At 57.5% G+C, this 57671-nt stretch carries 45 protein-coding genes (2 of these 45 cut by a window edge); 35 read left to right on the top strand and 10 right to left on the bottom strand.

What is annotated here, in order from left to right; translation table 11 throughout:
• The 5 genes from feoB to argB all read left to right on the top strand — a co-directional run.
• Positions 1 to 1458, top strand: the 3' portion of a protein-coding gene (gene feoB, locus HMPREF9451_RS07595; RefSeq protein ID WP_009139722.1) for a ferrous iron transport protein B. Its footprint begins 915 nt before the window's first position; 1458 of the gene's 2373 nt are visible here — the last part of the coding sequence; the start codon falls outside the window, past its left edge; it ends in the stop codon at positions 1456 to 1458.
• Between the two features lie 296 nt (positions 1459 to 1754).
• Positions 1755 to 2456, top strand: a complete 702-nt coding sequence (locus tag HMPREF9451_RS07590) for an ABC transporter ATP-binding protein (RefSeq protein ID WP_009139721.1) — start codon at positions 1755 to 1757, stop codon at positions 2454 to 2456.
• A 3-nt stretch (positions 2457 to 2459) separates the two neighbouring features.
• Positions 2460 to 5987 (top strand): FtsX-like permease family protein, encoded by a 3528-nt coding sequence (locus HMPREF9451_RS07585; RefSeq protein WP_009139720.1) that lies wholly within the window; start codon positions 2460 to 2462, stop codon positions 5985 to 5987.
• Between the two features lie 18 nt (positions 5988 to 6005).
• A complete protein-coding gene (locus HMPREF9451_RS07580) occupies positions 6006 to 6830 on the top strand; it encodes a hypothetical protein (RefSeq protein WP_009139719.1) in 825 nt (274 codons plus the stop codon).
• A 245-nt stretch (positions 6831 to 7075) separates the two neighbouring features.
• Positions 7076 to 7966: an acetylglutamate kinase gene (argB, locus tag HMPREF9451_RS07575; protein WP_009139718.1), complete on the top strand. Its 891-nt coding sequence runs from the start codon at positions 7076 to 7078 to the stop codon at positions 7964 to 7966.
• A gap of 78 nt (positions 7967 to 8044) precedes the next feature.
• On the opposite strand, the gene rarD is transcribed toward argB, so the two are convergent.
• From rarD to HMPREF9451_RS07545, 6 genes are all read right to left on the bottom strand, one after another.
• Entirely contained in the window at positions 8045 to 8971 is a 927-nt protein-coding gene (rarD, locus tag HMPREF9451_RS07570) for an EamA family transporter RarD (protein WP_009139717.1), read from the bottom strand.
• A gap of 213 nt (positions 8972 to 9184) precedes the next feature.
• Positions 9185 to 10018 carry a hypothetical protein gene (locus tag HMPREF9451_RS07565; protein WP_009139716.1) on the bottom strand — a complete coding sequence of 278 codons (834 nt, stop codon included), beginning with the start codon at positions 10016 to 10018 and terminating at the stop codon, positions 9185 to 9187.
• 263 nt (positions 10019 to 10281) lie between these two features.
• A complete protein-coding gene (locus tag HMPREF9451_RS07560) occupies positions 10282 to 10890 on the bottom strand; it encodes a LysR family transcriptional regulator (RefSeq protein ID WP_009139715.1) in 609 nt (202 codons plus the stop codon).
• A 328-nt stretch (positions 10891 to 11218) separates the two neighbouring features.
• A complete protein-coding gene (gene ilvN, locus HMPREF9451_RS07555) occupies positions 11219 to 11695 on the bottom strand; it encodes an acetolactate synthase small subunit (protein WP_009139714.1) in 477 nt (158 codons plus the stop codon).
• A complete protein-coding gene (ilvB, locus tag HMPREF9451_RS07550) occupies positions 11692 to 13569 on the bottom strand; it encodes a biosynthetic-type acetolactate synthase large subunit (RefSeq protein ID WP_009139713.1) in 1878 nt (625 codons plus the stop codon). The genes ilvN and ilvB overlap by 4 nt, the downstream gene beginning before the upstream one ends.
• Before the next feature lie 277 nt (positions 13570 to 13846).
• Positions 13847 to 15139, bottom strand: a complete 1293-nt coding sequence (locus tag HMPREF9451_RS07545) for a polysaccharide deacetylase family protein (protein ID WP_232204100.1) — start codon at positions 15137 to 15139, stop codon at positions 13847 to 13849.
• A gap of 438 nt (positions 15140 to 15577) precedes the next feature.
• On the opposite strand from HMPREF9451_RS07545, the gene HMPREF9451_RS07540 reads away from it, so the two are divergent.
• From HMPREF9451_RS07540 to HMPREF9451_RS07465, 16 genes are all read left to right on the top strand, one after another.
• Positions 15578 to 16849, top strand: a complete 1272-nt coding sequence (locus tag HMPREF9451_RS07540; RefSeq protein ID WP_232204099.1) for an LCP family protein — start codon at positions 15578 to 15580, stop codon at positions 16847 to 16849.
• A 337-nt stretch (positions 16850 to 17186) separates the two neighbouring features.
• A complete protein-coding gene (locus HMPREF9451_RS07535; RefSeq protein ID WP_009139709.1) occupies positions 17187 to 18734 on the top strand; it encodes an LCP family protein in 1548 nt (515 codons plus the stop codon).
• A gap of 167 nt (positions 18735 to 18901) precedes the next feature.
• A complete protein-coding gene (locus tag HMPREF9451_RS09510; RefSeq protein WP_009139708.1) occupies positions 18902 to 19450 on the top strand; it encodes a hypothetical protein in 549 nt (182 codons plus the stop codon).
• A 252-nt stretch (positions 19451 to 19702) separates the two neighbouring features.
• Positions 19703 to 20323 (top strand): hypoxanthine phosphoribosyltransferase, encoded by a 621-nt coding sequence (gene hpt, locus HMPREF9451_RS07525; protein ID WP_009139707.1) that lies wholly within the window; start codon positions 19703 to 19705, stop codon positions 20321 to 20323.
• The gene (gene ftsH, locus HMPREF9451_RS07520) at positions 20323 to 22815 is read left to right on the top strand and encodes an ATP-dependent zinc metalloprotease FtsH (protein WP_009139706.1); all 2493 of its coding nucleotides are present in this window, start codon (positions 20323 to 20325) and stop codon (positions 22813 to 22815) included. Before hpt ends, ftsH begins: the two co-directional genes overlap by 1 nt.
• Positions 22816 to 22833: 18 nt before the next feature.
• Positions 22834 to 24141, top strand: coding sequence for a dihydropteroate synthase (folP, locus tag HMPREF9451_RS07515; protein WP_009139705.1), 1308 nt, complete (start codon positions 22834 to 22836; stop codon positions 24139 to 24141).
• Positions 24131 to 24685, top strand: coding sequence for a biotin--[acetyl-CoA-carboxylase] ligase (locus HMPREF9451_RS07510; RefSeq protein WP_009139704.1), 555 nt, complete (start codon positions 24131 to 24133; stop codon positions 24683 to 24685). Before folP ends, HMPREF9451_RS07510 begins: the two co-directional genes overlap by 11 nt.
• Before the next feature lie 83 nt (positions 24686 to 24768).
• On the top strand, positions 24769 to 26301 hold the full coding sequence (locus HMPREF9451_RS07505) for an MATE family efflux transporter (protein ID WP_009139703.1): 1533 nt from the start codon (positions 24769 to 24771) through the stop codon (positions 26299 to 26301).
• On the top strand, positions 26294 to 27127 hold the full coding sequence (locus HMPREF9451_RS07500) for an ABC transporter ATP-binding protein (RefSeq protein WP_009139702.1): 834 nt from the start codon (positions 26294 to 26296) through the stop codon (positions 27125 to 27127). Before HMPREF9451_RS07505 ends, HMPREF9451_RS07500 begins: the two co-directional genes overlap by 8 nt.
• Positions 27120 to 27875, top strand: a complete 756-nt coding sequence (locus HMPREF9451_RS07495; RefSeq protein ID WP_009139701.1) for an ABC transporter permease — start codon at positions 27120 to 27122, stop codon at positions 27873 to 27875. The genes HMPREF9451_RS07500 and HMPREF9451_RS07495 overlap by 8 nt, the downstream gene beginning before the upstream one ends.
• Positions 27876 to 28146: 271 nt before the next feature.
• Positions 28147 to 28704 (top strand): signal peptidase I, encoded by a 558-nt coding sequence (locus HMPREF9451_RS07490; protein ID WP_009139700.1) that lies wholly within the window; start codon positions 28147 to 28149, stop codon positions 28702 to 28704.
• Positions 28705 to 28804: 100 nt separating this feature from the next.
• Positions 28805 to 29524 carry a SipW-dependent-type signal peptide-containing protein gene (locus HMPREF9451_RS07485; RefSeq protein WP_009139699.1) on the top strand — a complete coding sequence of 240 codons (720 nt, stop codon included), beginning with the start codon at positions 28805 to 28807 and terminating at the stop codon, positions 29522 to 29524.
• A gap of 201 nt (positions 29525 to 29725) precedes the next feature.
• The gene (locus HMPREF9451_RS07480) at positions 29726 to 30523 is read left to right on the top strand and encodes a hypothetical protein (RefSeq protein WP_009139698.1); all 798 of its coding nucleotides are present in this window, start codon (positions 29726 to 29728) and stop codon (positions 30521 to 30523) included.
• Positions 30524 to 30537: 14 nt separating this feature from the next.
• Entirely contained in the window at positions 30538 to 36375 is a 5838-nt protein-coding gene (locus tag HMPREF9451_RS07475; RefSeq protein ID WP_187364040.1) for an InlB B-repeat-containing protein, read from the top strand.
• Complete coding sequence (locus HMPREF9451_RS07470; RefSeq protein ID WP_009139696.1) at positions 36372 to 37226, top strand: hypothetical protein; 855 nt, start codon at positions 36372 to 36374, stop codon at positions 37224 to 37226. Before HMPREF9451_RS07475 ends, HMPREF9451_RS07470 begins: the two co-directional genes overlap by 4 nt.
• On the top strand, positions 37226 to 37948 hold the full coding sequence (locus tag HMPREF9451_RS07465; protein ID WP_009139695.1) for a hypothetical protein: 723 nt from the start codon (positions 37226 to 37228) through the stop codon (positions 37946 to 37948). Before HMPREF9451_RS07470 ends, HMPREF9451_RS07465 begins: the two co-directional genes overlap by 1 nt.
• Before the next feature lie 192 nt (positions 37949 to 38140).
• Here the strand turns inward: HMPREF9451_RS07465 and HMPREF9451_RS07460 are convergent, their stop codons facing one another.
• From HMPREF9451_RS07460 to HMPREF9451_RS07445, 4 genes are all read right to left on the bottom strand, one after another.
• Positions 38141 to 38686 (bottom strand): hypothetical protein, encoded by a 546-nt coding sequence (locus HMPREF9451_RS07460; RefSeq protein ID WP_009139694.1) that lies wholly within the window; start codon positions 38684 to 38686, stop codon positions 38141 to 38143.
• A gap of 196 nt (positions 38687 to 38882) precedes the next feature.
• Positions 38883 to 39920 carry a sensor histidine kinase gene (locus HMPREF9451_RS07455; RefSeq protein WP_009139693.1) on the bottom strand — a complete coding sequence of 346 codons (1038 nt, stop codon included), beginning with the start codon at positions 39918 to 39920 and terminating at the stop codon, positions 38883 to 38885.
• A gap of 6 nt (positions 39921 to 39926) precedes the next feature.
• On the bottom strand, positions 39927 to 40619 hold the full coding sequence (locus tag HMPREF9451_RS07450) for a response regulator transcription factor (protein ID WP_009139692.1): 693 nt from the start codon (positions 40617 to 40619) through the stop codon (positions 39927 to 39929).
• 204 nt (positions 40620 to 40823) lie between these two features.
• Positions 40824 to 42074, bottom strand: a complete 1251-nt coding sequence (locus tag HMPREF9451_RS07445) for a helix-turn-helix transcriptional regulator (RefSeq protein WP_187364039.1) — start codon at positions 42072 to 42074, stop codon at positions 40824 to 40826.
• 400 nt (positions 42075 to 42474) lie between these two features.
• Between HMPREF9451_RS07445 and HMPREF9451_RS07440 the strand changes: the two genes are divergently transcribed.
• From HMPREF9451_RS07440 to HMPREF9451_RS07375, 14 genes are all read left to right on the top strand, one after another.
• The gene (locus tag HMPREF9451_RS07440; protein ID WP_009139690.1) at positions 42475 to 44142 is read left to right on the top strand and encodes an FAD-dependent oxidoreductase; all 1668 of its coding nucleotides are present in this window, start codon (positions 42475 to 42477) and stop codon (positions 44140 to 44142) included.
• 306 nt (positions 44143 to 44448) lie between these two features.
• Positions 44449 to 46116 (top strand): formate--tetrahydrofolate ligase, encoded by a 1668-nt coding sequence (locus HMPREF9451_RS07435; protein ID WP_009139689.1) that lies wholly within the window; start codon positions 44449 to 44451, stop codon positions 46114 to 46116.
• A 144-nt stretch (positions 46117 to 46260) separates the two neighbouring features.
• On the top strand, positions 46261 to 46884 hold the full coding sequence (locus tag HMPREF9451_RS07430; RefSeq protein ID WP_009139688.1) for a cyclodeaminase/cyclohydrolase family protein: 624 nt from the start codon (positions 46261 to 46263) through the stop codon (positions 46882 to 46884).
• Between the two features lie 32 nt (positions 46885 to 46916).
• Positions 46917 to 47777, top strand: a complete 861-nt coding sequence (locus HMPREF9451_RS07425) for a bifunctional 5,10-methylenetetrahydrofolate dehydrogenase/5,10-methenyltetrahydrofolate cyclohydrolase (protein WP_009139687.1) — start codon at positions 46917 to 46919, stop codon at positions 47775 to 47777.
• A 184-nt stretch (positions 47778 to 47961) separates the two neighbouring features.
• Positions 47962 to 48852, top strand: coding sequence for a substrate-binding domain-containing protein (locus HMPREF9451_RS07420; protein ID WP_009139686.1), 891 nt, complete (start codon positions 47962 to 47964; stop codon positions 48850 to 48852).
• Positions 48853 to 48864: 12 nt separating this feature from the next.
• A complete protein-coding gene (gene pstC, locus HMPREF9451_RS07415) occupies positions 48865 to 49716 on the top strand; it encodes a phosphate ABC transporter permease subunit PstC (RefSeq protein WP_009139685.1) in 852 nt (283 codons plus the stop codon).
• Positions 49716 to 50570 (top strand): phosphate ABC transporter permease PstA, encoded by an 855-nt coding sequence (pstA, locus tag HMPREF9451_RS07410; RefSeq protein ID WP_009139684.1) that lies wholly within the window; start codon positions 49716 to 49718, stop codon positions 50568 to 50570. Before pstC ends, pstA begins: the two co-directional genes overlap by 1 nt.
• Before the next feature lie 13 nt (positions 50571 to 50583).
• The gene (gene pstB, locus HMPREF9451_RS07405) at positions 50584 to 51396 is read left to right on the top strand and encodes a phosphate ABC transporter ATP-binding protein PstB (RefSeq protein ID WP_009139683.1); all 813 of its coding nucleotides are present in this window, start codon (positions 50584 to 50586) and stop codon (positions 51394 to 51396) included.
• Between the two features lie 5 nt (positions 51397 to 51401).
• The gene (phoU, locus tag HMPREF9451_RS07400; protein ID WP_009139682.1) at positions 51402 to 52058 is read left to right on the top strand and encodes a phosphate signaling complex protein PhoU; all 657 of its coding nucleotides are present in this window, start codon (positions 51402 to 51404) and stop codon (positions 52056 to 52058) included.
• Entirely contained in the window at positions 52055 to 52813 is a 759-nt protein-coding gene (locus HMPREF9451_RS07395) for a response regulator transcription factor (RefSeq protein WP_009139681.1), read from the top strand. The genes phoU and HMPREF9451_RS07395 overlap by 4 nt, the downstream gene beginning before the upstream one ends.
• Before the next feature lie 11 nt (positions 52814 to 52824).
• Complete coding sequence (locus HMPREF9451_RS07390) at positions 52825 to 54279, top strand: sensor histidine kinase (protein ID WP_009139680.1); 1455 nt, start codon at positions 52825 to 52827, stop codon at positions 54277 to 54279.
• Positions 54280 to 54391: 112 nt separating this feature from the next.
• On the top strand, positions 54392 to 55114 hold the full coding sequence (locus HMPREF9451_RS07385) for a xanthine phosphoribosyltransferase (RefSeq protein ID WP_009139679.1): 723 nt from the start codon (positions 54392 to 54394) through the stop codon (positions 55112 to 55114).
• Positions 55115 to 55116: 2 nt separating this feature from the next.
• Positions 55117 to 56592 carry a uracil-xanthine permease family protein gene (locus HMPREF9451_RS07380; RefSeq protein ID WP_009139678.1) on the top strand — a complete coding sequence of 492 codons (1476 nt, stop codon included), beginning with the start codon at positions 55117 to 55119 and terminating at the stop codon, positions 56590 to 56592.
• 809 nt (positions 56593 to 57401) lie between these two features.
• Positions 57402 to 57671 carry the beginning of a Sapep family Mn(2+)-dependent dipeptidase gene (locus HMPREF9451_RS07375; RefSeq protein ID WP_009139676.1) on the top strand. 1152 nt of this gene lie beyond the right edge of the window, so the window shows 270 of its 1422 coding nt (coding positions 1-270); the start codon lies at positions 57402 to 57404; its stop codon lies beyond the right edge, outside the window.

Genomic DNA, 57671 nt, shown 5'->3' with positions numbered 1-57671 from the left:
ATCCACGGTATTTCAGAGCTTGTCGAAGACCACGCTTCACGCATGAAGGTGCCCCTGCGTTTCGCCGCGACCAAGCTTGTCGAAGGCGATGCCCTGGTGCTTGAATCGTTGCATTTCGACGAAAACGAGAAAGACGCGATCGAGCGCATCATCGTTCAAATGGAGGAAGAAGGCGGAACCGATCGCATGGCGGCTCTTGCCGATATGCGCTTCCGCTTCATCGAGGACGCGTGTGACGCCACGGTGGTCAAGCCCGCGGTAAGCCGCGAGCACAAGCGCAGCATGGCGATCGACCGTGTGCTTACGGGCAAATTCACGGCCTTGCCCGTGTTTGTGCTGATCATGGCTGTGGTGTTCTGGCTGACGTTCGGCGTGTTCGGGGAGATTCTCAGCGGCTGGATGGATGCCGCCGTATCGTGGGTCACCGACCTCGTTGATGCGGGGCTTTCCGCCTGGGGTGTTAACGAAGTGGTGCATTCCCTGGTGATCGACGGTGCGTTCGCGGGCGTTGGGAGTGTCTTGAGCTTCCTGCCTATTATCGTGGTGCTGTTCTTTTTCCTGTCGTTGCTTGAAGATTCTGGCTACATGGCGCGTGTGGCATTCGTGATGGACAAGCTGCTGCGCAAGATCGGCCTTTCGGGCAGAAGCTTCGTCCCTATGCTGATTGGCTTCGGATGCTCGGTGCCCGCCATCATGGCGACGCGCACGCTTCCGTCTGAGCATGACCGCAAGATGACGATCATGCTGACGCCGTTTATGAGCTGTTCGGCGAAGCTTCCTATCTACGCCCTGTTCACAGCGGTGTTTTTCCCCGAGCATGCAGCGCTTGTGATGGTGCTGCTGTACGTGATGGGCATGGTTGTGGGCGTGCTTGTGGCGCTGGTGCTCAAGCGCACGGCGTTTAAGGGCGATCCCGTGCCGTTCGTCATGGAGCTTCCCAGCTACCGCCTGCCTTCTCTTGGTAACATGGGTCGCTTGGTATGGGACAAGGCGAAAGACTTCATCACGCGCGCGTTTACGATTATCTTTTTGGCATCGGTTGTCATCTGGTTCCTGCAGACGTTTGACATGCGCCTGAACGTGGTCGAGAACTCTGCGGATAGTCTGCTTGCCGCGCTCGGCGGGCTGATTTCTCCTGTGTTTGCCCCGCTCGGTTTTGCTGATTGGCGTGCGTCCACGGCGCTTGTCACGGGCTTTATCGCCAAGGAAAGCGTGGTCAGCACCCTGACCGTTCTGTTGGGCAGCGCTTCTGCCATTACAAGCCTGTTCACGCCGCTGACGGCGTTTGCCTTCCTGACGTTTGCGCTGCTCTATACGCCGTGCGTTGCCGCTATTGCTGCGGTGAAAAACGAGCTCGGCATGAAGAGCGCTCTTATCGTGGCCGCCATGCAGTGCGGTGTGGCGTGGGTTGCAGCGTTCGTTGTGCGCATGGTCGGCATGGCTCTCGGTTTGGGGTAGGAGTTCGCAGTCGGTTTTGTTCGCCACAATCCTGGCCATAGTATGGTCTTGCTCATGAAAGAAGAGTGACGCGCTTGTCTCCGAAAGGGGGTGGGCGCGTTTTGCTGTAGAGCATCAGGAATGCAACGGTCGTCGCATTGTTGCAGCGGTACAAGCCCCCATGGGTATAATGAGGAAAACTAGGGGCTTTTCGACGCTGCCCAAGCTCTGTGTCGCATGTATTTCGCGGTGCTGCAAAAGCAAAGGTTTGCGCCGTCTTGCCTTGGTGCAGGCAATAGGATACGGAGCGTGCTGCCATGGCTTTTGTCGAATTTCGCGATGTGCGCAAGGTGTATACCATGGGCGAGGTGAAGGTGGCGGCCGTCGACGGCATGACCTTCGACATCGAACAGGGCGAACTCGTCGTGGTTGTGGGCCCGTCCGGATCCGGCAAAACCACGCTGCTCAACATGCTCGGCGGCATGGACTCGTGCACGTCCGGCTCTATCAAGCTCGACGGACGCGAAATCAGCCAGTTCAGCGCGAAGGAACTCACCGACTATCGCCGTTACGACATCGGCTTCGTTTTTCAGTTCTACAACCTGGTGCAAAATCTTACCGCGCTTGAAAACGTGGAGCTGGCATCCCAGATTTGCAAAGACCCTCTTCCTGCCGCCGATGTGCTGGCCCAGGTGGGGCTTGCGCATCGTATGGACAATTTTCCGGCGCAGCTTTCTGGCGGCGAGCAGCAGCGCGTGGCCATTGCGCGCGCGTTGGCGAAAAATCCCAAGCTTCTGCTCTGCGACGAGCCTACGGGCGCGCTCGACTACAAAACGGGCAAGGCCATTCTGAAATTGCTGCAGGACACCTGTGTGCAAACTGGGCGCACCGTTGTCTTGATCACGCACAATTCCGCATTCACGGCAATTGCCAATCGCGTCATTCATATCAAGGAGGGCAAGGTGGAGGCCATGGAACTCAACGATCATCCTATTTCCGCCGAAACCGTGGAGTGGTAAGCCATGAAAAACGCGTTTAGCAAAGGCGTCTTGCGCTCCATAACCCATTCTCTCGGACGTTTTCTTGCCATTGCGATTATAGCGGCGCTCGGCACGGGGTTTTATGCCGGCCTGCGTATGACCGGTCCCGACATGCGTCTTGCCGCCGATCAGTATTTCGATGCGACGCACATGGCTGATTTGCGTGTGGTATCGACGCTGGGTCTAAGCGACGAAAGTCTGGATATGCTTCGAGACGTGGAAGGCGTGGAGGATGTCATGCCGGCACGCGAGGTGGATGTGCTGGCCACGGTCGAAGACGTTCAGTACACCATGCGCGTGCAGTCGTTTGACACGGCGGCGGCTCGCGCGTCCGACACGTCGGACGGCGTTCATGCATATTCGGATGACGCGTCCTACCTTAACAGGCCTATTCTCGTTTCGGGCTCGTGGCCCGAAGGTCCGAACGAATGCGTGCTCATGGCCGATGTGGTCATGGACGGTTCGGTGGCGGCGGGCGATACGGTCACCGTGCTTGAGGGCACGCAGGACGTTGACGAGACGCTATCGACGCGCACATACACGGTAACGGGTTTCGTTCGCAGTTCGTATTATGTCTCGCCGACAAGCTTGGGGACGACCTCGCTTGGCAGCGGCGCTCTTGACCAGGTCATGTTCGTGGGCGACGAGGGCTTTGCCTCCAATGCGCCCTACACCGAAGCGTTCATTTCGGTGGCAGGCGCGACTGACGAGGCGGCGGGAAGCGACGCTTATCAGGCGAAAGTAGATGAAGTTGCGCAGCGCATAGAAGAGTGCGGCCTTGCGGCGGCTCGTCTTGATGAAGTGAAATCCGAAGCTCAGAAGGAGCTCGACCAGCAGCGTGCAGATTACGAAACGCAAAAGGCGGATGCTGAAGCGCAGCTCGCCGACGGCAGGACCGAGCTTGACAACGCTGCAGCCCAACTTGAAGACGCTGCGGCCCAATTGAGCAGCGGTCAGGCGGAGCTTGATAACGCCGCCGCGACAATCGCGGCGAGCGAAAAAGAGCTCGCCGACGGCCAGGCTGCCTACGACACTGGCGCCGCTGAGCTTGCCGGGCAACGAGCGTCCGCCGAAGCGCAGCTTGCTTCTGCCCAGGCGCAGATAGACGATGCCCAGGCGCAATACGACCAGGCCATGGCAACGCGCGAAGAGCTTTCGAGCCAACTCTCCCAGGCGCAATCGGGTCTTGACCAGGTGAATGCCGCCATCGATGCGAACATGCCGGCAATCGACCAGGGAATCGCGCGCGCCAAGCGCATCGTTGACGGGGCGAAGGAAAACATCGACAAGCTTGACCCTTCCGATCCCGAATACGACAAGAAGCTCGCCGCTTTACAATCGTGGCTTGCGTTCGGCGAGCAGACGCTCTCTGAGCTGCAGGGGCAGAAGGACGCGCTTCTTTCCCAACAGGCGCAGTTTGATGACGCTGTTGCACAGCTTACGGCGGGTATCGCGCAAATCGATGCCCAGACCGCTGGCGTGCCGGAGCAGCTTTCCGCTGCGCGCGACGAATTGGCGGCGCAGCGCGTTGCTGCCGAAGAAGCCTTCGCTACGGCGCAGTCCCGGCTTGACGGTGCAGCCTCTCAGCTCGCAAGCGGCCGCTCGCAGCTTGATGCGGGGAAACAGTCGTATGCGGCGGGCGCTGCCGAGCTTGAAAGCGGCAAGGCCGAATACGCTTCGGGTCTGGAGTCTTACGAAGAGGGTAGGGCGGAATACGACGAGAAGGCGGCGGATGCCGCGGCGCAGTTCGCCGATGCCGAGACGAAGCTTGCAGACGCGCAGGCGGAAATCGACGCGCTTGAAGCGCCGGAGATCATGGTGCTCGACCGTACGAAGAACATCGGAGCGGAAAGCTTCGTTTCCGATGCGGGGCGTATAGACCGCATTGCCATGGTGTTCCCGTTCATCTTCTTCTTGGTGGCGGCGTTGGTGTCTTTGACCACCATGACGCGCATGGTGGAAGAAGAGCGCGTGCTCATTGGCACGTACAAAGCGCTGGGCTACAGCAAGGCCCGTATCACGTCGAAGTATCTGATTTACGCGGTTGTGGCTAGCGGCGTGGGCGCGGCGGTCGGCATTGTGGCGCTGTCGCTCTTCCTGCCGTATTTCATCATGAATGCGTACTCCATCATCTACGCGGTTCCCGTTCGTCCGACGCCGATCGATCCTGGCATGGCGCTGCTTTCCGCCGGGTTGGGCGTGGGTATAACGGTGGCGGCAACGTGCTTCGCGGCCGCGTCCACGCTGCGGGAGACCCCGGCGGCGCTTATGCTCCCGCGCGCGCCGAAGGCGGGCAAGCGCATTCTTCTCGAGCGCGTCAAGCTGCTGTGGAGCCGCATGTCGTTTTCCTGGAAGGTTACGGCGCGCAATATCTTCCGCTACAAGCGGCGCTTCTTCATGGCCGTCATAGGCATTGCCGGCTGCACGGCGCTGCTTTTGACGGGTCTGGGGTTGCAAAACGCCATCAACGATATCATCGACAAGCAATTCGGAGAAATCTATCACTACAACATGGTGGTGCGCGAGGCGGATGACGTTTCGCAGGAAGACGCCTCGGCCGTCGGCGGCATTCTTGCCGACACCGGTCTTGAATCGGCCCATGCGGCGGCCCACACCGAGAATATGCTGGCGGCTCGCGTGGACGACCCCAACGGAGAACAGCAGCGTTTCGAGCTGATCGTCCCTGAGGACCCCCAGCAGTTCTCCGAGTATGTAACCATGCGCGAGCGCGTGGGGCACGACCCGCTGAGCCTCGATGGCGAAGGCGTTGTCATAAGCGAGAAGCTGGCGAACGAGCTGGGGCTTTCTACGGGCGAAACCATGCTGCTCTTCGACGAGGATGCTGTAGGAAACGCCACGGGCGAAGGTCGCGAGGTGCGTGTTTCGGGCATTATGGAAAACTATGTGAGCCAGTATGCGTTTGCAACGCCCGAGGCCTTTGGCAAAATATCGGACGAAGCGCCGGCGTTTACTACGTTGTTTGTGAAGGCGACCGAAGACGAAACCCAGCGTGCTGCGCTTTCCGACGAACTTTTGGCAATAGACGGCGTGAAGACCGTGGGATTCAATGATGAAACCATCGAGTCGTACCGCACCATGCTCAAGAGCGTCGACGCGGTGGTCGTAGTGCTGGTGGTTGCGGCGGCGGCGCTTGCGTTCGTGGTGCTGTACAACCTCACGAATATCAACATCACCGAGCGTCAGCGCGAGATTGCCACGCTTAAGGTGCTTGGCTTCAATGCGCGCGAAGTAAACGCCTATATCTATCGCGAGACGCTTTTGCTTTCGGCGATAGGCGCACTGGTGGGCTGCGTGCTGGGCATTTTCATGGAAGGCTTCGTGGTGGTGACGGCCGAGGTGGACCAGGTGATGTTCGGTCGTGAGATTCATGCATTGAGCTTCGTTACAGCGTTTGTGCTTACCATGCTCTTCTCGGTGCTGGTAACGCTGTTCATGCGCAAGAAGCTCTCGGATATCGACATGGTAGAAAGCCTGAAGTCGGTGGAATAAGGCAGGGGAAAGGTTGCTATGAATATTCGGTCGTGCTACTTCGGGCAGACGGCTCAGCAAATCGTTACTGACTATTTCTCGTGGCTGAACAGGACTCGCGGTCTTGCAATTGCAGCGGCTGTGGTGCTTGGCGTGGTTGCTATCGCGCTCGTTTTCCTCGAGTGTATGGTCGGTTATTTCGTGTGTCTTGCCGCGATTCTTGCGACAGCTTGGATGCTCAGGGCGAAGATCGGCAGAAGGTTTCGAGGTCTGCTCGACATTCTGGGCTTCGATTGCGACGCCGAGAAATACCGCGAGGTTATCGAGGGCGTAGCGCAGCGCGATAAAAGACAGCGTTCGAAGGGCACATGCTTAACCGAGTTGGCTCTGGCGCATTATCACGCGAATCGCCCGATGGATGCCTTGCGGCTTCTGTCCGAGGTGTCGTTCAAGTCCGAGAAAAACATCCTATGGGTGCGTACGTACAACGTCGAAGCCATTGCGCGCAATGCCGTAGGAGACATTGCCGGCCGCGATGCAGCACTTGAGCGTATTGCGGCGTTTCGTGCCGGCACGGGCATCAATTCGGCGAAGCGTGCGGTCATTGACGACATTTTGCTCGGGCTGAACGTGCAGTTTCGTCCTGCCCAACAGTGGGGACCGGCTGATCTTGATTGCATGCGAAAGAATGCGGCACTTGCCGATTCTCGCTTGACCTGGATTTCTTGGAAAATCTGCGAAGCGGAATACCAGCTTGTGCATGGGGATGCGCAGGAGGCGGCTCTTCTTCTTGGCGAGGTCGTTGAAGGTCCGGTCACGCCGCGTGCTGCCGCCAACATAGAGCGTCTTCGCGCGTTGATGTAGTCGATTTCTGGCATTCGTGCTGTTTTCGCATAGGCGTGCTTCTTTGCCCTGAGGCGGTTCGTTTCTGCGCTTTGCAAAGCAGAACGATGTTTCAAAGTGCACATCGTTTTCTTAAATAGTGCATATTATTGGATCTTTTATCCACCTATTCATGTATTTCAGCGAAAAATATGGCACAATTCAATGCGCAAACATTGATGCGTATTCGCTTCGCGCGAAACATTGGCTCTGAGAAGGGGCGGCTCATGACGGTCGAGCAGAAATACTTGGACAAGGCGGATGTTCTCATAGAGGCGCTTCCTTACATCCGTCGCTTTCATGACAAGGTTATCGTGGTGAAATATGGCGGCGCCGCCATGGTCGATGATGGTGTCATGCGTCGCGTCATGGGCGATATTGTTCTTTTGAAGCTTGTCGGCTTCAAGCCCATCGTGGTACACGGCGGCGGCAAGGAAATCAATCGCTGGCTCGAGCGCATAGGCATAGAGCCTCATTTCGAGAACGGCCTACGCGTGACTGACGAGCCCACCATGGAAATGGCGGAGATGGTCCTGTACAAGGTCAACAAAGAGCTCGTGTCCATGGCGGAATCCTTCGGCGTTAAGGCCATTGGCGTAAGCGGCAAAGACGGCGCTCTTATGAGGGTCAACAAGGCGTATCCCGATGGCGAGGACCTCGGGTACGTGGGAAATATTGACTCCGTTCGCCCCGAGATGCTCGAAGGGTTCCTTGAAGACGACTACATTCCCATTGTCTGTCCGATCGGGCTTGGTGAGGAATTTCATTCCTACAACATCAACGCCGATGTTGCGGCATGCGCTATTGCAAAGGCCATGCATGCCGAAAAACTCGCGTTTCTTTCGGATATCGAAGGTGTTTATCGCGATCCGAAAGACCCGTCAACGCTGATTTCGGAGCTGCATGCCAGCGAGGCGCGCCAGCTGATCGAGGACGGCACGGTGGGTGGCGGCATGGTTCCCAAACTGCAGGGATGCATCGATGCCGTAGAAAACGGCGTTACCAGGGTTCATATTCTCGACGGGCGCATTCGCCACTGCCTGCTTCTGGAGATCTTCACAAATAAGGGCGTTGGCTCCTCGGTCATCGGGGACAACACGCCGAAGTTCCATAGCTAGTTCTGGTCCGATTTTTCGGCTGTATAAAGAACGAAATGCCACCGTCGTGTGCGGAGGCGTTTCGTTCTTTGCGGGTTTCTATGCTGCATCCAATGAGGATGCGTAGCGTCTATGCAAAAGGCTTTCTATGGACATGAGGGCAATGCCGGTCCAAACGAGCGCGAAGCATACGCCGTGTGCGAGCGTGAATGCTTCGCCGAAAAACGTTACGGCCAAAACGAGCGCGATGGTGGGGCTGACGTATTGCAGGAAGCCGATGATGACCATGGGCACTCGGTTTGCCGCCGCCGAATACAGCAGCAGGGGGATGGCTGTCAGCACTCCCGCGAAGACCATCAAAAACATCTTAAGCGGCTCGTAGGTTACGGCCATGGCGTCGGGCGTTGCGGGCACGAGCGCCCAAAGCGCGGGCATGAGCGTTCCCGCCCCGAAAATGATGCCGCCCATGATGCCGGTGAGCACCGATTCTATCGCCATGCCGGGAAGGGCCGGGTAGCCGGCCTTTTTCTTGACGGCTCCGTAGGCGGAAAACGTGAGGGCCAATGCGAAAGAAATCCAGATGGCGCCGCCGTTAACGGCGATGAAGAACGTGACTCCGCATGCTGCAAGGCCAAACGCGACCTTCTGCATGCGCGTGAGGCTCTCGTGAAATACGATAAGCCCGAAAAGGATGTTGAACAAAGGGCAGAGGTAATAGCCTATGCTCGTTTCCAGCAAATGTCCGCTGTTGGCGGCCCAAATGTAGACGCCCCAATTAGCGGAAGTCAGAACGCCCGATGTGATGAACGTACGCAAGGCGCGCGGGTCGCGCATGAGGTATAGGAACTTCGTGCGCTTGACGAATGAACACAGAAGAACGATGAAGACGCACGACCATACCATGCGGCACGTGAGAACCAGAAGCGCGCTTTCGCCCGAAAGAAGGCGCCAGTACAAGCACATGAACCCCCACATGACCTGGCAGCCAAGCGCTTCGAGGAAGCCGGTTCTGTCGAGACGTTCCACGCTGGTTCCTTGCGGATTCGAAGGGGCGTTTTCGACATGTGATGCATGGGCCATGGTTCCTCGATGCTTGCGGGCGGTTGTTGTCGATCGCCATTATAAAACGACTGCGCTTATCGAAAGCGAATCGCCTCCTCTTTCTTGGACGGTTGGAAATAGGAGGCGATTCGGGGTGCGGCCAGGGGGATTGTTGCGTATGGGCGTGTTCGCGCGGGCTTAGGAATGTCTTGTTTCCTGGTAGATTTCGCGAAGGCGGGGGATGAAGTTGGCGGCAAAGTTCTTCTTGCTGCCGTTATTGCGGTTTTTGACGTAGGCGAATCCGATGATGGAGAACACGATTGCGCCGCACATGTTGACGAAGATGTCCGCCATGGAATCATGGATGCCGATATCGAGGTAGCCGTTGGGGATAACAACCGTTTCGCCCGAGGCTGTAGTTATCGTAGTGCTAACGATGTCTCCCACATGGATGGCAACATTGGAATTCGTGGGGTCGAGCGTTACCGAGCTGAAGGCGGCCACGATCGTGTCTTTCTGCATGTCAAAGCCCACGAAGGTGTCCATCGTGTATTCGAAAAGTTCCCAAAGCGCACCGATGGTCATGGAAAAGCAGAAAGCCGTGATGGCCATGTAGATTGGCGTAAGCTGCAAGCGCGATGCCTGGCTGCGGTTGAGGATGTCGGCCAAGGCGAATCCGATGCCTGCGGCAAGAAAGCCCCAAAGCGTATGGAGCATGGTGTCCCAGAAGGGGATCTTTACGTAGAAGGCGTCTATTTCTCCGAGAATTTCTGCAGCGAAGATGAAAAAGAGAATGATTCCTTCAAGGACGTTGGGGATTTCTATCTGCAATTTTCGTTCGAGGAAATCGGGTATTGCGAAAAGAACGAGGACAAGGATACACAGGAGCGCGTATTCGTACCTTGCTTCGAAAATCGACCGGATAGCCACGACGACAACGACGATGCGCAGTACCAGATAAATGCCGAACAGCCAGGGTTGGTTCTGTGCGGTTTTTTTCGCTCCGGAAAAGTAGCGGGCAAGTGCGTTCATGGGATAACTCTCTCGTGATGGGGCTTTTCGCCCTCGTGCTTGCGTACGCGTCGCTCTATGGAAGCGAGCGGGATATGGGCAAGTATAACGAAGAGCCGCCGTGTTTCGGTTGCAGATAGGCGAGACGTTGCGCTCCCGATGTAAACCGTCGCAATTCGAGAGCGCGGGTGCGTGCTTTGAGCACGACGTGGGGCGGCATGTTTGGAGCGCGACGTGAGGCGGCGTGCATTCGTGCGAAATGCACGCACGAAGCGGGCAAGCGCCTACGCCTTGTCTTCGCGAAGAAGATTCGTGCAAAGCTCGACGAATCTTTTCGTTGCGTCGGACGGTGTAAAGGCATGCAGAAGGGCGCCGCGCGCGTCGCAGAAGCTTGCGAAGTCCACAAGGGCGCATATGTCTTGCCATCGGTCATCCGACTGGGCGAGTTCGACCAGGTCTATGCTCCCTCCGATGTGCTGCACGACTTCTGATTCCTCGTCGTAAATATCATCTATGGGGACAAGCTCCAGATGAAGGGACGAGTCGAGCTCGTGGATTCGGGGCCAAAGATCGAGGGTTATTCGCGCGGGGCACAGCACCGATACGCCGAGGCGAACCGTGGTGCCTCCGAAGGCTTCTTGCTCCTTGGCGCGTCTTAGCATTCCTTCGGTCTGTCGCATGAGGGCTCGGGCGTCTTCGACGACGGATGCGCCGGCGGGCGTGAGAAAGACACCTCTTCTCGTACGGTTGAAAAGCACGACATCGTATTCGTGCTCGAAAGTTTCGATGCGTTTTGCAAGAGCGGGGGTCGATACGCCGAGGCGCTTTGCCGCCTTTGAAAAGCTTCCGCTTTCTGCTGCGGCAACGATGGAATCAAGCCGTCGGTCGTACACGAGTCACCCCTTTCTTCAAAATGCACTTTTCCACAAAGTATCAACTAATTCTTAATAACAAGATCCTGTTTTCCTTTAAACATATGGAGTATAGCGGAAAAACTGTTTTGATTTAGTTAATACTCAAAGAGAGAAGAGGCAACGATTCCAGAGTTGTTTTTGCATGACGATAGGGAGAAACGCGCAAAAAAGCCCGCCGGTTTCCGTGTGTTGCTAGAAACCGGCGGGCTTGATGTTTGACGAAAGCTGTGATTGTGGAAAGAAACGTACGAGGGTTTTGTTGAATTGTGGAAAATTGCGGGTGGGCTGCAGGTCCGATTCGGAATGCCTACATCCCGCGCGACATGACTATCTTTCCCGTTCGGGTGAGCTGTTTTATGCCGTACGCTTGGAAGAGATCCTCGAGAGCTCCGAGTTTGCTCGCATCCCCTGTTGCCTCGATGGTAAGCGATGTCTTGCCGACGTCGACCACTTTGGCGCGGAAAAGGTTCGCAATTTCGATGACCTCGTGGCGCCGTTCGGCGGGGGCGCACACTTTGAACAGGGCGAGCTCGCGTTCGATGGCGTCTTCGTCGGTGAGGTCGTGAATCTTGTATACGCTCACTAGCTTGTTCAGCTGCTTGGTAATTTGCTCGAATCCTACTTCGTCAGCGTCTACGATGATGGTCATGCGCGACATGGTGACATTTTCAGTAGGGGCGACGGTGAGGGATTCTATGTTGAATCCTCGACGCGAGATGAGGCCTATCACGCGCGAGAGCACACCAGATTTGTTTTCAACGAGGATGGAGAGGATATGCTTCATCGTTCATTGCCTGCTTTCTTGTGCGCCGAGGTTGAATGAGCCGCGTCATCCTCGGTTGGGCGCACGCCTCCGATGGTGAGGTCGATCGCGTCGATGATGTCGTTGATGGCGGCGCCGGGAGCAACCATGGGATAGACGTTCTGGTCGGCAGAAATGCAAATGTCGAGCAGATACGGGCCTTTGGAAGACAGCATGCGATCGAGGGCGGGCGAGACTTCCTCGGGAGATTCGATGCGTTCTGCTTGCCATCCGTATGCGTCGGCGAGTTTCACAAAGTCGGGGTTGGGGTCAAGAATCGTGGAAGAGTATCGCTCGTGATAGAACAGCTTTTGCCACTGATGCACCATGCCGAGCGCTCGATTGTCCATGAGGGCAACCTTGACAGGAACGTTGTTGATGGCGGCGGTTGCCATTTCTTGGCTGTTCATCTGAAAACTGCCGTCGCCCGCCACGCAGACAACCTGCGCATCGGGGCATCCGATTTGGGCGCCGATGGCGGCGGGGAATCCGAACCCCATGGTTCCAAGTCCGCCGCTTGAGAGGAACGTGCGCGCATGTTCGCGGCGAATGCGCTGGTGCGCCCACATTTGATGCTGCCCCACTTCGGTGGTGACTATCGAGGTGTCGGGGTCGAGTTTCTGAGAAAGCTGGTCGAGGACGACTTCGGGGATGATTTGACCGGGAGAATCGTTCGGGTCATCGTGGGAAAAGGGCCATCGTTCGCGCCATTCGTCGCATTGCTCGAACCATGGCGAGCCGACGGGGTCGATTTGCATTTTGGCGAGCTGTTCGTTTATATCGGCAAGGACGATCTGGGCGTCGCCGACGATGGGGACTTGCGATTCGCGGACTTTTCCGATTTCTGCTGGATCGATGTCGATATGGATGACGTTTGCGTGCGGGGCGAACTCGGAAAGCTTGCCGGTAACGCGGTCGGAAAAGCGCGCTCCTACGCATATGAGCAAATCGCACTTGGTTATGGCCATGTTTGCGTATTTCGAGCCATGCATGCCTACGGGGCCGAGATTGAGCGGGCTGCTTGAAGGAAAAGCTCCTTTGCCCAGAAGGGTGCATACGACGGGGATTCTCATCGATTCAGCAAGCTCTTTCAGTTCGGCGCATGCGTGGGACGAAACGATGCCGCCGCCGACGTAGAGCAAGGGACGCTTGGAATCTCTGATAAGGCTGCATGCTTGCTTGACCTGCTTGGCGTTTCCCTTGTAAGTGGGTCGGTAGCTTGGGAGGTTGACGCCGTCGGGGTAGTTAAACACCATGTCCGAGCCTGCGAGGTCGCTGGGGATGTCGATAAGAACGGGCCCTGGTCGGCCGGTCGAGGCTATATAGAACGCTTCTCGGAAGGTTTTGGTCAGATCGTCGGTTGATTGCAGCAGGAAGCTATGCTTGACCACGGGCATGGTGATGCCCACAATGTCGGATTCCTGGAACGAATCGGTGCCTATGACGCCGCGCGTGACCTGGCCGCTGATCACGACCAAAGGGATAGAATCCATGTATGCAGTGGCTATTCCCGTGACGGTATTCGTAGCGCCCGGGCCGCTGGTGACCAGCACAACGCCCACTTTGCCGGTTGCGCGCGCGTAGCCGTCTGCCATATGCGTGGCGCCTTGCTCGTGGCGCGCGAGCACGTGGCGAATTTTCCTGCTGTCATAGAGGGCGTCGTAAATCTTAATGGCCTGACCGCCCGGATAACCGAAGACGGTATCGACTCCCTCTGCTTCGAGCGAGGCTATGACGGCCTGCGCGCCGGTCATGACGGTGCCCTGCTTATCGGTGTTGCTGCCCGGGCCGAACGGCTTGCCCGCTATGGCGCGCGCTTTGCGGGCAAGCTGGTCGTGCTGGGTTTCTGGTTTCATGGAAGATGCGCCCCCTTATCTGCGCGCCCGAGGGAGCCCAGGGCGCTTATCGAGGGTTCGCATGGGCCTGCCCGGATGGGCCGTCTTGCTCGCCCTGTTTTGCATTTGTCGAATGGTGCAGATTATAGGGCCGTTTTGCGGGGAGGGTGTCGCTATCGTGCTTTATTTCGATAAAGTGCCTGATTTGACAGTTGTAATAGTCTTGTCGAGCTAAGGGCGCGAGACAGCGTTAGCTCGACGAGGTTGGGCCGGAGCCTTTTGGTCCGGCCCAATCGGTCTATTGTTCTTTGACGGGGTATTGCATCATCTCGTCTATGGTGATGAAAGAGAACCCTTGTTCCTTGAGGTACGGCAGGGCGATGCGCAATGCCTCTACGGTTTGCGAGCGATCGCCGCCTCCGTCGTGCATGAGGATGATGTCTCCGGGCGTGGCGTTTTTAAGCTGATTTGCGACGGCGGAGGCTCCAGGGCGCTTCCAGTCGAGCGTATCGATGTCCCAGCCGATATCGGCCACGATAATATCTTCAAGGTTCTGCCATACTTCAAGGGGGAAGTTTCCGCCTGGTGCGCGCATGACTTTGCTGGCGTCTTTCCCCGTCGCATCGGCAATGGCCTGCATGCCCCGCACGATTTCGTCGCGCTGCTCATCGCGCGACATGAAAGAAAGGTTGACCCCTTGTCCGCTTCCCGAGGCGTGGTCCCAGGAGTGGGTGCATACTTGGTGGCCTTCATCGGACTCTCGTTTGACCAGTTCAACGCCCGGTCCCGCTATGCGCTCGCCGACGGTGAAAAACGTCGCCTTCGCTTCATTATCTCTCAGGATGTCAAGAATAGCCGCCGTGTGGTCTTCCCATGGACCGTCGTCGAAGGTGAGGGCTATGACCTTTTCGCCTCCTGTATCGGGGTAGGCGCGTTGATAGATGCGGTTTTCGCCTTCTTCCTTCGTTTCGACGATGACCTCCTTGCCCGAGGTTTCGCCGGTTTTGACAACGGCAAGACCCTGCGTGCCTTGCGCGGTGATGGCGTGAATGGGACCGTTGCCCAGTTCTGCAGCGTTAGGGCCGATGGCTTTATCTTCCGTTCGGGAAGGTTCTTCCGTATCGACTCCGTCGAAGAGCGTGAGCACGTCGCCGTCAGCAAGGGCTGCGGAGGGGTCGGTTGCTTCCTGACCGTTGATGGTCGCCGTGAACGGCGTTCCGCCACCTTGCGTGATGACCTCCCCGGTTATATCGACGAGGTTTCCCGGCGTGATGGGGGTTCCGCTTTCGTCGAGAACTGTCTGCAGGGTGCGCTCGCCCTTGATTTCCAAAGCGGAGCCATTGACGGATACGGTGATGGGCGTCATGCGCTTGAATGCAGAAAAGCCGAAAACGCCGACGGCGACAAGAGCCGTTGCTCCTGCGGCTATGAAAAGGCGTCTTGAAATGCGTGGATTGAGAAACGGCCTCTCGTCCCAAAGAGGCTGATATCCTTGGGGAGGCGTGTCGGGGGCATGCTGCTTGCCTTCTGATTGCCCGAACCGATGGGCCTGCGTCTGCTCTGCCGCATGGTTGTGGTCCGCGCTATCCACGTCGAGTTCATGTTTGGGGATTTTCGGCGCAGGCGCTGTTTTTCGGGACTGCGTTCCATGAACGCGGCGACTTTGGGATACGGAAGGCCGGCTATGTCGGCTGCCCGTTTGTGCTGTATTCGATTCCTGGCGATAGGTGGGGTGCGGTTTCGCCCCGTGCTCAGTGCTCATGGATGCCTTTCGTGTACGTTTTTCGGTAGGTTTCGACATCATGCTTATACGAACAACCAGTCTATCGCATAGCACGAAACCTGAAAGGCGTTTTAAGAAAACGTCAACTCCTTCACGGCTTTACCATCTATTGCCATGTAATGCGTATCATTTTTTTGGACAATAACGTCGAAGAGACGTCATCCGGAACGTGCGAAATATGGGCATTTTCCCCAAAAGCTTGCCGACTTCGTTGCAAAGCGTGTGTCGCAGGGCATAATGTTTTTCATGAAAAAACGAAAGAATACCTCCAATCAAGAGAATACGCCGGCTTTCGTGCCCCAGAGTGCGGCTTTGTCGCGCGGTTCCGCTTCGCGCATGCGTAATTCGATGGTTCCTGCGTCGGCCTATTCTTCCGCTCAGTCCTACGGTAGGGACGCCTACATTTCCAAAAAGTCCAAAAAAGGGAAAAAACCGCTCATTGCATGCGCGGTGATCATGGCTTTGCTGCTTATAGCGGGCGGCGTTGCCTTTGGCGGCGTTGTCTACATGAACAGCATTTCTGACAAGCTGCATGCGAACGTGACGGAAGAGCTGACCAACGCGCTTTCCGCCGAAGAGACGGTTCCCGGAGAGCCGTTTTATATGCTCATCTTGGGCGTTGACCGCTCTGAAGAGCGTGTTGAAAGCGGAGAGTACGGCGACACCTATCGAAGCGACTCGATGATTCTGACCCGTGTCGACCCTCGGCAAAAAACGGTTACTCTCGTTTCCATCGAGCGTGATACGTATGTGAACATCGAAGGGCACGGCCCTAACAAAATCAATGCGTCCGCCGCATTGGGGGGGTCTCCTCTTGTGGTCGACACCATTTCGAAATTTGCCGGCGTGCCCATTTCTCATTACGTGGAGATAGACTTCGACGGGTTCAAGGCCGCAGTCGATGCTCTTGGCGGCATTGACGTGGATGTTCCCGTTACCATTGATGACGATGATGCGGGCGGTTACGTCGAGGCGGGCCAGCAAACGCTCAATGGCGACCAGGCTCTCATCCTGTGTCGCAGCCGCCATACGTATGACGAATACGGCAGCGGAGACTATTACCGCATGGCGAACCAGCGCATGGTCATGGGAGCCATTGCCAAGAAGATTCTCGCTTCGGACGTCGTCACCATGGCGAACACCATCAATGCTATGGCTGACTACATCACGACCGATATGGACGTGCAATCCATCGTCTCTGTTGCGACGGAGATGCACGGCATGGATGTCGAAGAGGATATGTATTCGGCGATGAACCCCACCACCCCAACGTATGTAAATGACGTGTGGTACGAGTACTGCGATCTTGCCGCATGGCGGGAAATGATGGGTCGTGTCGATGCGGGCCTACCGCCTTACGCCGATGAAGAACGCAACGCCAACACGGGCGGAACGCTCGACGGCAAAGTCACGGGCGTGCAAGAGCTGGGGACGGATGCTTCCGCCACCGGAACGAGCGCCACCGAATCGGGCGTCACGGAAAGCCTCGATGCATACGGCACGGAGGGTTCCTATTAATCTTCTTGGCAATATCTTGTGGTTTTCTTCCGAGATGGTCAACATCATGTGTTCCAAAGGCGGCTTTACGGCCGCCTTTTCTATGTAATCCCATGTGAAACGTGCTTTTTATCGTGTAGATTCATCAGTTTAAGGGCGCATTTTTTCATTTTTAAGATGTCGTTAGGATACGATGCATATGTGCATATAGATATGCGCACATGAATCGATTAGATGGGGCGTACCCTTTTACGATGCGTTTGCCGCAACGCCGCGGGCGATGCTGCGGTCGTGCGCTTTCGCGCGTGTACGTCGCTGCATGATCGAGGAAAAATCGAACAGCTAGGAGATTATCCCCATGGCACGAAGGCCCAGTTCTTACGATTCGCTCCCCTCGAGCGAACCGTTGCGCCGCTCTCGCACCGACCGTCAGGACGATGCGGATTTCTCGCCAAGGCCGCGCGACGTTTCGTCGTATTCTCGAAGCGCTTACACCAGGGACTCTCACGCGCAATGCGAGCCTGCTACGACGGATTCCGCGTATTCGCGTCGTTCCGCACGTGACGAGTATGCTCGTACGCGTGCGAAGAAGAGTCGTAGGAAAAAGGTTCTCATCGGCGTCGTGTCTGTTCTTGCGGCGCTCATTATCGGCGGAGGCGCCGCTGCCCTTGCGTACGTTGGCGTATTGAACGGCAAGCTCACGGGTGACATCGGCGACGATCTGGCTTCCGTCTTGGATAACAGCAAAGCGGCGAGCGATCCGTTCTATATCCTTCTCATGGGCGTCGACCGTTCTCAGGAACGAGAGGGAAGCGCCGAGTACGGGGATTCCTTTCGAAGCGACTCCATGATTCTTGCGCGCGTCGATCCCCAGGAAAAGAAAATGACGCTTATCTCGATCGTGCGTGATACGTACGTGAATATCGATGGGTATGGGGAGAATAAAATCAACGCTGCGCATGCGCTTGGCGGCCCTGCGTTGACGGTGAAGACCGTTTCCGAGTTTGCAGGCGTTCCCATCTCGCATTACGCGGAAATAGACTTCGACGGATTCAAGGCCGCGGTCGATGCGCTTGGAGGCATCGACGTGGATGTTCCCATGGAAATCGACGACGAGGATGCTGGCGGCTATGTTGCCGCGGGCCCTCAGACTTTGAGCGGCGACGAGGCGCTTATTCTCTGTCGAGCTCGCCACGCCTATGACGAGATAGGCGCCGGCGACTTCTACCGTGCGGCGAACCAGCGCATGGTCATGGGCGCAGTGGCAAAGAAGCTGCTCGAATCCGATCCGGCCACCATCGCCACGACGGTTGCATCGCTTTGCGATTACATTGACACCGACATGAGCGTGACCGATATCGTGAACACGGCTGTCGCCATGAAGGGGATGGACACGTCGACCGATATCTACTCGACCATGAACCCTACGATTTCCTCCTACGAAAACGGCGTATGGTACGAGTACAGCAACAACGAAGCGTGGTCCGCCATGATGAAGCGCGTCGACGCGGGAGAGCCGCCTACGGTGGACGCTTCCGACTCGGCTAATAACGGAGGCGTGACCGATGGCTCTATCGACCCAGAAGTCATTGCCCAGAATGTTTTGAGCGGCGATGAGTCATCCAATGGCGTCACGGGCTCTATCGTCGTTCGCAACGGAAGCGGCGTCAGCGGCGTTGCGGCGGATGCGTCGAGCGTTCTTTCGAACCGCGGCTATGATATCTCGTCCGTCGGGGATGCCGATTCCTACGACTACACGAATACCATCGTCGTGTATGACGATTCGGCGAATGCCTCTTCTGCGCGCGCCATCGCCGAAAGCCTCGGTGCAGGATCGGCTGTTCAGAACGACGGCACGTACCTGTTCGACGGGGATTATCTCGTCATCATCGGCTCGGATTATTAAAAGGCGGAGTCGGGCGGTCCATCGGTTGCCTGCCGGATGTTCGGCGCCGTCTTTGGCGCTCATCGTTAGGGTTTTGCAAGCTTTCCGTTATGCTCGCGTTGTCGTTTCAAAAGCGGCCTGTGGCTATAATCGTCATAGGCCGCTTTTTAGAGCGAAAAGAGGAAGAAATGACTGATCAAAATACCACCACCCCTTCGGCGTCGCAGAAGCAAAACGAACCCTCGGTCGAACAGGTTTTCACGCCGGCCGTTGACGCCTTCCAGGGCAGCGCCCCTCAGGTTCCGAACGCAGGCGCCGCACCACAGGCAGCGCCCTTTTCTTCGGCGGGCGGTTCGTCGCCGCAAGCCGCTCCTGTTCCTCCTGCTGGCAATGTGCCTCCGCAATCCGGATTCGTCCCCCCGACGGCGGGAATGCCCCCTCAGCCTGGGTGCGCTCCTGGCCCCCAGAACATTCCGGGACTGCCCCTCGTTCATCTGACGGGAGGCATGAAGTTCGGATGGGCCGTCGTGGGATTTCTCATGGGGCCGGTCGCCATCCTGCTCGCCTGGCTTACGAACGCCCATAATTTCCCTGAGGCGAAAAAGGATGCGATCAAGTTCTCCCTGTTCGGCTTTTTGGCGCAGTTCCTTATCTGGTTTGTGCTCATCGCGCTTTTCGGGTGCGCTACGTGCGCCGCAGTGACATCCGCATTCACTTCGTATCCGTACTATTATTAATCGATAGAAAACGACAAGAGGCCGGGGCTTGGGCTCCGGCCTTTCTTGTGTAAGAGCAGTTTCTGCCTTTTTCGCTACGAAGGTATCGGCTTTTCATGCGGGTAGGGGGCGGCAAAGAGCGTGGCGCGAAAGAGCCTCGAAGCTTCCATTGACATATCGTGTTTTCTTGCTCGGTGTTTCCGTATCGTTGAACCCCGCTTCGTGCGGAGTGATAAACTCCCATGCCGATATCTAACGTACGAGAGGGCTTGCATGAACGCGGATTCGCTTGCTTCGAGGCAGCGGCAAGACGGCTGCTACTGCGAAGAGGACATAGAGAAGATATTGTTCGATCGCGAGGCGATCGAGCGTCGTGTGCGCGAAATGGGCCGTCAGATTACGGAAGATTACCGAGAGTGCGCGCAGTGCCAAGGAGGAGAGGGAAAGCCTCGGCTTCTTGTGGTGAGCGTTCTTCGCGGAGCCGCCATCTTCATGGGGGACCTTGTTCGCGAAATCAACCTTCCGCTCGAGATGGACTACATGGCCGTTTCTTCTTACGGCGCTTCCGCCAAAAGCTCTGGGGTTGTGCGCATTCTCAAAGATATTTCGTCGCAGATCGAAGGAAGGCATGTGCTTGTGGCAGAAGACGTGCTCGACTCAGGTCTGACATTGAAGTATCTTCTTCATGTTCTGGAATCGCGCAATCCCGCATCCATCCAGGTTGCGACTCTGCTGCGCAAGGCCAATCCGCGGCAGGCGGACGTCGAGTGTGCGTATGTCGGCTTCGAATGTCCGGATGATTTCATTGTCGGCTATGGCCTCGACTATGCGGAACATTATCGAAACCTGCCTTATATCGGCATTCTGAAACCCGAGATATATCAAGGAAAATAATGAGCGAAACTCCTCAGAAAAACGAAACCAAGACCGCGCCCGACCACACGCCGAGCGCACCCCAGCAGCCTTCCGGAAACGAGGCGCCCAACGTCCCCGAGCATCGCGCTCCTCAGGCTCCTGCGGCGCAGCCTACGGCACCCCGTTTTGATCAGGGGAAGCCTTCCGATTCCCACCAGGAGCCCGCAAGGCCCCAGTCTCCCTTTGCCGCGAAGGGCCGCAAAGAGGGAGAGGCCCCGTTCGGCCTCGATCCGAAGGATGCCAAGCAGCTCATGTCCAAACCCCCGCAACGAATTAGCATCATCTCGGCCTTGCTGTTCCTCCTGGTGGCGTTTTTCGTCGGCAGCCAGATGATGAATCTCATGAACACGAAGGAAACCGACGCGCTTATCACGTCGGAGTTCGTCCAGGCCGTAGAACAAGACCGCGTGAAGAACGTGGTCTACGATGCGGGCAATTACACGGTTTCCGGATCGTATTACCCTGCCGCTACAGCGGGGTCGACCGCGTCGGATGCGTACAACGCCGCCATCGAGGCGCTCGATGCCAAGACCGAAAGCCTTCTTGGCCCCGGGTCTGCCCAGGTGGAGACCACCGAGCTCAGCGAACAAACGCTGGGAACGGAGCGTAAGTACACCTCCACATATGTCGGCCAGGACTCCCTTATGCAGCTCTTGTCGGCCCATCCCGACATTCAATACCAGGTCAAGCTGCCGGATGGATTCATGGATGCCCTCCTGAGCCTGCTTCCCATGCTTTTGCTCGTGGGCCTCATGATTTTCTTCTTCGTTCAGATGAACAAGGCCAATAACTCGCAGATGTCTTTCGGCAAAGCGAAAGCGAAAAAGACCGTCGAGGAGCGCCCTGATGTTCGCTTCGACGACGTGGCTGGCGAAGACGAGGCGGTAGAAGAGCTGCAGGAAATCAAGGACTTCCTGGTCAATCCCGGTAAATACCAGTCCCTCGGTGCGAAGATTCCGCGCGGCTGCCTTCTCGTGGGCCCTCCGGGCACGGGCAAGACGCTGCTCGCACGCGCTGTTGCGGGCGAAGCCAACGTTCCGTTCTTTAGCATTTCCGGCTCTGAGTTTGTCGAGATGTTCGTCGGCGTGGGCGCGAGCCGTGTTCGCAGCCTGTTCGAACAGGCGAAAGAGGCGGCGCCGTCCATCATCTTCATCGACGAGATCGACGCTGTCGGTCGTCAGCGTGGTACGGGCCTTGGCGGCGGCCATGATGAACGCGAGCAGACCCTCAACCAGCTGCTCGTTGAAATGGATGGCTTCGAGAAAAACGACGCCGTGGTGCTCATTGCCGCAACGAACCGCGTTGACGTCTTGGACCCCGCGTTGCTTCGTCCCGGTCGTTTCGACCGCCAGATCGTGGTGGATGCTCCGGACGTGCGCGGCCGTGAAAAGATTCTTCAGGTCCATGCGAAGAACAAGCCGATCGGCCCTGATGTCGACCTTCCTCGCATCGCCAAGCTGACGAGCGGCATGACTGGCGCTGATCTGATGAACCTCATGAATGAAGCGGCGCTTCTTACGGCTCGTCGCAACAAGACCGCAATCGGCATGGCGGAAGTCAATGAATCCATGGAACGCCTGATGGCCGGTCCCGAGCGCAAGAACCGCGTCATGAACGACAAGACTCGTCGTGTCATTGCGTATCACGAGTCGGGACATGCGCTTGTGGGTCATCTGCTGCCCAACGCCGATCCCGTGCATAAGATCACCATTGTTCCGCGCGGCATGGCTCTGGGCTACACCATGTCCATTCCCGATGAAGACAAGTTCCTGGTGAGCCGCAACGAAATGTACGACGACCTCGCTGTGTTTTTGGGCGGCCGCGTGGCGGAGGAAATCTTCTGCGGAGACATCACTACCGGCGCTTCGAACGACCTCGAACGCGCTACCAAGCAGGCCCGCAAGATGGTCACGAGCTACGGTATGTCCGACGCACTTGGCCAGCAGACTTTCGGCCAGCCGAACCACGAAGTGTTCTTGGGTCGCGACATGGGCAACACGCAGGACTATTCTCCGGAAACCGCCCAGCGCATCGATGAAGAGGTTGCGCGTCTCATGAAGCAGGCGCACGATACGGCTTACGCCATCCTTTCCGAGCGCAAAGAGCAGATGGAATTGATGGCGCACGTTCTTATGGAGCGCGAAACCGTCGATGGCGAAGCGTGCGAGGCTCTGCTTGAGGATAGGTGGGAAGAGTATCTTGCCAAAGAGCAGGAGGAGAATCGCCTTCGCGCCGCTGCGGAAGAGGCCGCCAAGGCCGAGGCCGCTGCGAAGCTTGCCGCCGAAGCCGCCGCTGTGCAGATGCCCGGCGTAGGGTCGGCAACGGCTTCTACGGCCGCTCCCGAGCAGGGCGACGTAGTTTTGACTGGCGATTTGCCGAAGGCTCCTACGGTGTATGATCCCGTCGACGGCTCCGAAACGCATCAGGCTCGCGATCGGGCGGAGCGTACGGACACTCATGACGCCTCATAAAGGAAGGACCGCAGCTCAATGATGTGGCAATGCTCTTCATACAGCTTTGATTCCAGGATGCCCGTTGTTATGGGCATCCTTAACGTCACTCCCGATTCGTTTTCGGACGGCGGGCAGCATAACGATTTCGATTCTGCCTTGGCACACGCTCGTGCAATGCTCGAGGCGGGTGCCAAGATTATCGACGTGGGCGGGGAGTCTACCCGTCCAGGCTCTGTCGCCGTATCCGTGGAAGAAGAACTCTCGCGTACCGTCGATATCGTACGCGCCCTGGCTGAAGAGGGCGTGTGCGTCAGCATCGATACGCGTCATGCCGAGGTTGCACGCGCTTGCGTGGAGGCCGGCGCAGCCATCATCAACGACGTTTCGGGCTTTCGCGATCCCGCTATGGTCGAGGTGGCCGCATCGTGCGATGCGGGCTGCGTCATCATGCACATGAAGGGCGAGCCTGCGACCATGCAGGAGAACCCGACGTACGACGATGTAGTGGCAGAGGTGAAGGAGTATCTCGCCGCCCAGGCAGCCATGCTTGAAGCGGCTGGAGTTTCCCGCAGGCGCATATGCCTCGATCCGGGTCCTGGATTCGGTAAAACCCCTTCGCAGACCCTCGAGCTCATGCGCAATTTCCACGAATTCTCTCGTCTAGGGTATCCCACCATGTGCGCCGTATCGCGCAAGCGTTATATCGGAGAGGCGTACGGAATCGCTGATGCCGGCGAGCGCGATGCCGCCTCCGCCGCCGAAGCCCTTATGGCGTGTGAGCTGGGCGCATCGGTGGTGCGCGCCCATAATGTCGAGGAGACGATGAAGTCGCTCGCCGACCTGAGGCCGTATGCTTTGATCGCACTCGGTTCGAATGTCGCGCTTGTCGCGAATCCGGGCGAAGAGACGGAGGGCAAGATAGCCAATCTCCAGCAAGCCATCACGGGCCTGTGCTCTATCCCCGATACACAAATCGTAGACATATCCAGCTTTTACGAAAGCGAGCCCGCGTATTACGAAGACCAGGACACCTTCGTCAACGCCATGGTGCTTGTGCGCACGGGCGTTCCGCCGAAAGAGCTCCTTCAATACTTGCATGCCATCGAAAACAGCCTTGGTCGCGTGCGAGAGATTCCCAACGGACCCCGTACGCTCGACCTCGATATCGTTGACTACCAAATGTATGTGGTCGATAAAGAAGAACTCACGTTGCCGCACCCTCGCGCAACGGAGCGTGATTTCGTAGTGAAGCCGTTGCTCGAGCTTCTGCCCGAGCATGTGCTTGCCGACGGCACGAAGGTTGTTTCGGGCGAAGCTCTCTATGGTGAGGCCCATGCAATTTAGCATCACAACGAAAGATATCACGGAGTCCACGAACGACGACGCGTGGGAGCTTGCAAGGCAAGGGGCTCCTACGGGTACGGTGGTTGCGGCGCGCAAGCAGCGTGCCGGCCGCGGGCAATGGGGCCGCGTGTGGATGAGTCCCGAAGGCGGGCTGTATTTCTCGCTGATTATGCGTCCGAACACTCCTGAGCGGCAATGGCCTGCCTATAGCCGTCTTTTCGCAGAAGCGGTTGCTTCCGTGCTGCGCGAAGAGTGCGGCGTGAGCGATAAAGAGATCCGCGTGAAGGCTCCCAACGATGTCATATGCGATCAGGGGAAGCTTTGCGGCATATCGCTTGAATCCCGAAGTGGCGTAATTGTGGTGGGTGTTGGCGTAAATGTCTTTCACTCGGATCGCCCCATTCTGACCGATGGCCGCAACGAGCCTGCATATGTGTGCGATGTCGCCGAGGACTATATTGCTCCTTCGTATCGGGCGATTGACGAGCTGTTGCAGCGTATCCTGAACGCCTTTGCGGTTGTTGTGGAAGCTCCTCTAAAGTAGCTTTTCGCAATCCGTCTACGTCGTTACAATAAATTGTTTGCGTTTAAGCGAAATTTGTAACGGCGAAAAGGCGGTTCGAGCATATGAATCATACAATCGAAGAGAAAAACGGCGCACCCGAAGAGGTCTCTGGCTCCTCATCGGGTGCGCCGTTGCATCATGGCGCGAAGGCGGGCGAGCAGAATGCGGTATCCGACCGCGTGAACAGGATGGGTACCGGTAGCATACCCAAGCTTGTTGTGGAGTTCGCCATTCCCGCCATCTTGGGCATGGTGGTGAACGGCGCGTACAATCTTATCGACTCGGTCTTTCTGGGGCATGGTGCCGGTGAGATGGGTTTGTCGGCCATCACCGTCGCATCCCCGACCATGACCATATTCCTTGCGCTTGCGATGCTCATCGGCGCAGGCGGCAATGCCCTTTGCGCGCTTCGTCTTGGCGAAGGAAAGCACGATGAAGCCGAGCATATCCTTGGCAATACGGCAACGCTGGGCGTTATCGTAAGCGTGGCGCTTGCGGTGCTGGCGCATATTCCCTTCGTCGTGGAGCCGCTGCTGGACCTTTCTTCTGCCACCGAGGCGGTCCGCCCCTATGCGCGCGAGTTCATTCAGATCATCAGCCTTGGCTGCGTTTTCCAGGTAGTCGGCATGGGTCTGAACAACTTCATCCGCACGACGGGAGCCCCGAATCGAGCTCTGGTCACGATGCTTATCGGCGCGATCGGTTGCACGATTTTCAATGCCATCTTCGTGCTGTGGTTCGGCTGGGGCGTTGCGGGTAGCGCATGGGCAACCGTGTGCGGTCAGGCGGTCAGCTGTGCAACGGTTATCTGGTATTTCACGAAAACACCTGGGGTGCCCTTGCGCCTGCGTCGTCGTTATTTCCCCGTCAAGGCGAAGTTGACGCGCAGCATCCTTTCTTTGGGTGCCGCGTCGTTTTCCGTGCAGGCAGCCGGCGCCATCGTCGGTTTTCTTATCAATTTCATGCTGGTCAAATACGGCGCTCTCGATCCCATCGGTGCGGATAACGCGCTTGCTTCGGTCGGCGTGGTGCAGCGTATTGGCATGTTCGTCATCCTTCCTTTGATCGGCGTCTCCATAGCCATCCAGCCCTTGCTTGGCTTCAACTACGGTGCGAAGCTGTGGAATCGCGTGAAGACCACGCTTAACGTGGGTGTTGTGGGCGCGACGGTCATGGGCACGGTCATGTGGGCGCTCATCATGGCGTTCGCTCCGCAGATTGTGGGCTTTTTCGGCATCAAGGACCCGACGCTCGTCGACTTCACGGCGTTTGCCTTGCGTGTCGATTTGATTTTCCTTCCGCTGATCGGCTTCCAGGTAGTCGGCTCGAACTACTTCCAGGCAACGGGTCAGCCCATGAAGAGCATCATTTTGTCACTGACCCGCCAGATCTTGTTCCTGGTGCCGTTGCTGTTCCTGCTTCCCGAAGTGCTTCCCTCCATCGCTCCGATGCTCGACTCTCTGGATGCGGTATATTTCGCCGTCCCCATTGCCGACGTCATCGCTGCGGTCACGGTGCTTGTTTTCGTTATCGTGGAACTTCGCAAGCTGAAGAATCGCGCGGCAGACCCGAAGGGAGAGAAGGCTCATGCCTAAAGGCGAATCGGAAGCAACGGCCGCTTCGACGTCGGAAAAAGCCCCGTGCGCCAACGTGACTCCCAAGCTCGAACTGCGCCATGTAAGCCAACGCTACACGGGAGCGCGCGGGGAGACGCTTGCGCTTGACGGGATGGATTTGTGTGTCGCTCCCGGCGAATCCGTAGCGATTCTCGGCCCTTCAGGGTGCGGCAAATCGACGAGCCTTCTTGCGGCGTGCGGCCTGCAGCGTCCTACCGGCGGAAGCGTCTTCGTCGATGGCGAGCCCGTGGAATCTCCGCGCCTCGAAACGGCGTTGATTCTGCAGGATTTCGGCTTGATGCCGTGGAAGACGGTCGAGCAGAACGCCGCTTTGGGTTTGCAGGTGCGCCGCCTTCCTAAGAAAGAGCGTATGAAGCGCGCCCATGATGCCCTTCGTCGCGTAGGGTTGGGAGATTTTTTCAGGTCGTATCCTGCGGAACTGTCCGGAGGCATGCGGCAGCGCCTTGCCATGGCTCGGGCTCTTGCGTGCGATATCGATCTTCTGCTCATGGACGAGCCTCTGTCGGCGCTCGATGCGCTTCTGCGCGAGGAAATGCAGAACATGCTGAAGCGCTGCTGGATCGATCAGGGTTACGCGCAGGTCCTGGTGACGCATTCGATCGAGGAGGCGGTCTTTCTCGGACAGCGCGTTGTCGTCATGTCGGCTCGTCCGGGCAGAATTGTCTACGAGCTTGCGAACGGGGAGATGGTCGATCCTTCATGGCGCGACGACCCTCTGTATTTTGAGCGCTGTCGCCTTCTTCGCGATGTGCTTCGTTCGAAGGAAGGAGTCCTCGATGCGTAAGGAATTCGTTCGCAAGGTGCTCGGCTATGTTCTCGCTATCGTTTTCATTCTTGCAGGTTGGGAGCTTACGGCTCTTGCGGTGAACAATGCCGCTTTGCCGGGCCCCTTCGAGGCCGTTCCTATGGTCGGGCTGTACTTCGGCGACCTGTGGCCGGCGTTTCTGGTGAGTTTGTATCGCGTGGTTGTCGCAATGCTGATCGGCACGGTTCTTGCTATCCCTCTGGGCTTGGTTTGCGGCCGTTCGCCGCGCGTGGACGCGGTGTTTGCGCCCATTCTGTATTTCCTCTATCCGCTTCCGAAGGTCGTGCTGCTTCCTGTCCTGGTAGTCCTCATGGGCCTCGCCGACGCCCCGAAGATTGCGCTTATCGCCTTGACCATCTTCTTCCAGGTCTTGGTTACGGTGCGCGATGCGGCGCAAAGCGTGCCCGAGGAAAGCGTCGTCTCCATGCGGTCGCTTGGGGCAGGGAGGTTCGACGTGTATCGCCATGTTATTGTTCCAGCCACGCTTCCGGAGCTCTTCACGGCTCTGCGTATCTCGAGTGGAACCGCGGTCGCCATCTTGTTTTTCGCGGAAAGCCTCGCCGGCTCCACGGGACTTGGGTACTTCATCGTCGACGCATGGGCGTTGCTTGCGTATCCGAAGATGTTTGCAGGCATTATCGCCATGGCGTTGCTCGGGGTGATTTTGTACGAGTTGTTCGATATCGCAGAGCGCCGTTTGACGCGTTGGCGCCGCGTGCGGGTGTAGCGTGTCATGCGTTGCCTTACAAAGCCTGGTTCCGATTCGATCGGCGCCAGGCTTTCTTGTTTTCGGGAAGGTTTGTAGCAGAAAATGGCCGTCGGCAGAAGAAAAACACTAAACTTCTTGGTTTAGTGTTGACGGGGGCGGGGTTAAATGACTAGCATCTAAGCCGTATTGAACAGTTGACGCTTTTGCGTAATTGTACAAATTAAAGACTTGAACAGGCCTTTTCGGAGGTTTTTTTCGTATAGTCGATGCGCTGAAGGGGGAAGATGGCGTGCTGCGACGTGTTTGCAACGGCATATTTGCGGCTGTGTTTGCCGTGGCGCTGCTCCTTCTTATTGCGTTTGCCGGCGTGCGATTGGTGGGTCTTACGCCCTATGCGGTACTGAGCGGCAGTATGGAGCCGCAGTATCCGGTTGGTTCTCTTATTTACGTACACAATGCATCGCCCGAGCAAGTTCAGGTGGGTGATGCCATCACCTTCAGCCTGGATTCCGGCACCCTTGTCACGCACCAGGTGTATGACATCGATGCCGAAGCGGGGCTTTTCTACACGCAGGGAGTGGCCAACGTGGATGAATCGGGGGCGACTGTCCATGACGCCGCCCCGGTTCCGTTTTCCCATCTGGTGGGAGTTCCTCAATTCTGCATACCATTTCTTGGCTATGTGAACGTGTGGTTCACATCCGGCCCTGGCTTTTTCGTGGTCATTTCCCTTGCGGGTGTGTTCATGGCGCTTTCCATCGTCCTTGAGTTGCATGAAGGACGAAGCAGACGCAATGAACGCGAGCGTTCGGGATACGCCGGCCATGGCGCCCATGCGCGTCGCTAGTCCGCAATAGAAATGGTAGACAGGAAAGGAAAGCCCCGCCGAATGCGGGGCTTTCTTCGTGTAGGGCCTTGTGTCTTGCGCGAGAGAAAGGAGCAAGGGTATGGAAAACACGAAGAAGAAAACAGGCCTCATAGTGGCGCTGGTGCTGTGCGTGGCACTGGCTGTCGTCGGTGGCGTCATGGCGTGGTACAACTCCCAGAGCCAGCTGACCAACACCTTTACGACGGGCAACATCAAGCCGCCGACTACCGACCCCGATCAGCCTTTGACGCCGCTCGATCCCAACACGCCGCCGGAGCAGGGCGGTAACAAGGGCCAGGTTAGTGGCAACATCGTCGAGGACAAGTGGATCCCCAATTCTGCCATCACCCCCGGTTCCGTTGTGGACAAGAACCCCAACATCGGCTTGGCTCCCGAGTCTGACGACGCCTACGTGTTCGTGTATGTGAAGAACAACCTGGGCGAAGGCACCACGTTTGCTATCGACACGGCGAAGTGGGCGCCTGTTAAGGACAACGTCGTTGACGATGCCAACACGAACGACAACGTCTACAAGGGCGGCCTGTTCATGTACACCAACGGCACTTCCGATCCCGCACTGCTGGTTGCTGCTGACAAGGGCGGCAATGACGTGTGGACCGGCGAACTCTTCAAGAGCGTCACTGCTGCCGATAATGCCAGCATTCAGGACCAGGGCACCATTGTGGTGAGCGCGTATCTGGCCGGCGGCCTGAAGGACGGCGCTCAGCTTACTGCAAACGACGCTAAGGCAGCTGCCATTACGTGGGCTGCTCATCCCGCTGGCCCCGTGGTGAAATAACGTTTCAATATTTCACCGTTTCGCACAAGCGGCTTGAAACGCTAGCAATCAGCTGCTTGTGCGCTGCGTCTTTGCAGGCCTCCCAAGGATTTGGCGGTTTGCAGGGCGAGATGAAGTAGGTTCTGGGCGGCGGGCCTTGCGCCTGCCGCCCGAGGATCGCCCTTTGCATTGAAGGGCGCCTCGAAGGAGGGGGTTTGTCGGATGGTCGACGAATCGACGAAACAAAATGGCACATTAAAAGAAGGCAGCGCTGGGCAGCAAAGCAATGCCCAAGATTGCGGCAAGGCATCTTCCCGCGAATGCAGCACGTGCGCCCAAGAGGCGCCTTCTTGCGTTTCAGGGGGAAGCGCGTCGGCCGATGCAGGCGCGTCAGGCGCAGCCGCAGGCGGTGGCGACGCACCGAGCGTTTCGGGCGTCGCGCGCACGCGCAATCTGTGCATTGCCTGCGCCGCGGCTCTTGTTGCCGTGCTGTTGGCCATGCAAACCATCTCCTTCGTGGCGCGCTCTACCGACGCGCACAACATGGTGGTGTTCGGCGGCGTTGGCGTTGAGGTGGTGGAAACCACGATTGACGCTTCGAACGCCGAGGTTGTTGTCCCTGACGGAGCGAACGAGGACATCTCTAACGATGGCACGTGTAGCCGCATTGTGCGCGTGCGCAACACGCAAGACCACCCGGTGTTCACGCGCGTTTCCCTTTCCATGACCGGCACTGACACGCAAGGGACCAGTGTCCCCGCCGACGACGTGGTGTCGTATGAATTCGGCGACGGTTCGTGGAAGGCGGGCGGCGACGGCTGGTACTACTACGATGCCGTGCTGGAGCCGGGCCAGACAACCCCGCCGCTCATTACGGGGCTTGTTTTCGATATGCAACAGGTGCACGACCGCTATAGAGGCGGCACGCTCAAGCTCGATATCAACGCCGTAGGCGTTCAGAGCGAGAACAACGCCGCAAGCGCCCTTGATGCCGAGGGCTGGCCGCAAGGGGGTAATTAGGAATGGAAGCGAAGATGCGCGAAACACATACGAATGCAGTGAAAAGGCTCGTCCGCAAGGCGGCGGCCTCTTCTCTTGCGGCTTTGCTCGCCGTGACCATGTGCCCCTTGATGCCGAGCGCGGCGTTTGCCGACGAAGCGGAAAATTCCGAACCTGCAGAGCAAACAGCCCCTAATTATACCGCAACCGATGAGGCGGCTGCGGTATCGGCCAGTGCCGACGAATCCACAGAAGCGGGTGCTCTTGCTGCGGATGCAACGGAAACGGGCGCTTCTGATGCGAGCGCTGCCGAAGTTGAATCTTTTTCTACGACGGCTGACGTTGCTGCCGACGCTGCGAGCCTTCAGGTCGATTCTGCTTCCGCGGGCGCTACCGAGGCAATTCCCAGCGATGCCATTCGCATTGTCGATTTTCCCGACCTTCTAACCGCTGTTTTGGCTTCGCGTACCCAGGACACCGCCGGCAAATACTACTATCTCGATTTGCAGGATGCTCCTGGCGGTGTTTTGGATCTGAGCACCGATCAGGTGGACCAGATCATCGGCCAGCTGGGTTCGCTTACGTTTGGCAGCAAAGACAATCCGTTCAAGGGCACGTTTGACGGTAACGGCTATACCATCAAGGGGCTTAATTACCAGCGTGACCTGTGGGTGCCCAAGCCCGATACGGGCTTGTTCGCCTGGACGGATGGCGCCACCATCAAGAACATCAACTTCGAAGATGCCTACGTGGGCGCCGACTATCGTGGCGGCGTCATTGTGGGCTACGGCAAAAACACCCGCATTGAGCACGTGAAACTTGTCAACTGCACCTCGTCGGTCACGCCGGCAAACAATGCCGTGTCGCTCATCACCAACGCGGGCCTCGCCGGCGGCATGGTAGCGGGCGAGCTTGACGGCTGCAAGCTGTATGACGTGGAAGTGCAAGGCGGTCGTGTGGTCAACAACTCGACAGTGGCGGTTTCAGGACTTGGCGGCGAAGGCTTGTATTTGGGTGCTATTGTCGGCATTGCCAAGAACAGCACCGTCGAATACAGCCGCGTTACGCCTGTTCGCAGCATTGGTGCCAATGGCGTTACGGTCGAATATACCTATACCGAAGTGAAAAACAGCTACGACGTCGCAGTTGGCGCTGTTGCCGGCCAAGCAGTCTACGCGGGAGGTATCGTGGGCGGTCTGTACTCGGATGGTCCCGATGCCCGCGCTGCTCTTGTCGACTGCTTTTCCACGGCTGAGTGCCATACGTATGCTGGCACCTATGTAAGCGTCGGCGCCGGCAACGTCGGCTACGTGGGTGGTCTTGCTGCACGTACCGACAACACGGTGTATCTGGTGCGTTGCCATTATGCGGGCAATCTGTATTCAGAGCTCTACAACGCGCTGCTTGTTATTCCCATCATTCAGAGAAATCTGTATCTCGGCGGTCTTATTGAGTGGGATAACGATGGGCTTGCTGTCATTTCTGACTGCTACTTCAACAGAACCCGTTCAAACACGCCGGGAACAAACAAAGATATCCCCGCAGTGGGCATTGGCAAACGCTACGCCGGACCTTCGTTTGGGGAACAGAGCGATACGACCTATATCGATCGCTCCTTCTGGGAGTGGCATGACTATGATTTCGAGGGCGGCAAGATTCGCAAGACCCCTTCGTTGGGCGGTGCGGAGCATGTGAACAAGTGGGTCATGGACTACGACTTGGGCATGCCGGTGCATGGCGACTCCGTGAAGGCGACGCTCGATTACCCGGGCGCAGGCGAAGTGACGATCGGCACATCTGACGTGCTTGCCACGCAGACGTCCCAGTCAACTGCGAATCCGTACGACTTTGCGGTGCAAGGTTTTGTTTCCAACGACATAGACATGGACTTTACGGCCACAACGAACGCGGTGGGTCCGGACACCACACCCCTGGTGAGCGATGCTGCGAACAACCTGGGATATCGGTTCAAGGGCTGGTACAGAGAACCTCGTGTGACGGTCAACCACATCGACGAATCTCATACGTTTTTCGACCCCATTGTGAGCGATGGAACTAAATGCGCGTCGACGGACGCGGCATACATCGCAAAAAACACCGGGTCTGGCATGACGGATGGCTTTGCCGGTGATGACTTGTTTGTGGCGTACTATCAGGGCCACGTGCTGTTCCATGACGTGCTAGGCAACGTGATTGAACTTGATGGTACGGCAAACACGTCTACTGGCGATGACTGGTATAACCACGAAGCCGCGCTTCCTTCCTGCGCGGAGCCCGCCATCGACCGCAGCAACGGTGTTTCGGCCAGCGCGAAGCTCATTGGCTGGACAACGGAAAAGAATCCCGACACCGGCGGCGGCTGGCCGGCGGTTACGTCGACGGCTTTGGGTGACATGAAGAACAACGGGCACTTCTTTGTTGCGGGCGACCCTGTTTTGCAACCTATGGATTTGTATCCGGTGTATTCGGATTATTCCACCAATATCATTACGGTGTTTGAGGGCAACGAACAGGATGCGCTTGACGACCCCACGTTGCGTGACGGCGTCGGCCGCACCGACGTGAGCGTGGACGGCGATCGGTTCACCATCAGCGCGTCGGGTGCTCAGCCGGACGGGTCTCTTCCTGCAGGGTATCGCTTCCGCGGTTGGTTCGAGACGGACGAGACGGGCAAAGAGTGGCTGGTAAGCACAAATCCCAGCTACACGTTGCCTGCCGATGCAGATCTTACCCACGAGCACCACTACATTGCGCGCTTTTCCTATCGCGTGCAGGCATGGCTGCCGACGGAACGTCCCAAGCATCCGAATGAATACTGCTACAGCGATTACTATGCGAACGACAAATACACGGGCGTGGGCCTGTATGCAACAGCGTGGCTTCCTTATGAGGCAACGGGGTCCGAGGTTGCAGCGGCTTTTGTACCACCGTCTGTGCGCGATACTTTCCATCGCTGGACTGATCATGCAAATATGAAGAACTACGCCGCGTATAAAGACGACTTCATCGTGAACTACGATGAATTGTGCGCGATGGTGGGCGCCCCCGAGCTGCCCGATATAGCAACGTCTTTTGCGGGCCTTATCGAGCCGATAGATATCGATGCCATTGTGACGTATGCGTCCGGTACCCCATATGATGTTGTGACGTTCACGGACTTCCCGGCCTCGACGGAGAAATACGATTTGCGGTTTTACGCGCAGCGCGGCCAGATTGACGTGACGGCACGTCCGGGGTATCGCATCAGCGGCATCATCCGCTTTACGACGGCGATTGATACTCTCGATACAACGAGCAAACACGGTCACAACGATATATCCAAGCTGGAATGGAACGGTCGCAATGCAACGTGGGACGACATTGGTCAGGTGTACGACACGGATGCTCAAAACGTCTATCTGCTGAAAGCGTCGGCGGATGTGAACTTCCTCGACAAGGATGGCAACCTTATTTTGACGCCCGATTCGCCGAAGAATCTCAACGATGTCTTCACCAGCCCGAACGAACCTGCAGCCTTCCCGAACGAAGCTACTGTCACGCGAAAGTGCGACTCGTTGCTGTTCAACCCTGCGGGAACGGCCACGCAGGCGGAGGCTTCGTTGACCATGCTTGAGGCTTCTCCGTTTGGCAGCCGCTCGGTGCCGGTTGGACTAGGCGCGGTTGAAACCTCTTTGGATCCGGCTGTTGCGGGCGGCGCGCCCGCCGATCCGGTGACGGGCGATACGTCAGGTCGTTTCATCTGCGTTGATGGCGTGTATTACGGATTTTTGGGTTGGGTTTGCTCTGAAGACCTCACGTCCGATGAGCTGAGCCATGCCTTTGTGAACGGTGCTCCTACGCTGGGTTCTCACGGATATGTGGCAACGTCTGCCGCCAATGCGGAGCCGTACCTGCTCACCGAACATTATCACGTTAAGCATGCCATGACTGTTGAGCCGGTGTATGCGAAGTTCGACATTGACACCACGACCAATATCGCTCGTGCCGGCGTACCGGCGGGTTCGGAAATCAACATTCCTCAAGATCCGTCCTATGCGGTGCAGAAAAACAGCGACGGTACGTTCTCGGCGGCTTTGGCGGCCGATATCGCAACGAAGGTCACCAACGGCTCCGACGAGTTGTACAAGCTTGTATCCCTTACGGTTGAACGCGAAGACGGGCATGTGGAGACCGTAGAGCCTACGGCTGCAGCGGCGAACGAATTCCTCTATACGCTTAAACCCGGTGAGCACTACACGTTCGTTGCGAACTACGAGCCTCTTCCCGTGGTATTCCATACAAGCGAAGGCATGACGCAGACTGTCGTGCATACCAAGGGGGACGTGTTGGGCGATGCGCCGAGCGGATCTCCGTCTTTCAACATGGACTCTATCGATTCGGCCGTGACCGACCGCGTTGTTTTCGTGGGCTGGACCGAGACGCGTCCTGCAAACGGAGGTGAGTATGTCATTGACTCGGCGGATGCCCCTGCGAAGCTTGTGAGCAAGAAGACGATTGTGGATCATCCTATGGAGTTGTTTGCGGTGTATCGCGCGGCGAACGTGGGCGTGCAGTCCAATATCGATAGAGTTATAGGTTCGGACCCTGCAGCTCTTGCGGCGGTGCGCACCATTGAGCGCGAGTTTTCCAAGGATCAGCAGACCGGCCAGCAAAGCACCTGCAGCAAAGATGCGACGCTTATGCTTCATGCGTTCGACTACCCGGGATATGAGTTTGAGGGCTGGTATGCCGACTATCAAAGTGATGCCAACCCTGGCACGCTCGTAAGTGCCGCCTCGCGCTACGTTCTTACGGATGCGGGCCTTTATCAGGGAAAACTCTATACTGCCGTGTATAAGCAGGTACACGAGGTGAGGTATCACGGCATAGACGGCGACGTGCTGTTTACTGCTAAGGTGCCAAGCGATTCGGGTCGTAGTTTCGTCGAGACGGTGGAGGTTGACGGCAAGCAGCAGGAGACCATCATCGATGCGCAGGCGTGGACGCTTATTGCCGATCAGCTCGCGTCCAAGTCTGCTGAACCCAGTGCGCAGGTGAACCTGCTTTTCAAAGAATGGCATTGGGTCAAGAGCGACGGGACTTCGGTTTCGTGGGATAGCTTCTACACGGCTCCGATTGCCGAGAGCATGGACTTGTACCCGATCGTCTATCAGGTAGATTCCAAGGATGCTTCAGGTACTCCGAACACGTCTGATTTGTGGTGGGTCATCGACTCGTCCAGTACAGCAGGACAGCCCGTTAAGGCGTATTTTAAGAACGGCTATGACCAGGACAAGCTGACCGTCCATGTTTCGAAAGCCACCTATGCGCCTACTGGCGTTGATGGGGCGACGGAAGCGGTTGAGACACCTGTGGAGGGCGTGAACGTGGGCTTGTTCGTGTCGCCCGTGTCTGTAGAGCCGTTGGTTGATGCCACCGACGCGCAGGGCGATGCCGTGTTTACGTTCGGCGCTTCGACGCTCACGATTGCGAAGACCACCAAGGATTCCGGAGCTGCGGGAAGGACGTTCTCGTTTACGGTGACCAATGTTGTTACGCAAGAGCACCATGACGTGAACGTTCAGGTGTCCGATACGCCTGATGGCGATGGCTTGTATACGGGTTCCGTAACACTGGACGTGCCTCTGGGCCGCTACCTTGTAACCGAGGACGAGTCGTGGGCATGGCGCTACACCCCGGCGATTTCAATTGCTCCCAGCTCGGGCACTGCGTCAGTAGACGGCGGATTTGACGTTGCCGGGCCTGTTACGGTGACGTGTGAGAACACGCTGGCCAATAGCAAGTGGTTCGACGACGACGCTCGCGCCAAGAACGTGTTCGCGCCGCAAAACGCAGCTGCTAATCAGGGGAAGATGACGGAGGACGAGGCATGATGAAGGGTAGAGGAACCGACTTCCGTATTCCGCGTGGATCGGACGCGTGCCGCAAGGGTTCTTGCGGCGCAAGGGGCGCGCATGCATCTTCCGAGGCGCATGGCGGATACGCTGCCTTCAAGGCTGCACATGGCGGTCGGGCGCAGGCGCGCTTTGGCGCAAACGCCTTTGACTTTCAAGCGCCGTTTGGCGACTCGCCTCGTTCTGCTGACGAGCTGCGCGGTCTTGTTCGCAAATCGCGCCGCATGCGTCGCGCGGCCGTTGTTGCCGCGCTGTGCGTGGCGCTTGCCGGCGCAGGAGGCGTTTTTGCGTGGTACTGCCAAACGTCGGGCATCACGAACATTTTCAGCAAAGGTGCGGTTGAAGTGGGCATTGGCGAAACCTTCGATCCCGCTGCGGGCGAGAAGCGCAATGTGCAGGTGAGCGTCCCCGGCAACAACTCGACCGTGCCCGCATACGTGCGCGCCCAGGTTGACGTGTACTGGGAAGACGCCCAGGGCAATCGCCTGTGGGAGGCTCCCGTAGAGAAGAAGTCCGACCCTGCCGCGTATGATTACGAGTTGGTTTGGGGCACGTTTGACGGAGCAGGCCCCACATGGGTAACGGGCAATGACGGCCTGTATTACTGGACTCAGCCTGTGAACCCCGGCGAAAACACCGGCGATATCATCGCTTCGTGCATTGAAACCCGTCGCCACACCGACGGGCGCACGCTGGTGGTCGATATTGCCGTGCAGGCCGTTCAGTCGCAGCCAGCAGGGGCGTTTGCCGATTGGGCTGCACAGAGCGGCTTGGTTGTAAACGGGGACGGTTCTATTGGGTTTGCTCAAGCGGAAGGTGGTGTTGCCTGATGAGCCGCGTGTTATGGAAGATTCTCGCGGCGGCATCCGCCGTTGCGCTGGCTGCGTCGTGTGCTGTCGGAGCCATGGCGTATGCCGCAATGCTGACGGACCAGCCCACGTTGGTATACGACGGTGCCGCCAAGTCGTTTACGTATAGAAACGTGAAAGGAAGCGACCTGTTCTCTTCCTTCAAAGGCGTTATGCCCGGCGATGAGCTCAGCCAGGATTTCGTCATTGAGGGCGTCAACATTGCCGAGCCAACGTCGATCTATGCGCAGGCGTCATATGAGGAATCCCAGACGGCGGGCATAGAGGATGTCTCCATTGAAGCTCGCTTCGGCGACGGCGTGGAAGCAGAGGGAACCCTTGGGGAAGAAAACGGCATGCAGGACCCCGTTCGTATTGCCGTGCTTTCAAGCGATGCGACAATACCGGGAAGCGTGACCATGCGCGTGCCCACGTCGCTTTCGAACGATACGGCCTATACGTCCCATGAGCTTACGTGGACTTTCATTGCCCAGGAAGATGGTAGCGTCAGCGGGGGAGAAGGCTCTGGCGGCGGTGCGGGCGACGGTTCTTATGGCGGAAATTCGTCCAGCTACGTTTCTGCGAATTCCGGAACCCTTGCCAAGACGTCGGATGAAACCTCGTCCGTTGTTGCGGCCGCCTTGCTCTGCGCGCTTGTCTCGTTCGGCGTTTTGCTGTTTTCGCTGCGCCGTATGCGCGCATAAGTTCGCCCTTCGTGCGGTTTTGTCTGGGCGGTGCCGTTGCGTGCCTTATCCCGGCTGCGTTTTCACGCGGGCACGTTTGCGTGGCAGCTGTGTCGCTTTTGCCGCGTTGCATACGTGCGCGGGTTTTGCGGGTGCGTCGATTAGACGATGCACCCGCATTCTTTTTTGAAGGCGGCCCTTCAAGGGCCTTTCCTAAGAAAGCTCTTTCATGGGGCGCGCCCTTAGGGGCGTGAGCCCGAAGGCGAGCTTGTTGATCAGGGCAGAATATGCGCTTGGTTCAAGCTTTTCGCCGTGAACGAGAATCTCGAAAACGCCGGCGTCTTTGTACCCGTATCCGGACGCGGCAAAACCGTGGCTCAGGTAGAACTTGCGCTTGGCGGCTCTCTCGGCGTTGTTGGCTGCTTTGAGGCTGTGCGCTTCAACGTCTACGACAAGCGTTGTCTCGGCATAGCGCGACTTCAGACTTTCCACAATCTGCTCGCTGTAGTCGGCATTGTGCGCTTCGGAGGACGCGGCAAGGTAGTAGACGTATGCGCCTTCGTCGGTCGATCCAACGACGGAGAAGCCGCAGTAGGTGCTGCCTTCGTAGTAGGCGGTCATGTCCATGCCCTTCATGACCGAGCGCAGCTTCAATGCGAAAAACGGAATGCGGCGTTCGATTGAATAGGCGGTTTCGAAAAGCTTCTTCGTCTTGCGGGACGCTTCTCCGAAAAAGGGCATCTTTTTGGCTTCGATCACGTGGTTCTCCTTGTGTGTCTGAAATAAAGCGGAACTGCCTGTGTTTGCGCACGATAGGCGGTTTGGGCGCGGTTTGCATGCGCAAAGGCGCGTGTGCTTGAGCTGCAGTATATGCCATGTGCGGGTTTGGGCGCTTTGCGGCGTGAGGGGCCCGCACTTGCGTTGCATTTGGGCGGCGGTCAAAAGGGGTTTGCGGCTACATCACGTGCTCGTGAATGCTGGGAAGGGCGACGATGAAGCATGCGCCGCCTTCGGCGCGGTTGAACGCTTCGATGGTTCCGTCGTGCGCGTCGACGATGCTCTTTGCAATAGCGAGGCCGAGTCCGGTGCCTCCGGTGTTGCGCGCGCGGGAGTTGTCGCCGCGGTAGAACCGCGTGAACAAAAGCTTGGGGTCGACGTTGCCGAACCCGGGTCCATCGTCGAGCACGCTCACGATCGATTGCTCCGCAAGACCTTCCAGCTTGATCGTGACATGGCCGCCTTTGCCGATGAATCGGCATGCGTTGGCGACGAGGTTGTAGATGACTTGCTGCAGGCGTTCTCGGACGCCGAGGACATCGGGGGCCTCTCCGACGATTTCTATTGTGCCGTCGCGTTCCTCGACGAGAGGAGAGAGGGCGTCGGCCACGTCTTCGGCGATGGCATGAAGGTTCACGCGCTGCATCATGACCGGGTTCGTTCCCTCTTCGATATGCTGAAGAGTGAGTAGCTCGTTCGCCATGTGGGAAAGACGCTCGGATTCGCTGATGATGGTGTGGCAGAAGCGCTCCCGCAAGGCTTGCGGCATATCGGGGTCCATGAGCGTTTCGGCGTTGCCTCGAATTGCCGTCAAGGGCGTGCGCAGCTCATGCGCGACATCGCTAATGAACTGGGTCTGGCGCTTCTGTTGCACGGCGAGGTCGCTCATTTTGGTCTTCGTCTGTTCGCTCAGAGCGGAGAAGTCTTGGGCGAGCAGGTCTGATTCGTATAGTTTTCCATCGGGCGCTATGACGACGCTTGCATCGCCGTCAAGAAGGGCTTTTGCGTTCTTGTGGAGCGAGGCGAGGGGGTCTGCCATGTAATGGCCGATGACGAGGCTCACGATAAAAGCGAACGTAGTGCCGGCGAACATCAGCCAGATCAGCAGCCCCAGGTGCTCGAAGCCCACGAACGCCACGGCAATAAGCATGGCAAGGGCGCCCGCCAGGGCGAAAATCCCCGTAAGGATGGAGAAGTATGTCTGTAGGCGTTTCACTCTATGTTATGCACGCAGGCGATATCCGTATCCGCGCACGGTTTCTATAATGGCGGGGTCGAACCCGGCGGCGGAAAGCTTGTCGCGCAGGCGTTTGATGTGGGTGTCGACCGTCTTCGTCTCCGTGATGTACTCCCAGCCCCAGGCTTCGCGCAGCAAGTCTTCGCGCGTGACGACCTTGCCCGCGTCCTTCATAAGGGCGGCGAGCAATTCGAATTCGCGCGGGGTCAGGTCGATGGGGCCGTTTTCGCCCGTTGCCGTATGGCGGTCTTCGTCGAGCGTGATACCGGACGCGGTGAGCGCGGTGGATTCCTGCTGAGCGTCCATGGAGCCGCGGCGCAGAAGCGCACGCACGCGTGCGATAAGCTCGCGCACGCCAAACGGCTTGGCAAGATAATCGTCGCCTCCGATTTCGAGGCCGACGACCTTATCGAGCTCGGTGTCTCGAGCCGAAAGGAACAGAACGGGGGCGTTCGTCTTGCTGCGCAGTCGGCGGCAGAGCTCGTAGCCGTCCATGCCGGGGAGCATGATATCAAGGACGAACAGGTCGTAATGCTTGTGCATGGCGGCCTGAAGGCCCTCTTCGCCGTTCGAGGCCACGTCGACCTTGAAGCCTTCTTTCATAAGGCTGTAGGAAACGAAGTCGGTGATGGATTGTTCGTCGTCTACGACGAGGATGGATTCTGCTTCTTCGTTCATGTCGTTCCTTTCGTCGAGATGGCCTGGGCATCTCGTCGTGCTTCGGGAATCGATGCATTTTGCGTCGGCTCGGTGACTTTTATCATATCATGCATGAGAAATGATGCCGCACTGTAGCGCAAGAGTTGCCTTTGCGTTGCGCACGCGTTGACGAATGTTAAGTTTTCAATGATGAGCTTCGCTCTTGATTGCTAGCGTCGCGTGTTACTGACGCGACATAGCGGAAAGCACCATGTCGATTGCCTCTTGTTTCGAATGGATGTTCATTTTTGCGTAGATACGCTTTGTGTATCCTTTAACCGTATTGCGAGCAAGGTACAGCTCGTTGCATATGAACGATACATCACGTCCGCGTGCAAGAAGAGATAGAATCTCGGTTTCCCTTTTCGTCAATCCGTGTTTTTTGGCAATAAGCTCACAGGCGATATTGTACTCTCGCTCTGAGCCTCCGTCGAATGCTGCCGCCCGCAGCAGGGCGCTCTCTTCGTCGTGTTTTTTGATTTCGCTTTGCTGTTCTTCGATGATATGCTTGTAGGAGCGACAGCGGTTTTCGAATTCAACGTGGATGGCATTCGTCCTCCATGTACGAACGATGAATGCTGTCGAACCGATTGCACAGGCGATCCATGCTACTTCTCGCGCCGCGATGCCGCTGCCGCTTGTAGCTCCAAGGGCGCCGGGGAGGTAGAGGCCGGAGAAAAACAGCAAATGCGATATTGCGTAAGCGCTCGCTATGCACGCTATGGCCGCGCGCGGCATGGCTGAAAGACGGTCGATGAATAACGAAAAGAGCAAAAGGCCCGTTATTTGAAAAAAGGCGGAAAAAAATAGTACGGTTGCACTGCCGGGCAGTAGACATGCGACGGCGGATGCCGCTACGACCCACTCGGAGACGGCTCCGTAATCGCGGCGCCTGCTGATTATCACCCAAGCGATGAAGCAGAGAGCTCCGATGGGGGCGCCGATGGCGGAAGCTACTTCCGATGCCGTTTCTCCTTCTGCGCCGCGAGAGAGAGCCATAAGTGCGCCGTAGGCCAGGGAGGCGATTAGGTATCCTGTGCAGGGGGCGAGCCAATCTGTTTTTCCGAGGCTTAGAAAGCTTTTTATTGAAGCCTCCGTTTTTCCGTTTTCCGAAAAAAGCCTGCTTGAATCGACGCGCAAGGCGCATGTTGCTGATGCCACGGTCAGGATGCATGCGGGAACGACACCTGCGTCGAAGAAAATGGAAACGCCCAGAAAAAGGCATTCGCCTACCAGGGCTTGCCATCCTTGGACGATGGCTTGGTGGCGTTCCGTGAATTCGGTCAGGAGGGCAAACCAAAACATCATAGTGGGGGCAAGCCCCATTCCGCAAAGTATGCCTGCGGGAACGGACGTTTCCACATTGCTGCCAAGAATGGCGGGTGCGCATAGGCCGCAGAGAAGTCCCACGTACCCTATTGCCACGCCTGCCATGCCGATTCTTCTTGGAATCTTAAGCACGAAGACGGCTATGGCTGCGAGCGAGAGGCATTCTGCCGGCCGAGCATACATATTGTAGGTTCGCAGCCATTCCGTTGATGCCCAGGGTGCAAGTGCGTCGGGGAAAAAGCAAATGACATTTACGCAGCAAAGCATCGAAAAGCCTATGACAATGCGGGCGTGGTTGCCTTTCATTTTTCCGCCTCTCGTTTTTGCGCATTCTGACTTCACTTGCAAGGCTATCACAGCGGTACTTGGTGTGGCGCGTGCGTTTATTCGTCCAGGGCCAAAACCCCACCGTAGGGGTCTAGTGTCAAATGCCTGATAAAGCCATGATTTTTTTCGTACGAAATGATAGCTTCCCTCGGGGCTGTCATCAGGAGGAGGAGAACCCATGGCCGTTTCAAGAAGAGGATTTGTTGGCGCCACTCTTGCAGGCGCGTTTGCAGCATGCGGGCTTGCAGCGTGCTCGCCGTCGGTGTCCAGCAGCGGAAAGGAATCCGCATCGAATGATGCTGTCGATTGGAAGTCAAGACTCGATGTCATGCTTTCAAGTGCGCTGCCCGGCAATACGTCTGAGGATGTGGACGTTCAAGAAACCCAGGACTACGATGTCGTGGTTGTAGGTGCCGGATGCTCGGGCACCAATACCGCCGTGCGTGCTGCGCAGGCGGGGCTTAGGGTCGCCATCGTGGAGAAAACCTCCCATCTTGGCGGCGCAAGCCTGAAATCGTGGGCTCCGTCTGTTCCGAACAGCTCTTTCGCTAAGGCTGCTGGTGTGACTACCGATACCGAGCCGATTATCCAAAGCTGGATTGCCGATTCGCATTGGCGCGTGGATGCGGCCGCGATTCGCCAGCTGGTCAACTCCTCATCGGCTGCTGTCGATTGGATGGCTGAACTCGGGTGGAATTTCACCTATTTAGGCATGGGGGCCGATATTACCGCGCTTCCCGAATATGACGAGCGCGGGCCGCTTTTTGACGCCATGGTGGAAGAATTCGTCAAACCTGAGGGGGCGCTGTTCTTCGAAACCACTGCAAAGCGCTTGGTTAAAAACGAAGACGGCTCGATTGGTGGTGTAGTAGTTGTCGACAATCAGGGCCGCGGCATGCAACTAAATGCGCGCGCCGTGGTTATTGCGACGGGCGGCTACGGGGCAAATGCTGCTATGGTGAAGGCGGCTTTCGGTTTCGAGGGCGTGTTCGCAGGCTTGCCTCAGAATATTGGAGAAGGCCTTGAGATGGCATGGCATGCAGGCGCGTGCAAGCCGCAGAACTTCGGCGGTCAAATGCTGCACCAGACGTTGGCGCGTGCAACCGATTCTCTGCTGTCGTCGTTCGACGATTTTCCCGCCAAGTACCCTATGATTCTTTCCTACGTGGCCAACGTGCTCAATGTGGGGCCGACGGGCAAGCGTTTCCGTAGCGAGTCGCTTGTGCTGGACGCGGTTCCTGCTGCTAACTCGAGCGCTTATCAGGGGTCGTTTCATTACGTAATCGTGTCCAAGTCCATGATGGACACGCTTGAGGCACAGGGTCTTACCGGCTTGGGTGTTGATTACTCGCCTGGTCTGCCTCCTGAGTACAAGCCTGTTTATGACCTGGATACGCCCTGGGAGGGGATTACGGACGTATTCGACCGGATGGTCGAGGATGGAAAAGGGTACAAGGGCGACACCGCCGAAGACTTGGCGCGTGCTGCAGGCATGGACGCTGAAATCTTTTCCGCCCAGCTGGCATCCTATGACGCTTCTTGCGAAGCGGGGGTTGACGAGCAGTACGGCAAGCCTGCGGCATATCTGAAGAAGCTCGGCGAGGGGCCGTATTATGCGATTATCGCCGAAGAAAACAACCTCTGTTCGTGGGGAGGGCTGCTTGTAAATACCGATTATCAGGTGCTCGACGATGCGAAGCTGCCGATTAAGGGCCTGTATGCAGTCGGAAACGAAGCGGGCGGAAACTTGTACAACGACACCTATGTCGGATTTGGCTATGGGATGGCTAATACGATTACGTCGGGATATCTATGTGGTACAAAGCTTGGGGAAGCCCTGTCGTAGGACAGCGGTTTTTTGAGCCTGCATGCTGGGTTCTTCTTGTCGTAACTCGCTTTGTTTCTGCACTACCGTCGTATTGGGTTCGTCCAATACGGCGGTTTTTTTGTTGGGCTTGCGTACTGCGTCTCGGATCAATTGCGTGCGGCAGGGCCTTTGCATGTTCTTTTTGCTTAGGCGTTCTTCGTTTTCGGGGTACCGATTCTGGAGAGGATAGGGGCGTTCGTCAAAGTTTCACTTGCCAAGCGCTGATGGCGGGTAGAATGAATTTCATTCGTTAATCTCCATCGAGCAGGAAAGGAAGGGCCCGACGTGTTGTCAGACATTGAAATTGCCCAGTCCGTAACCCCCGAGCACATTTCCGCCATTGCGGAGCGTGCCGGCGTCCCCGAAAAGTATCTTGAAATGTACGGCTCATACAAGGCCAAGGTAGATTACAACTTGCTGCTCGATGAAAAGCATGAGCCCGGCAAGCTTATCCTGGTGACCGCCATCAATCCCACGCCCGCAGGCGAAGGCAAAACCACCACGACGGTCGGTCTGGCCGACGGCATGCGCAAGATCGGCAAAAACGTGGTTGTTGCCCTGCGCGAGCCTTCGCTTGGCCCCGTGTTCGGCATCAAGGGCGGCGCTGCAGGCGGCGGCTGGGCCCAGGTCGTTCCCATGGAGGACATCAACCTTCACTTCACAGGAGACTTCCACGCCATCGGCGCTGCGAACAACCTGCTTGCCGCTATGATCGACAACCATATCCACCAGGGCAACGAGCTCGGGTTCGACGTGCGCAAGATCACGTGGAAGCGCGCGGTTGACATGAACGATCGTCAGCTGCGCAATATTGTCTGCGGCATGGGCGGCAAGGCCCACGGCGTGCCGCGCGAGGACGGCTTCGACATCACGGTTGCCTCTGAAATCATGGCTATCTTCTGCCTGGCCACCAGCATCACCGATCTTAAAGAGCGCCTTGCGCGCATCGTGGTCGGCTACACGCGCGACGATCAGCCTATCACCGCGGGTCAGCTGAACGCCGAAGGCGCCATGACCGCATTGCTCAAAGACGCCCTGAAGCCCAATCTCGTACAGACGCTCGAAGGAACCCCCGCATTCGTGCATGGCGGCCCCTTCGCAAACATCGCTCACGGCTGCAACTCCATCATGGCGACTCGCATGGCTATGGCTCTGGGCGATTACTGCATCACTGAGGCCGGCTTCGGCGCAGACCTTGGTGCCGAGAAGTTCCTCGACATCAAATGCCGCCTTGCGGATTTGAAGCCCGATGCCGTCGTCGTTGTTGCCACCGTTCGCGCGCTTAAGAACCATGGCGGCGTTGCCAAGGCCGATCTCAACGAAGAGAATCTCGAAGCTCTCGAGGCCGGTCTTCCCAACTTGCTGCAGCATGTGGAAAACATCACGAAGGTCTACAAGCTTCCTTGCGTCGTTGCCATCAACGCGTTCCCGACCGATACCAAGGCAGAGCTCGACCTGGTCGAGGCCAAGTGCAAAGAGCTCGGCGTCAACGTGGCTCTGTCCGAGGTGTGGGCGAAAGGCGGCGAAGGCGGCATGGCTTTGGCGGAAGAGGTCGTGCGCTTGTGCGAAGAGCCGAACGATTTCAGCTTCGCCTACGAGGACGACCTGTCGATTGCCGAGAAGATCAAGGTCATCGCTCAGCGCGTCTATCATGCCGACGGCGTTGATTTTACGCCTGCTGCAAAAAAGGAGATTGCGCAGCTTGAGGCGCTCGGTTTCGCCCATATGCCTGTTTGCATGGCGAAGACCCAGTACAGCTTCTCCGACGACCAGACGAAGCTCGGCGCTCCGCGCGGTTTCCGCATCACGGTGCGCAAGGCGAAGGTTTCTGCCGGTGCTGGCTTCATCGTCGCTTTGACGGGCGATATCATGACCATGCCCGGTCTTCCGAAGCGTCCTGCCGCCGAAAGGATCGACGTAGACGAAACGGGCAAGATTTCCGGCCTGTTCTAAGAGGAATCGTCCGTTTGGGCGAATAACGTGTAAAGTGCGGTGCGCCGGCTGAAGAGCCGGCGCACTGTTTTATTCTTGCCGATGGTCGGCGGTGCTTCCGACCATCGGTGGCTGAGTATTTTGATTTTTCGCAGAGGAGTCTCGGTGATAGATACGAAATTCACGGACGATCTTGCAAGCAAGGCGCCTGTTCCGGGCGGCGGCGGGGCATCGGCTTATGCCGGCGCGCTTGCGGCGGCGCTTGGTTCCATGGTCGCCAACCTCACAATCGGCAAACCCAAGTTCGCCGACCGCGAACAGGTTTTGCAAGAAACCCTTGCCAGGCTTGACGCCTATCGCAGCGAGTTGATTTCCTTGATTGAGGGTGATGCCGAGGCGTTTTCGAAGCTTGCCGCGTGTTGGAAGATGCCGAAGGGGACGGAGGAAGAGCGGGCCTGCCGCTCGCGCGCGGAGCAGGAAGCCCTGCACGCCGCATGCGAAGTCCCGCTTTCCATTATGCGCGTGTGCGCCCGAGTTGTCGAAGCGGACGAATACCTTGTGCTCAATTCGGCGAAGCTTGCCCTGTCCGACGTGGGAGCTTCTGCGGTGCTTGCGAAAGCAGCGCTTGAGGCCGCGTCATTGAACGTGTTCATCAATACGGGTCTTATGGAGGATAGCGCCAAGGCTCTTGCGTACGAAGAGGAAGCGAACGGACTGATAGAGAAAACCGCCCCCGCGGCCGACAAAGTGCATGCTGCGGTGCGCGAAAGCATTGTCCGGGTGAGATAGGTTCGTAGAAACTGGGTGTAGAGGAGAAAAGAATGCCTCGAATTCTTGCAGGCAAGCCGATTATCGACGCATTGAAGGAGGACGGCCTAAAGCGCGTTGCCGCACTGAAAGATCGCGGCATCGACCCTGTGTTGGCCATCGTACGCATCGGAGCTCGTCCGGACGACCTGTCCTATGAAAGAACCGCTATCAAACGGGCGGAAGCTCTGGGCATCGGTGTGCGCTTGTTTCAGCTCTATGAGGACGCTGGTCAGGATGCGCTGATGAAAGCCATTGGCGAGATAAATGCCGACCAGGGCATTCACGGGTGCTTGATGTTTCGTCCTCTTCCGGCGGGCTATGACGAAGAGGCGGCGTGCGAAGCGCTTGACCCGCGCAAAGATGTCGACGGTATTGGCCGCGCGGCATTGGCGCGCGTGTTCACGGGTCGCGGCGAAGGCTTCGCTCCCTGTACGGCGGCGGCATGTCTTGAGATGCTTGACGGCTACGGCATAGCTATCGAGGGAAAGCATGTTGTCGTAGTGGGCCGCAGTCTGGTGATTGGGCGTCCCGTGGCCATGATGCTGCTCGAGCGCAACGCCACGGTGACCGTGTGCCATTCGCGCACGGAAAACCTGCCTGCCGTTGTGAAAGCCGCCGATATCGTAGTGTTGGCTACGGGTCGTGCCAGGGCGTATGACAAAACGTATTTTTCGCCCGGGCAGATCGTGCTCGACGTGGGCATCAACATGGATGAGGATGGGGATTTGTGCGGTGACGCCGATTTCGATTCCGCAGAGGGCGTCCTTGGCGACGAAGGGGCCATCACGCCGGTTCCTCGCGGCATCGGCGGCGTGACCACGAGCGTGTTGATGAAGCATGTGATCGAGGCGGCGCAACGCTGCGAATGCTAGAACCGCGGAGAAGAACAGAAAAGAACTGAGGAGGCGGACGCATCGGCGTCCGCTTTTTTTGCTGCAGACCGAACTTTACTTCGATCTGACTCCCCCTTGACGTGCGTTTGATAACGGCTTCCTAAAGTACTGCGTGGCGTTTGTTCGCAATGAAACGAATCTTCGATGAAAGGAATGCCGAACAATGAAAGCTAAGAAACTCCTTGCACTCGCCCTGTCTTGCGTGTGCGCTCTCGGTGCGTTTGCCCTGGCAGGATGCTCGGGCGGAAGCAACGCTTCTTCCGACGGGTCCGGCTCTTCCACGGGCGGGGCAATCTCTGTCATCTCTCGCGAGGATGGCTCCGGCACGCGCGGGGCGTTCACCGAGCTCTTCGAGATTGAGGATGCTGACGGCAACGACGCAACCACCACTTCTGCCGTCGTCACCAACTCCACGTCGGTCATGATGACTACGGTTGCCGGCGATTCGAGCTCCATCGGCTACATCTCCTTGGGATCTTTGAACGACACGGTGAAGGCCGTCGAGATCGACGGCGTTGCTCCGAGCGCCGATGGCGTGAAGGACGGTTCTTACAAGGTTGCACGTCCGTTTAACGTCGTTGCTGGCCAGAGCCTTTCCGATGTTGCCCAGGACTTCCTCAACTTTATCATGAGCTCTGACGGTCAGGCTGTCGTGAGCGAAGAGAACTACGTCTCCGTGGCAGACGACGCTCAGCCCTACACCGCTTCCGGCAAGTCCGGCAAGGTTGTTGTTGCCGGCTCTTCTTCCGTGACCCCCGTCATGGAGAAGCTCGCCGAGGCATATCAGGCTCTGAATCCCGATGTCAACATCGAAGTCCAGCAGTCCGACTCCTCCACCGGCGTCCAGTCTGCCATCGACGGCACCTGCGACCTCGGCATGGCCTCTCGCGAGTTGAAGGACTCCGAAACCTCCCAGGGCGTCAAGCCGGTTGTCATCGCCATGGACGGCATCGCGGTTGTTGTCAACAACGATTCCGCCGTCAACGGCCTGACCTCCGAGCAGGTCAAGGGTATCTTCACCGGTGAAATCACCGACTGGTCCAACGTCGCATAGCGATTACACGTTATGAAAGGCATCAAAGAGTCTCTCGCGAAGGTGCTTTTCACGGCTGCTGCGGGGGTTTCGATCCTCGCAGTAGCCTTGATATGCGTCTTCCTCTTCGCAAGCGGTGTGCCCGCTATTGGAAAAATCGGCGTGGTCGAGTTCCTTACGGGAACTGTATGGCGTCCGGCAAGCGAGACGTTCGGCATCCTGCCGATGATTCTGGGCAGCATCTACGCAACGCTCGGAGCGCTTGTCATCGGCGTTCCGACGGGTCTTTTCTGTGCCGTGTATCTTTCTCGGTTTGCCAGCCCTCGCGTTAAGCGCATCGTGACGCCCGGCGTTGAGCTTCTCGCCGGCATTCCCTCGGTTATCTACGGCTTCTTCGGTCTTGTGGTGCTCGTGCCGCTTATTCGCCAACTCTTTCACGTGCAAGTCATGAGCCTGCTTGCCGCATCCATCATCTTGGGCGTGATGATTCTTCCCACCATCATCACGGTTGCTCGCAATGCGCTCGATGCGGTTCCTGACAGCTACTACGAAGGCGCGCTCGCGCTTGGAGCCGATCACGAACGAAGCGTGTTTCGCGTCCTGGTTCCCGCTGCGGGGTCGGGCATCATGGCGGGTGTCGTTTTGGGCATCGGCCGCGCTATCGGCGAGACGATGGCGGTGGTCATGATCGCCGGCAACCAGGTCCAGATTCCCAGCAGCATTCTTGAGGGCGTGCGTACGCTTACGACCAACATCGTCATGGAGATGGGCTATGCGGCCGACTTGCATCGTGAGGCGCTCATCGCGACCGCTGTGGTCCTGTTCGTGTTCGTGCTTATCATCAATCTTGCTTTTGCCGCTTTGAATGCGAGGTCTAAGAAGTAATGAATAACGTCTCTTCGTCTGCTGCGCGCAAGCCGCATAAGAGAAAGTCATCCGTCTTCTTGAACCTTCTCGTGCACTGCGCTGCAATTCTCACGGTTGCCGTGCTCGTGGTAATCGTCGGTTACATTCTCGTTATGGGCGTTCCGAATCTAAGGCCGGAACTGTTCTCCGTCGAATACAACTCGGAGAACGTCTCTATGCTTCCGTCCCTGGTCAACACCTTGCTTGCTGTTCTTCTGACGCTGGTCATCGCCGTGCCTCTTGGCGTCATGGCAGCGATATTTCTCGTGGAGTACACCACGCGAGGCAACAAGTTCGTCAAGGTGGTGCGCGTTACCGCCGAGACTCTCGCAGGTATTCCGTCCATCGTGTACGGCTTGTTCGGCATGCTCTTCTTCGTGACGTTTTTGAAATGGGGCCTTTCGCTTCTTTCGGGCTGCTTGACGCTTGCGATCATGGTGCTTCCCACCATCATGCGTACGACCGAGGAGGCTTTGCGCGCCGTACCCGACTCGTATCGCGAGGGAAGTTTCGGTCTTGGGGCCGGTCGTTTGCGCACGGTGCTTTCGGTCGTGCTTCCTCCCGCTATGCCGGGAATCCTGGGCGGCATCATTCTTTCAATCGGCCGTATTGTCGGAGAGTCGGCTGCGCTGATCTTCACGGCAGGAACGGTTGCTGCCATTCCCATGGGCGTGTTCGATTCCGCCCGCACGATGTCTGTGCATATGTATGTGCTTTCGTGCGAAGGCCTCCATATCGACGCAACCTATGCAACGGCCGTTGTTTTGCTGATCATTGTGGTCCTCATCAACGCATTGGCCTCGTTTGCCGCAAAGCGCATCACGAAGGCTTAGAAAGGAATCTCACGTGAGTGAAATCATCACCGACCAAAAGACGCTTGTCGCAGAGGGCGGCATCGAGGTCGCGCCGACGAAAATCGCCGTGAACAATCTCGACCTGTTCTATGGCGACTTCCATGCGCTGCATGGCGTGAACATGGACATTCCCGCGAACAAGATCACGGCTTTCATTGGACCGTCCGGTTGCGGAAAGTCAACGCTGCTGCGCACGCTCAACCGCATGAACGACCTGGTCGAGGGGTGCCGCATTGAAGGCGAGGTGAATCTCGACGGAGAAAATATCTACGCCAAGGGAACCGATGTGAACCTGCTGCGCCGTCGAGTGGGCATGGTGTTTCAGAAGCCCAATCCGTTTCCGATGAGCGTTTTCGACAATGTCGCCTTCGGCCCGCGCACTCATGGCATCAAGGACAAGGCGAAGCTTGAGGAAATCGTCGAAAACGCCTTGCGAAAGGCCGCGATTTGGGACGAGCTGAAAGACCGTCTCAAGAAGAGCGCGCTCGGCCTTTCGGGAGGTCAGCAACAGCGATTGTGCATTGCTCGTGCCCTGGCGGTCGAGCCCGAGGTGCTTCTGATGGACGAAGCCACGAGCGCGCTCGACCCCTTGTCCACCGGCCGTATCGAGGACTTGGCTATCGAATTGAAGAAGGATTACACGGTCGTCATGGTGACCCACAACATGCAGCAGGCCGCACGCATCTCCGATATGTGCGCGTTTTTCCTGCTGGGCGACCTGGTTGAATACGGCGACACGCAAACGCTGTTCAGCCATCCGGTCGATAAGCGCACCGACGATTACATTACGGGAAGGTTTGGCTGATACTCATGCGCGATGTGTTTCAACAGCAGCTTGCGCTGCTCGACGCCCAGCTGCTGGTCATGGCGTCTTCCATGCAGGATGCGGTTTCTGACGCCATCAAGGTCATGGAGGACCGCAGCGATGATCTGGCAAAGAAGGTCATAGACGGAGACGATGACATCGACCGTCAAGAGCGGGAGATCGAGAGCCTGTGTCTGAAGCTGCTTCTGACGCAGCAGCCCGTGGCAGGCGATTTGCGCCGTGTTTCGGCGGGTTTGAAGATGGTCGGCGATATCGAACGCATCGCAGACCAGGCGGCGGATATCTGCGAGACTTCCATATCCGCCGACGAGGCTTTCGACGCACGCCTTGCCGTTCATTTGCGCCGCATGGGCGAGTGCGCTTGTGATATGGTGCATGATGCCGTGGAGGCGTTTGTCGAGCAGGACCTGGAGAAAGCGCGTGCGGTCGTCGGTCGCGACGATGAAGTGGACGCATTGTTCGATGCGGTCAAAACGGGCGTGATTACGACAATCCAGGAAGGGTCTGGTTCGGCGAACGGTCTCATTGGCGCTCTTATGGTGGCGAAATATCTTGAACGAATCGGCGACCATGCCCAAAATGTTGCTGAGTGGGTAGGATACTCCCTCACGGGATACTACAAAGGAGACCTGATCGGATGATCTACTATCTCGAGGATGACGAGCAAATCCGCAATCTTACGCTCTACACGCTTGCGCAGACCGGGCATGAAACGCAGGGTTTTTCCTGCGCTGCGGAGCTGTACGAGGCCATCGAGCGCGCGGTTCCCGATCTTTTCATCCTCGATGTGATGCTTCCTGGTGAGGACGGCATTTCCGTTCTTAAGAAGCTTCGCGCATGCGACGATACGGCCGACGTTCCCGTGATGATGCTTACGGCGAAATCGACCGAGTTCGATACGGTTACGGGGCTTGATGCCGGCGCAGACGACTATCTGGCGAAGCCTTTTGGCATGATGGAGCTGCTTTCGCGCGTGAATGCTTTGCTGCGTCGCGCCCGCCGCAACGAAGAGCGGGCGCGCCAGGCTGCAGATCTAGCTCGTGCCGAGGCCGAGTCGTCTCGTTCGTCAGACTCCGAGGTATCGCGCGACAAGGAAATTCTCGAAATCGGGCCTATCCGCCTCGATGCCGCACGTTATCTCGTCTCTGTAGGTGGCGATGAGGTTCGTTTGACTCACAAGGAGTTCGAGACGCTTCGTTTCCTCATGAGCAATTGCGGCATGGTGGTTTCGCGCAATCAGCTTCTTGTTCAGGTATGGGGCTATGAAGTGGCGGGGGAGACGCGCACGGTTGACGCGCATATCCAGACTCTGCGAAAGAAAATTGGCGAAATCGACCAAGAGGCTGCGTCGCTTATCGAGACGGTTCGCGGCGTCGGATACCGTATGAAAGGCTAGGTGCGAGTCGTTTGAGCTCTTTGCGTCAAGACGAGTCGAGCTTCAATGCAATAACCGAGGGCGGCGAGCGGACCCGAAAGGCTCCTCGCCGTTCTCTTTCTCGGAGCATTTCGCATACGGTCATGGTCGCTACGGCGTCATTGGCGGTTGTATGCGCGGTGCTTTTCGCGCTTGTGTTTTATCTCGTCCTCGATCGCCAGGCCGTAAGCGATCTCAAGACGGAATGCGAAAGCCTCGCGGACACGCTTGATGCGCAGATCGATGGCGATACTGACGCCAAGACCGTCCTTCAGCGTCATGCGAACATCGTCGTACCCGGAACGCGTGTGACCTTGATCGATCGCAACGGCGATGTGTTATTCGACACCGCGGCCGACGTTGCCAGCCTCGATAATCATGCGCTCCGCCCTGAGGTCATAGAGGCCATGGAGGAGGGGGAAGGCGAAGCGGGCCGTTATTCGGAAACGCTTGGCGAGGAAACCCTCTATCATTCCGTGCGTCTTGAAGAGGGGTCTGTTTTGCGTTTGGCGAAAACGCATTCGAGCGTGTGGGGCATCATGTCTGCCATGCTGGTTCCCTATCTTGTGGTGCTTTTTGCTACGGTCGGCATATCTCTTCTTGTGGGATGGGTCATATCGCGCAAGGTCACTTCCGAGCTTTCTGCGGTCGACCTTGACCACCCGCACGGCGCCAATGTGCCCGAAGAGCTCGTTCCCCTGATCAACCGCCTTGACGAGCAGCGCAAGCGCCTCGATGCGCAGGTGGCGGAGCGCCGCCGCTTCACGGGCAACGTATCTCATGAGCTCAAGACGCCGCTCACGGTTGTTTCCGGGTATGCCGAGATCATCGAGCGCGGCATTGCTCGTCCTGAGGATGTGAAGCAGTTTGCCGGGCACATTTACGAAGAAGCCCAGCATATGAAGTCTATGGTCGACGAGCTTTTGACGCTTTCCCGTCTCGACGACGCTGAGGCGGAAGATATGCGTATCGACATGGATCAGAGCGTCTCGCTGGTCGAGGTTGCCCGCAACGTTTCGGTCAGGCTGGCGTCTGCGGCTCGTCGTCGGGGGATTACGGTGGGCCTGAACGTTTTCGAAGGGGACGGTTCGGGAGACGTCAAGGTTGTGGGGAATGCGCGTATAATCGAAGAGATGCTGCGCAACCTCATGGAAAACGCCATTCGATACAACGTCGATGGGGGAAAGGTCGATGTGTGCGTGGGACGAAACGCGCAAGGCCTTGCGTTCGTTCGCGTTGCCGATACCGGCATGGGTATTCCCGAGGACATGCGCGAGAAAGTGTTCGAGCGATTCTTCTGCGTGGACGAAAGTCGTTCGAAGGAAACGGGCGGCAGCGGGCTTGGTCTGGCTATCGTCAAGCATGCGGCGCAGTTGCATGGCGCATCGGTCTCTATTTCCGAGAATAAGCCGCGCGGCAGCGTGTTCGAGGTTCTCTTCCAGCGCTAAGGTGTCTGCTTTGCGAAAATCTTTTTCGTTTGTCCGTTTTTGAAGCCTATCTCCCCGCATCATGCTCGGCTACACTGATCCCTATTGGTAAATGCGGGTGAAAGGTAGGGTCGTGAGGCTTCTCGAAGAGCGTATTCAGCGCGACGGCGTGGTGAAGGCCGAAGGCGTGTTGAAGGTCGATAGTTTTCTGAATCATCAGATGGACATCTCGTTGTTCAACGAAATGGGCGCAGAGCTCAAACGTCTTTTCGCCGACGCTCCCATCAACAAGATTCTGACCATCGAGGCTTCGGGCATCGGCATTGCCGCAATCGTGGCGCAGCATTTTGGCGTGCCGGTGGTGTTTGCCAAGAAGGCACAGAGCATCAACCTTGATGGCGAGATGTACACGACGCGCATCCAAAGCTTCACGCACGGCAAGATTTTCAACGTGATTGTGTCCAAGAAATACATCGGCCCCGAAGATCACGTGCTGATTATCGATGACTTCCTTGCGAACGGCTGCGCACTCGACGGACTGATTGAGATTGTCGAGTCTGCGGGTGCCACCGTCGAAGGCATCGGCATCGCCATCGAAAAGGGCTTTCAGCCCGGCGGCAAGAGCCTGCGCGAGCGCGGGTATCGCCTTGAGTCCTTGGCCATTGTGGATGCGATGGACCCTGAAACGGGCAAGTTGGTCTTCCGCGAGCAGAATGACGCGGCGGCTTCTTGCGCCGATTTCGGCGGCGTCATCGAATGCGAAGCGGACGATATCGCCAATGCATGCGCTGCCGCGAAGACCTCTTCCAATGCCGCATCCGCCTGCGGCGGTTCCGGTGCGAACGCGGAGAGGTAGCCATGGCTTTCAAGGGATTTTCGAAGGGCAAGGCATTCGACCATGCAAGCCTGTTTCAGCTTGATGGCAGCATACCTATTCTGAGGGCTATTCCGTACGGTGTTCAGCATATTTTGGCGATGTTCGTGGCAAACCTTGCCCCGATCATGATCGTGGCGGCGGCGGCCGGCTTGAGTGACGTTCAAACGAGCTCACTTATCCAGGGGGCCATGCTCATCGCCGGCATCGGCACTCTAATCCAGTTGTTCCCTCTGTGGCGTATCGGCAGCGGGCTGCCGATTGTCATGGGCATTAGCTTCACGTTCGTGACGGTGCTGTGCGGCATCGTTGCCACGTATGGCTATAACGTCGCGATCGGCGCCATCATCGTGGGCGGTATCCTCGAGGGCGTTCTGGGCCTTTTCGCGAAGTATTGGCGCAGGCTCATTTCGCCTATCGTTGCCGCCGTGGTGGTTACCTCCATCGGGTTTTCGCTGCTCAACGTTGGTGCCGCATCGTTCGGCGGCGGCACGGGAGCTGCCGATTTCGGCTCGCCGCGTAACTTGCTGCTGGGGTCGATCGCCTTGGTGTCATGCCTGATTTTCCAGGTGCTCGCAAAGGGCAAGACCAAGCAGCTTTCGGTTCTGTTCGGCCTGATTGTGGGCTATGTGGCGGCAATTTTTCTGGGGGCGGTCGATTTCTCGGCGTTTCAGAATCTGCAGCTTTTCGCAGCTCCTTCCCTCATGCCGTTCGCGCCCGAGTTCAACCTCGCCGCCATCGTTTCGGTGACCGTTATTTTCCTGGTGTCTGCCACAGAAACCATCGGTGACACTTCGGCCGTTTCGCTGGTTGGCCTCGGCCGCGATGTGAAAGAGCGCGAGCTTTCCGGTTCTATTGCCTGCGACGGCTTCACCAGTGCACTTTCCGGCTGCTTGGGTTGTTTGCCCGTGACATCGTTCTCTCAGAACGTAGGTCTTGTTGCCATGACGAAGGTCGTCAATCGCAAAGCCATCGCCACCGGCGCGGTCATCATGATGCTGTGCGCGTTTTTGCCCGTGGTCAGCGCGATGTTCCAATCTCTGCCTGAGGCCGTTTTGGGCGGGTGCACCATCATGATGTTCGGCAACATCATCGTGAGCGGCTTTCAGATGGTTGCGCGCGCCGGGTTCTCTCAGCGCAATATTCTCATCGCGGCGCTTTCGCTTTCCATCGGCATCGGGTTTACCCAGGTGTCCGACATTTTCGTCATATTCCCCGAGCTTGTGCGCAGCGTGTTCGCCGATAACTGCGTGGCAGGCGTGTTCCTTGTTGCCGTAATTGCCAACCTGGTTCTGCCGAAAAACATTGCTATCGACGGGGCTCAGATCGAGGGCGAGACGCGTCAGTCAGAGCTTGACTCCGAGAAGTCCGGCGAAGGCGAGGAGGCGGCTTTCGAGCCGCTTTCGGCCGATGCGGTGTTCGTCGAAAACGAGAAGACGAGCTCCCATTCAGCAAGCTAGGATGCGCACTCGTCTAGCTGGTTAGACGCGTGCGTCCAGCTAGCTCGGGCTTGAGCCCAGCCGGCCAAAGCGTGTGCAGGGGTCGTCGTCTTGGGCGGCGGAGCGGTTCGCATTGATGAAGCCATATATAGAAAGATGCCGCTTGGGATTGCAGACCGAGCGGCATCTTTGCGTTTGCCGTAGCGGCCGCGGGTTTGCTTGCGAACCCGCGGCCGTCTCTTCAACGGCGGAGCAGGCATGTCGGCGGCAGAGCAGGTCTATCGGCGATGAATCCATGCTATTTCGTCGTTTTGTGCACGCGTTTTGGCAGTATCGCCGAAATAGCATGGATTTTATCAATCGGTCGATGGGCGCATTATGGCGAGCTTAAAGAAACACCTGGTCAGAGAGTTGTAGCAGAGATGTCTTTCTCGACTGAGGGCTCGGGCCTGTACTATTTCGTCATTGCGTGCATTTCTGGTGCGCAAAACGCCAAGATAGTATTGATTGAACGGTAGCCCGCCTTTGCAGAGGTCGAAGATACGCTCGAGAGCGGCATCGTCCGCAGGTAGCGACGTTTCAATCGTTATGCACGGGTCCTCTCGGACGGGTCTGTTGGCGAGGGGTCTTGGGTGGCCGTCGCTAGCTGTCCCGGGCGCGCTCCGTTGCCAGCACGGGTCCTCGGGTGGTCTGTGGGTGGCGTGCAGACGGAGCTTGCGGCTGCGGCTGTTTCGTGCCAATCCGGCAACGCGGTTTTTCGCGGGAAGCTTCCTGAAAGAAAAACGAGTAAAATAACAAGGACATGCCCAAAAAGAGAGAGGATGGGTGTAATGTCCAACACGGATTTCATGACCGAAGTTGACCGGTTCATCGACGAAAACTGGGAAGAAATCGTCGAGGAAATCGCAAGGCTTGTCTCCGTTCCGAGCGTGGCCGATTTCGATCGTGCGACCCCTGAGGACCCAAGTGGTCCCGAGGCGCATGACGGTTTGCGCGCTGCGGTGGATTTGGCGCAGCGACTCGGCTTTGACGCCAGAGACGACGCGGGCCAGATCGGCATAGCCGATCTCAAAGGTGAAAGCGACACCATGCTTGGCATG

The organism is Slackia piriformis YIT 12062 (assembly GCF_000296445.1).
In the GTDB taxonomy this organism is placed as follows: Bacteria; Actinomycetota; Coriobacteriia; order Coriobacteriales; family Eggerthellaceae; genus Slackia; species Slackia piriformis.
Note: the sequence above shows the minus strand (reverse complement) of the source record. Positions and strands in the feature narration are given on the sequence as shown.

Coding starts and splice junctions, on each gene's coding strand:
- HMPREF9451_RS07590 (WP_009139721.1), top strand. CDS start 1,755: ATGGCTTTTGTCGAATTTCGCGATGTGCGCAAGGTGTATACCATGGGC.
- HMPREF9451_RS07585 (WP_009139720.1), top strand. CDS start 2,460: ATGAAAAACGCGTTTAGCAAAGGCGTCTTGCGCTCCATAACCCATTCT.
- HMPREF9451_RS07580 (WP_009139719.1), top strand. CDS start 6,006: ATGAATATTCGGTCGTGCTACTTCGGGCAGACGGCTCAGCAAATCGTT.
- argB (WP_009139718.1), top strand. CDS start 7,076: ATGACGGTCGAGCAGAAATACTTGGACAAGGCGGATGTTCTCATAGAG.
- HMPREF9451_RS07565 (WP_009139716.1), bottom strand. CDS start 10,018: ATGAACGCACTTGCCCGCTACTTTTCCGGAGCGAAAAAAACCGCACAG.
- ilvN (WP_009139714.1), bottom strand. CDS start 11,695: ATGAAGCATATCCTCTCCATCCTCGTTGAAAACAAATCTGGTGTGCTC.
- ilvB (WP_009139713.1), bottom strand. CDS start 13,569: ATGAAACCAGAAACCCAGCACGACCAGCTTGCCCGCAAAGCGCGCGCC.
- HMPREF9451_RS07540 (WP_232204099.1), top strand. CDS start 15,578: ATGAAAAAACGAAAGAATACCTCCAATCAAGAGAATACGCCGGCTTTC.
- HMPREF9451_RS07535 (WP_009139709.1), top strand. CDS start 17,187: ATGGCACGAAGGCCCAGTTCTTACGATTCGCTCCCCTCGAGCGAACCG.
- HMPREF9451_RS09510 (WP_009139708.1), top strand. CDS start 18,902: ATGACTGATCAAAATACCACCACCCCTTCGGCGTCGCAGAAGCAAAAC.
- hpt (WP_009139707.1), top strand. CDS start 19,703: ATGAACGCGGATTCGCTTGCTTCGAGGCAGCGGCAAGACGGCTGCTAC.
- ftsH (WP_009139706.1), top strand. CDS start 20,323: ATGAGCGAAACTCCTCAGAAAAACGAAACCAAGACCGCGCCCGACCAC.
- folP (WP_009139705.1), top strand. CDS start 22,834: ATGATGTGGCAATGCTCTTCATACAGCTTTGATTCCAGGATGCCCGTT.
- HMPREF9451_RS07510 (WP_009139704.1), top strand. CDS start 24,131: ATGCAATTTAGCATCACAACGAAAGATATCACGGAGTCCACGAACGAC.
- HMPREF9451_RS07505 (WP_009139703.1), top strand. CDS start 24,769: ATGAATCATACAATCGAAGAGAAAAACGGCGCACCCGAAGAGGTCTCT.
- HMPREF9451_RS07500 (WP_009139702.1), top strand. CDS start 26,294: ATGCCTAAAGGCGAATCGGAAGCAACGGCCGCTTCGACGTCGGAAAAA.
- HMPREF9451_RS07495 (WP_009139701.1), top strand. CDS start 27,120: ATGCGTAAGGAATTCGTTCGCAAGGTGCTCGGCTATGTTCTCGCTATC.
- HMPREF9451_RS07485 (WP_009139699.1), top strand. CDS start 28,805: ATGGAAAACACGAAGAAGAAAACAGGCCTCATAGTGGCGCTGGTGCTG.
- HMPREF9451_RS07480 (WP_009139698.1), top strand. CDS start 29,726: ATGGTCGACGAATCGACGAAACAAAATGGCACATTAAAAGAAGGCAGC.
- HMPREF9451_RS07475 (WP_187364040.1), top strand. CDS start 30,538: ATGCGCGAAACACATACGAATGCAGTGAAAAGGCTCGTCCGCAAGGCG.
- HMPREF9451_RS07470 (WP_009139696.1), top strand. CDS start 36,372: ATGATGAAGGGTAGAGGAACCGACTTCCGTATTCCGCGTGGATCGGAC.
- HMPREF9451_RS07465 (WP_009139695.1), top strand. CDS start 37,226: ATGAGCCGCGTGTTATGGAAGATTCTCGCGGCGGCATCCGCCGTTGCG.
- HMPREF9451_RS07450 (WP_009139692.1), bottom strand. CDS start 40,619: ATGAACGAAGAAGCAGAATCCATCCTCGTCGTAGACGACGAACAATCC.
- HMPREF9451_RS07445 (WP_187364039.1), bottom strand. CDS start 42,074: ATGGCAGGCGTGGCAATAGGGTACGTGGGACTTCTCTGCGGCCTATGC.
- HMPREF9451_RS07440 (WP_009139690.1), top strand. CDS start 42,475: ATGGCCGTTTCAAGAAGAGGATTTGTTGGCGCCACTCTTGCAGGCGCG.
- HMPREF9451_RS07425 (WP_009139687.1), top strand. CDS start 46,917: ATGCCTCGAATTCTTGCAGGCAAGCCGATTATCGACGCATTGAAGGAG.
- HMPREF9451_RS07420 (WP_009139686.1), top strand. CDS start 47,962: ATGAAAGCTAAGAAACTCCTTGCACTCGCCCTGTCTTGCGTGTGCGCT.
- pstC (WP_009139685.1), top strand. CDS start 48,865: ATGAAAGGCATCAAAGAGTCTCTCGCGAAGGTGCTTTTCACGGCTGCT.
- pstA (WP_009139684.1), top strand. CDS start 49,716: ATGAATAACGTCTCTTCGTCTGCTGCGCGCAAGCCGCATAAGAGAAAG.
- phoU (WP_009139682.1), top strand. CDS start 51,402: ATGCGCGATGTGTTTCAACAGCAGCTTGCGCTGCTCGACGCCCAGCTG.
- HMPREF9451_RS07395 (WP_009139681.1), top strand. CDS start 52,055: ATGATCTACTATCTCGAGGATGACGAGCAAATCCGCAATCTTACGCTC.
- HMPREF9451_RS07380 (WP_009139678.1), top strand. CDS start 55,117: ATGGCTTTCAAGGGATTTTCGAAGGGCAAGGCATTCGACCATGCAAGC.